Consider the following 41,880-nt stretch of genomic DNA (forward strand, 5'->3'; position numbering starts at 1 on the left):
TAAAGTTGTTTTACCATGGTCAACGTGGCCGATTGTACCAACGTTAACGTGGGGTTTTGTACGTTCAAATTTTTCTTTAGACATCTTAATGTTCCTTTATTAAATCACTCCCCTTCTAAATAAAAGGGAAGTGTTACTTTATTTATATAAAAATTATTTCGCTTTACGAGCTTCAATAATTGCTGTAGCAATATTGGTTGGCGCTTCATTGTACTTCAAGAACTCCATAGAGTAAGAAGCACGACCTTGTGTTTGTGAACGAAGATCTGTTGCATAACCAAACATTTCTGAAAGTGGAACTTGTGCTTTAACTGTTTTACCAGTAGCGGTATCTTCCATTCCTTCGATCATACCACGACGACGGTTTAAGTCACCAATTACGTCACCCATATAATCTTCTGGAGTTTCAACTTCTACTTTCATAATCGGTTCTAAAAGCACTGGTTTAGCTTTCATGAAGCCTTCTTTAAATGCCATTGAACCGGCAATTTTAAACGCCATTTCTGATGAGTCGACATCATGGTAAGAACCATCAAAGATAGTAACTTCAACATCAACAATTGGGTAACCAGCAAGAACACCATTTTTCATTTGTTCTTGACAGCCTTTATCAACTGCAGGGATGTATTCTTTAGGAACCACACCACCAACAATTTCATTGTTGAATTTGTAGCCTTCGCCGCCAGCTTCCAATGGTTTGATTTTTAACCATACATGACCATATTGACCACGACCACCAGATTGACGAACAAATTTACCTTCTTGTTCAACTTCATTACGAATGGTTTCACGGTAAGCAACTTGTGGTTTACCGACATTCGCTTCAACTTTGAATTCACGTTTCATACGGTCAACGATGATTTCTAAGTGAAGCTCACCCATACCAGAAATGATTGTTTGACCTGATTCTTCATCTGTGTGAACACGGAATGAAGGGTCTTCTTGTGCTAGTCGACCTAAAGCAAGACCCATTTTTTCTTGGTCAGCTTTGGTTTTTGGTTCAACTGCAACTGAAATTACTGGTTCAGGGAATTCCATTCTTTCAAGAATGATTGGTGCGCTTTCAGCACAAAGAGTATCACCAGTAGTCACATCTTTTAGACCGATTGCTGCAGCAATGTCACCCGCGCGAACTTCTTTAATTTCTTCACGTTTGTTAGCGTGCATCTGAACGATACGACCAAAACGTTCTTTTTTATCTTTAACAGAGTTAAGAACAGTATCACCTGAGTTTACAACACCAGAGTAAACACGGAAGAATGTTAAGTTACCAACAAATGGGTCAGTTGCAATTTTGAATGCTAATGATGAGAATGGTTCATCATCACTTGAATGACGTTCAGCTGCTTCACCATTTGCTAATTCACCTTTAATTGCAGGTACATCAGTTGGTGCAGGTAGATATTCAATAACTGCATCAAGCATGAATTGAACACCTTTATTTTTAAAGGCACTACCACAAGTTACTAAGATGATTTCATTAGCAAGTACGCGTTCACGTAATGCAGCTTTAACTTCTTCTTCAGTTAACTCTTCACCACCAAGGTATTTTTCCATTAACTCTTCACTTGCTTCAGCCGCAGCTTCCATTAAGTAAGCACGCCATTCTTCGACTTGCTCAACCATGTCAGCAGGTACATCTTCATAAGTGAATGTTACGCCTTGATCAGCATCATTCCAGTTAATTGCTTTACGTTTAAGTAAATCAACTACACCAGTAAAGCCTTCTTCTGCACCGATAGGTAAAACTAAAGGAACTGGTACTGCTGCTAAACGAGTTTTGATTTGATCAACAACACGTAAGAAGTTAGCACCCATACGGTCCATTTTGTTTACGAAAGCGATACGTGGAACTTTATATTTGTTTGCTTGACGCCATACTGTTTCTGATTGAGGTTGAACACCACCAACCGCACAGTAAACCATTACTGCACCATCAAGAACACGCATAGAACGTTCTACTTCGATTGTGAAGTCAACGTGTCCCGGGGTGTCGATAATGTTGATACGGTGTGGTTCAAATTGTTGACCCATACCAGACCAGAATGCAGTTGTTGCAGCAGAAGTGATAGTAATACCACGTTCTTGTTCTTGTTCCATCCAGTCCATGGTAGCTGCGCCATCATGAACCTCACCAATTTTGTGACTTACACCAGTGTAAAACAAAATACGTTCAGTTGTTGTTGTTTTACCTGCGTCAATATGTGCACTAATACCAATATTGCGGTAGCGTACTATAGGGGTTGTACGAGCCATATTAATCCTCTACTTAGAATCGTTTGCTTAATAAAATATCATTTAGGTTGGCTGACAGTCGATATTTACTACCAGCCGAATCCTCAGCCATTTAATTGAATGGCTAAAATTACCAACGATAGTGTGCAAACGCTTTATTAGCTTCAGCCATACGATGAACATCTTCGCGTTTTTTCACAGCGGTACCTTTGTTTTCAAAAGCATCCATAAGTTCATTCGCTAGGCGTAAAGCCATTGATTTATCGCCACGTTTACGTGCTGCATCTACAATCCAACGCATTGCAAGTGCATTACGACGAACAGGGCGCACTTCAACAGGAACTTGGTATGTAGAACCACCAACGCGACGAGACTTAACTTCTAGAGTTGGTCTTACGTTATCTAATGCAACTTCGAAAGCTGCTAAGTGGTCTTTTCCACTACGCTCAGCTAATTTATCAAGAGCTGAATATACGATTGATTCTGCGATAGATTTTTTTCCATCTATCATTAAAATATTTACAAATTTCGCCAGCAAATCTGAACCGAATTTCGGATCAGGTAAAATTTTTCTTTGACCAGCAACATGACGACGTGGCATTGGAATACTCCGTTTATATGTTATAAATTTTTCAGGTTTACCCAAAACTCAAGTGAGTTAAATGGAATTATTTAGTTTGGCCTTACTTAACGGAGTTCCATTAAGCTTTAGGTCGTTTCACACCGTATTTAGAACGGCTTTGTTTGCGATCTTTAACACCTGCGCAGTCTAATGCACCGCGAACAGTATGATAACGAACACCAGGTAAGTCTTTAACACGACCACCGCGGATTAAAATCACGCTATGTTCTTGTAAGTTGTGACCTTCACCACCGATATATGAAGTTACTTCAAAACCGTTGGTTAAACGTACACGGCATACTTTACGTAATGCTGAGTTTGGTTTTTTCGGTGTAGTAGTGTAAACACGTGTACAAACACCGCGTTTTTGCGGGCATGCTTCAAGAGCAGGAACGTTACTTTTTACTTCCTTTAGTGCTCTCGGTTTGCGTACCAGCTGATTAATTGTTGCCATTAATAAGCTCCTGATTAATTAAAATAAATTTAAAATTGCTTTTTAGATACGTAATTAATAACTGTAGACCAAAAATTATGTATATAAGTTTTGGGTCGCAAGATTCTAGACCCCAACAGCCATAATGTCAAGTATTACCACAAGTTCTTTGCCTGTTTCAATTAAATTTTATTAGTATTAGGTAAAAATAATAAAAATGTTTTAATTTTATTTTGTTACTCTTTTTGTTGTTTAAATTATTTAATGTAATTTATGCTTATTTTGATATCACTCATGTTTAGTGATTAAGAAGATCGCCAAAAAGCTAATTAGAGTGAGTATTTTTTATAAAATTGATCGATTTCATTTTATGTCAGTTAATATTATGTGATTTTACTCAAATTTTTATACATTAAAAAACAGTAATAATATATTGATTGTGAACATATTTAACCTGTAACAATGATGAATATAAAGAATGAATCTTACAAAGTTGTTTTATTATTTAATGCAAATAATATCTACGATCGACAAATTCTTAAAGGTATTGGCGATTTTTTGAAATTAAATAATATTCACTGGAATATTTATATATCAGAAACTCTGCGTTACGATAAAAAAGCTTCTTTCCATTTAGATTGTGATGGCATTATTGCTAATTTTGATGATCCTGATATTGAAGATTTGCTTACCAAGGTTGATATTCCGATAATTGGTGTGGGTAGCTCGTATCATGATGATTTTAGTTATCCTAAAGTTCCTTATGTGGCGGCTGATAATTATGCCATCATGGAAAGTGCTTTTAATCACTTATGCGATAAAGGAATACATCAATTTGCTTTTTATAGTATACCACCAACTCGATATTGTCGTTGGGCAGGCGTAAGGGAAAAAATCTTTGAAAAAATTTTAACCCAGAAAGGTTATCAAGGCGTTATCTATCAAGGAATGATAACTTCTTTAGATAATTGGCAAGAAAGTTTGGATAAATTGTCCAAATGGTTATTATCATTACCTGTTAATACCGGTATTATCGCGGTAAATGATGCTAGAGCGCATCATATTTTACAAGCTTGTGATATAGTCGGCTTAAAAATACCAGAAGAACTATGTTTGATTGGTATTGATAATGAAGAAGTGATAAATAATTTATCAATGGTTTCTTTATCGACCGTAAAACAAGGCACAGAAGAGATGGGCTTTAACGCAGCGAGTCTATTGCATAAACGCTTAACTAAAGGGAAAGTTTCCACCTCTCCTTTATTGATTGAACCCAAAAAAATTATTGCGAGGCGTTCAACAGATTATCGTTCAATACAAGATCCGTATGTTATTCAAGCAATGCACTATATTCGAAAATATGCCTGTAAAGGCATTAAAGTTGAGCAAGTTATTTCTGATATGCAAATTTCTCGGTCTAATTTAGAAATACGTTTTAAAGAGTCATTAGGTAAAACCATTCATTCAGTGATTCATGAAGAAAAGTTTAATCGAGCTAAATATCTATTAATTGAATCATCATTGTCTATTCAGGCTATTTCTCAGCAATGTGGATATCCATCAGTACAATATTTTTATTTTTTATTTAAAAAGTTTTATGCAATGACTCCTAAAGATTTTAGAAGTAAATTTGCAACCATTAATCATCTATAGGCGTCATCTTATTAAGATCATTTTTTATAAAATGAAAGGAAAACAGAATATTTATTCACATTTTCCTAACTTCTAGATGTTTATCTTTTTACTGAACGGATTGAAAGTATTGATATTCCTCCCAACATAGCAAAAACAAAGGACGTAATAAATATTGCTCCAAAACCGAATAGTGATATTACACAAGCTGCAATTATTGGTGCTAAAGCTTGAGTTGCTGTATTACCTAAATTATAAACGCCTAGAAAGAATGCAACCCTATTTTTGTCGGGAATAACTTCTAAATTTAATAAATTATCTAAAGAGTTCCAAACACCCATACCAATTCCAGCTGCGAATGCATAAATCAAAATACCAATATGATTAGGAGCAATAACTAAACTTAACGCGCCAATACCTAAAAATATTGTTGATAACCCAACTGGAATTTTGAGAATTTTCAATTTATCGGAGATTGGTCCAGCAATGAATCCCATCAAAATGCCAAATATAAGCATAACCAAATTAATTAACTGAATTGAGTTTTGAGTTTCAGATGAGTCAGTATGCATAAAGTCAGTCATAATAAATAGCAAATAACCGGTGATTGTAAAATTGCCAATTCCTTGAAAAAGTTTACCTATTAATGCTAGGTAGTAATCACGACCAATTGACCATCTCGGAAATATAGCTAACGAGCTTTTTTGTTTATTATCATCTTGTTTTACCTGATTTTGGTTTTCTTTGTCCAAATTAGAAGGTTCACGAACAATAAAGACTGATATTAATGTACCGATAAAAGTGATTATCCCAAATACAATGAAACCTAATCGGAAACTACCTAAGAACATTGCAGCAATAATTGTAAATCCATTATTACCCAGTGCCATACCCAGGCCACCATAAGCACCTGATGCGGTTCCTTTTTTATCCTCTGCCGCAAAATCAAGCCAAGCAACCATTGGCGCCACAACAAAATTTAAGGCAGTTTGCGCTAATATCCAACAAAATAATAAAAAGGGTATACTGTTGGCGGTTGATGTTAATATCATTGATAACATAAACCCAATTGCTCCAATTATAATCCATGGTGTGCGACTGCCAAATCTAGAATAAGTCCTATCAGATACGTAACCTGCCAACATGTTTGATATTGTTGCAGCAACCATACCACAACTTGAAAATAGCGCTAATAATGTAATTTTATTTGTTTCATCAAGTTGTTGAATTAAAGCGGGTAAAAATAGACTTGCTGCTGCAATGTAGGGACCTAACCAAGTGGCAGGTCCAATAATAAGTCCAGGAACTAGTCGAGTTAATGGAATTGTTATTTTCATGATGTCTTCCTTAATATTATTGATTATTTTTCACGTAGTAATAATCAAAATCGGCGTAGGATTGATGTTGGTAGGTATCAACTGAGGCGATAAAATTAAATAATCCTGTAAAACCGCCTATTTCTCCAGGTTCTCCATTTACTCCTTCATCAGACAAATAAGTAGCATCTATCTGATTAATGATATTATTCCACTCCTCTTTCTCAATTCGATAAAAGAGTGAAACAAATCCATCTCGATATGATAATTTGAGTTCAACTTGTTCATTAGGTATTACTATTCTATGATTAACAAATTCAATTCGAGTCCCAAGTTTTGCTTGTAAAATAGTAAGGATGGTAGCGTTTAGTTGTTCACTGTGAGTTAAATGTAAGTAGATCCAATTATTAGAATCATAATACACTCCAACTCCAGCCGTTTGTGAATAATGCTCAGGATGAAACTCTACTTTAGTTTGAATATCATAATTAAAAGATGTTGCTCTTGTTGCCATAATTGATGGGTTAAATTGGGAGAATAGTGAATTTTGTCCATATATTCGCAAATGTCCCGGTCGTTCATGGGTATTTACCCAATTAGGTGTTTGCGCTCTATATGGTGTCATAAATTCTAATTGATACTCTTTATCAAAATCATCAATAACATCATGGCTGACTTCGCTACCAATAGGTAATGAATAATCAAACTCCATTTTAGCTAAATTTGTTCCGTCGGCCATTTCTAACCAGCCATCATTGGTCCATCTCATCTTTTGTATGGACGTTTCTCGACCTAAAGGATTTAACAATGTCCCCTTAAGCGGTCTAGACATTAAGTGAGCAATGTACCACTCACCATCTTGTGCCTCAAATAATGAACCATGACCGGCTTTTTGCATTATTGAATTTGGATTGTACATTTCAAAATGCCCCGCATCGGGGTCACCTAATGAAAATAAATGATTGGGTGATGACGTGACTATTGGTTCTTTTGACGGATGTGGTTCATAAGGCCCATAAATATTTTTAGAGCGACCTATTTCAATGCCATGAGCATAACCAGTTCCTCCGGCAGCAATTATTAGATAATAATAGTCGAATTTTTTATAAATTTGTGGAGCTTCAGAACATCCTCGAGTAGTAAATCCATTGGTCACTCTTGTCCATGGGCTAATGATTTTACCTGTATTTAAATCTACTTCTGCTATTACTATATTCCCAGGTGCTTGATAACCTTGGCGAGTTTCCCATTCTAAGATCGTTAAATAATGTTTGCCATCATCATCGTGAAATAATGCAGGGTCAAAACCAATGGAAGTAAAATAAATAGGATCTGACCAAGGCCCTTTTATGTTATCTGCATGAACTGCATAAGCATCAGCATTAAATTCTCTTCCAGCCATGCTAACCATATGAGAATAAATTAACCAATATTTTTTATTGCTCGGATCATAAGATAAATGAGGAGCCCAAATACCCGCAGGCGTATTGGTTCCAGAAAGTTTGATTTCACCATTTTTAAAAATATAATCAACTAGTTTCCAATTTGATAAATCATTAGATTGAAAAATTTGTATTGAAGGGTGCCAATGGAAAGTTGATGTAGCAATATAGTAAGTATCATTGACCCGTATAATTGATGGATCAGGTGACATGCCAGGTATAATAGGATTTTTTATTTTAGGCATTTTTTAAAACTCCTTGCATTATGTTATTGATAAGAGAAAATCTTTATGTTTCTGATTGAACTATAATTTATCTGTTAAAACTTTTTTATTATCAAATTTGGTTTTCAGATTACGATATTTTGTTAATGAGAGATTGATCACATTCCTAGCGTTATGAACATAAATAGGTGGTGAGTTAATTTTAACTTATTAAATATTTTGTCAATTTTTCTAAAAATTGAACGCTGTATTTAGAATTCTGCATGTTTTTTTCATGCCGGGTTGATGGGTTTGAATTATTGGTAATAGTGGTAATAACGTTTGACTAAATATCATTTAACTAGTGAAGATGTTTGGTTAACGGCAGAAAATCATATAAATATGAACTTCTGCTGGTTAAATATTAAGACATTAATGGTTTTAATTGTTGATAGATTTTTCTAAAAATTGAACGCTGTAGTTAGAATTATGCATGTTTTTTCATGTCGGGTTGATGGGGTTGAATTATTGGTAATAGTGGTAATAACGTTTGACTGAATATCATTTAACTGGTGAAGATGTTTGGTTAACAGCAGAAAATCATATAAATATGAACTTCTGCTGATTAAATATTAAGACATTAATGGTTTTAACTGTTGATAAATTTTTCTAAAAATTGAACGCTGTTGTTGGAATTGTGCATGTTTTTTCATGTAAGGTTATAGGTTTGAATTATAGGTTATAGCGGTAATAACGCTTGACTGAATATCATTTAACTGGTGAAGATGTTTGGTTAACAGCAGAAAATCATATAAATATGAACTTCTGCTGATTAAATATTAAGACATTAATGGTTTTAGCTGTTGATAAATTTTTCTAAAAATTGAACGCTGTTGTTGGAATTGTGCATGTTTTTTCATGTAAGGTTATAGGTTTGAATTATAGATTATAGCGGTAATAACGCTTGACTGAATATCATTTAACTAGTGAAGATGTTTGGTTAACAGCAGAAAATCATGTGATTTTCTGCAATTCTAATATCAAGACATGAGTGGTTTTAATTGTTGATAGATTTTTCTAAAAATTGAACGCTGTTGTTGGAATTGTGCATATTTTTTCATGTCAGGTTGATGGGTTTGAATCATCGGTAATGGCGGTAATAAAGCCTCTAACTGAGTATTTGGATTACATGCAATTTGTGCCAGTTTCGCTGCACCTAAAGCGGGGCCAACTTCGCTTCCCTCACAATATTCAATAGGGTAGCCTGAAATATCACTGATTAATTGTCGCCAATAGCCACTACGTGCCCCGCCACCAATAATCAAAATTTTATCGGGTGAAATACCCGTTTGATGAACAACATCAATACCATCGGCAAGCGCATAGCTGACGCCCAATAATACTGCTTTTGCTAGATCTATCTTGTTATGTTGATAAGTTAGGCCAAAAAATACGCCTTTTGCTTCAGGATTATTATGTGGCGTTCTTTCTCCTGATAGATAAGGTAAAAAATACACTGGTGGTTTATCATTAGCTTGTTGTTCTTCAATTGAAGATAATAATGTCGCCACATCTTTAATTTCTAATAATTGACAGGCCCAATCAAGGCATGAAGCGCAACTCAACATAACCGACATAAGATGCCACCGATTAGGTAGCGCATGGCAGAAACTATGGATTGCTTGTTCTGGCTTGCTGATAAAACGATCCGTAACGGCAAAATAAACACCTGAGGTTCCAAGTGATAACATGGCTTGACCAGATTGATACAAACCGACCCCCACTGCGCCAGCTGAATTATCTCCGCCACCAGCTATCACCGCAATGGTGTTAATTCCCCAATCATTGGCAATTTCATCTGTAACATAACCAGTGACTTGAGTGCCCTCAAACAGAGTTGGCATATGTTTTCGAGTTAAACCGCAAGCATCTAATAGTAAATCACTCCAATCGCGCTTTTCAACATCTAACCACATTGTACCGGCAGCATCAGCCATATCGGATGCAAATTGATTGGTGATTTTAAAACGTAAATAGTCTTTGGGTAATAGTACTTTGTCAATCTTGGCGAATATTTCTGGTTCATGATTTTGTACCCATTTGATTTTGGGTGCAGTGAAGCCCGCCATCATCAAGTTTCCTGTGATTTGTCTTGACGCCGGTACTTGTTGTTCTAATTGATGACACTCGGCATCACAACGTCCGTCATTCCAAAGTATTGCTGGTCTTAATATTTGTGCTTGTTGATCTAAAAGTACAGCACCATGCATTTGCCCACTTAGACCAATGGCTTTTACAGTTTTTAAATTATGTTGCTGACTAAGTTCACGCATAGCCATATCGGTTGCATGCCACCATTGTAAAGGATCTTGTTCAGACCATAATGGATGAGGGCGTGATACAGTTAGTGGTTTTGTAATAGTGGCAACGATGTGTTGTTGTTCATCCATCAAAATTACTTTGATCCCTGAAGTACCTAAATCAATACCAATGTACATAGTTTTCTCCATTGTGTTGCCATCAGAGCTATCGTTATTACCGAATAATGGTAACTATATAGTAGCTCTGACTTTATTATATTCAACAATATTGCTAGCCAAAAATAAACTTATTAACGAGATTTTCTAATTTCTCTTGTTCTCCACTGTATGGTTTTGGTTGTAAATTGTGGGAAAGACTATATTGAGCAATATCTTGTAGCGTCATATTGCCTTGTAATATCTCTTTACCTAAGTTGTTACTCCAACCTGCATAACGGTCAGTAACTTTTTGATTCAGTGCATTATCCTCAATCATTCTTGCTGCACATTTCAATGACAATGCCATGGTATCCATTGCGCCAATATGTCCATAAAATGCATCATATTTATCAACACTTTGACGGCGTATTTTTGCGTCAAAATTCAATCCTCCCGTTGTAAATCCGCCATTTTTAAGAATTTCATACATGACAAGGGTATTTTCTTCCACACTGTTTGGAAATTGATCGGTATCCCAGCCTAGTTGTGGATCGCCACGGTTAGCATCAAGTGATCCAAATATATCTAAAGCAAAGGCAGAGGCTACTTCATGCTGGAATGAATGGCCGGCAAGTGTCGCATGATTGGCTTCGATGTTTACTTTAATCTCTTTTTCTAAGCCAAATTGTTTTAAAAATCCATAAATGGTTGCGACATCATAATCATATTGGTGCTTAGTCGGTTCTTGTGGTTTAGGTTCAATAAGTAGCGTGCCGTTAAAACCAATTTTATGTTTGTTTTCAACGACTAGTTGCATAAATTTACCGACTTGTTCTCGCTCTTTACGTAAATCAGTATTTAACAATGTTTCGTATCCTTCTCGTCCCCCCCATAGTACATAATTTTGTCCACCTAGTTTATGAGTTGCATTCATGGCATGTACAACTTGTGTTGCTGCACAAGCAAAGACTTCCGGATCTGGATTTGTCGCTGCACCAGCTGCATATTTCGGATTGGTGAAACAATTAGCTGTACCCCAGAGTAAGTTAACGCCTGTTTGTTGTTGTTTTTCTAGTAAGATATCGGTCATTATTGATAAATTATTGATATATTCTTGAATCGAATTGCCTTCAGGTGCAACATCCACATCATGAAATGCATAAAAAGGTACGTTCATTTTATAAAAAAACTCAAAGGCAACATCCGCTTTAGCTTTTGCGTTACTTAATGGATCTGCATTAGATTGCCATGGATAGTTAAACGATCCTGAACCAAACATATCCGTTCCAGCCCAACAAAAAGTATGCCAGTAACAGATTGAAAAGCGTAAATGTTCAGCCATGGTTTTACCTAAAATGATTTGGCTTGGATTATAATGCCGAAAGGCGAAAGGATTATCAGTTTGTGCTCCTTCGTAATTAATGCGTTCTATTTTGTCATAGTAATGTTTCATAATGTTCTCCTTAATATTGTTTTTAAATTAGATTTTGATTTATTTATTCCAGAACTTTTCAAGTTCTTCTAAAGATTTTCCTTTTGTTTCAGGAAGCCATTTCCAGATAAAAATAGCTGCCATTATGCTAATTGCACCGTATAGCCAATAGGCAAAACCGTTATTAAAATGAGATATAAGATAGGTATTTTTATCCATGATTGGAAAAGTCCAAGATACTAGGTAATTTGTGATCCACTGTGCTGCAACAGCAATGGATAAAGCTTTACTTCGGATAGAGTTGGGGAATATTTCTGATAATAATACCCAGCATACAGGCCCCCAGGAGATAGCAAAAGAAGCGATATAAAACAACATTGCAGCAAGAGCAATACTGGCTGATATCTGTAAATAAAATGTTGTGCCTAATGTGATCATGCCTATTGCCATGCCAATGGCACCAATTATTTGTAATGGTTTTCGACCAAATTTATCAACGGTAAAAATAGCAATGGTAGTAAAAGATAGATTGATAATACCAACTACAATGGTTTGTAATAATGCTGAATCAGTACTAGCACCTAATGTTTTAAACACTTCTGGTGCATAATAAAGAACAACATTAATTCCCATTAATTGTTGAAATGCAGATAATAAAATTCCAATGATAATAACCCCTATACCATATTTTAATAATGAGCTACTTTTTTTATCACAGTTGGATGATAGGGAATCGATAATGCTTTTTAATGCTTGATCGGCTTTTTGATTTCCTAAAATGTTAGAAAGAATGTGTTGAGCTTTGTTTGTTTTATTTTGTGCGGTTAACCAACGAGGGCTTTCCGGGACTGTGAATAATAATCCAAAAAATAGTAATGCTGGAATGGCTAAAGATAAAAACATATATCTCCAACCAACTATATTTAACCAAACTTGATCGCCTGAACTTGCTATACCGTAGTTAACACAATAAACTAAAAGTTGTCCAAAAATAATAGCAAATTGGTTAAACGATACTAGCTTACCCCGGATTTCTGCTGGTGCCACTTCAGCTATGTACATAGGTGATAACATAGAAGCTAAGCCAACACCGATACCACCGATGATGCGATAAAACACAAAGTGAGGGACATATTGAGCTAAATAATAAGGTATTTGTTGAGATTCTATTGTACGAAATCCTAGTTCAGGCCAAGCGGATCCAATTGCAGCAATAAAGAATAAAAATGCGGCAATTAGTAATGAATTTCGACGTCCAAAACGATTACTTAAATAACCTCCCATTAAACCGCCAATAATACAACCAATTAAAGCACTTGCTACACAGAAACCTAATAAGGAATTTGCAGCAGTCTCACTTAAATGTTGTGGTTCAACAAAAACTTTAAATATGGATTCAACTGTTCCAGAGATAACGGCTGTATCATAACCAAATAATAGACCTCCTAAAGTTGCAACTAAGGTAATTCGGAAAACATATAGAGAATTATAATGTGTACTCATATTCATACCTGCTTGTTTATCAAATTAGGTTTCAATTAGATCTGAAACTGTTTAATCAATATGCATGAATATTAAGCACAACAACAATTACTAAATTTTGTACTATTTTTATGTTTTTTAGTTTTTGTGATGCAGATCAAATTAGCTAAAAGAGTGTTTATTGAATAGGTGAGTTATTGATAATTTGCCGTTTCCAATTTAATTTAAATGATAAATTTAGATTAAATCATGAAAAACACGTTAATAAATTTTGTGTGTAGCAAGCTTGGAGAGGGCTGACTGATAGGTTTATTTCTACCGTTATAAAACGGTAGAAATAAAATTGAATTAGTGATGATCAATAAAGATAAATTTTAAAGCAAATAATAGAGCAAAAGTAATAACGCAAAGGTTGAGTTCTTTAAATTTACCTGTACAGGTTTTTAATACGACATAAGAGATAAAACCAAGCGCAACCCCTTCTGTAATCGCGAAAGCAAATGGCATCATTAATGCGGTGATAAATGCTGGTGTTGCATCAGTTAAATCTGACCAATTGACTTTAACTAAGCTTGAAACCATTAAAATTCCAACAAAAATAAGCGCACCAGAGGTAGCATACTTTGGTACAAGGTGAGCTAATGGTGATAAAAAGGTCATCATTAAAAATAATAATCCAACAACCACAGCCGTTAAGCCTGTACGACCACCAACAGAGATACCTGCAGAGCTTTCAATATAGGTTAATACAGATGATGTACCAAATAAGCCACCAAGAGATGAGCTAAAACTATCAATTAATAACGCTTGACGCATTTTTGGAAAGCGACCTTTTTCATCACAAATACCCGCTTTATCGGTTAATGCCAGAATTGTTCCAGATGAATCAAATAAGCTGACAATCATAACTGAGAAGATTACACCCATAATACCGATGTTGAATGAACCGGCAAGGTCAACGTGACCGACAACAGGAGTTACACTTGGTGGGATAGATGCAATACCTTGATAATTAATATCGGGATCTAACCAAAGCGCAAGCAGCGTTACAACAAAAATCGAAACAAGCACTGCTGCATGAAAGTTACGCGCAGCTAAAATTATAATAATAAAAAAGCCCAGTGAACCGAGTAATACTTTTAGCGATAAAATATTCCCCATGGTTAATAGTGTTGCCGGCGAAGAAACGACAATACCCATATTTTGAAAGCCCATAAAAGCAATAAATAAGCCAATCCCGGCACTAATACCGACGCGTAAACATTGTGGAATGTGTTCAATTAACCAATGGCGAACTTTCAATAATGATAATAAAAAAAATACGAGCGATCCCCAAAATATCGCTCCCATACCTATTTGCCATGAGTAACCCATTGCACCACATATTCCATAAGCAAAAAAGACGTTAAGTCCCATTGCTGGGGCTAAAGCAATGGGTAAATTGGCAAATAAACCCATTAAAATAGTGGCAAAGGCTGTAACAACGCAAGTTAACACAAATACAGCTGAAGTATCCATACCCGTTGCAGATAAAATGGAAGGATTGACGAAGATTATATAGACCATTGTAAGAAAGGTGGTACAACCAGCGATAATTTCAGTACCGACAGTTGTTTTTTTTTCTTTCAATTGAAATATTTTTTCAAATATTGAATTCATAAATTAAAGCCCAATTTTGGTTGTCAAGAATGAACGTATTTAACGTTTTGCTATTTATTTTTTACCAAAAGTAAAAAATAAAAAAGATGAGGGCTGTTACTCCACATCTTTTAAAAAAGAAATTTTACTGCATAATTATTGCTTGTTATTTATTTAGGTCAAGCGTTATTCTAGTTTGTGCAGTGCACTCGGCACAGTACTACTCAGATACAGCATCAAGTTTGTTCAAAGTAATTTTGACTTTAAGAATACGGTGGCTTTCTATCTCGGCAATTTCGAATAGATAATCACCAATTTGTATCGTCTCACCGATATTAAGCAAATGTTGAGCTTTTTCCATTAGCAATCCTGCCAGAGTATGATATTCACGTTTATCATCAATGGGTATAGGGACAAAACGAATTAATTCTTCAACAGGAATATAGCCATTAGCAATCCAACTATTATCATCTATACATTGAATATCATGTTTAGCATCAATTTCCTCTTCTTCTGTTGGAAAATCCCCCGCAATGGTTTCAATAATGTCTGTTACCGAGACAACGCCTTGCATTGAGCCAAATTCATCAACGACAAAAGCAAAGTGGGTTTTAGCCTTTTTAAATTGCTCGAGTGCAACCAATAAAGATACCGTCTCTGGGAAGATAAGAGGCTGTTTAATCAATGAATTAATATCAATCGATTTTTTGCTTTGGATCATATCTTTTAAAAGATCGTTGACTTGAATGATACCTAGCGGTTCATCAATTGAGGCATTATCCGTGACAACTAAACGTGAATGAGGATTATCAAGAATTTCTTTTAGTATGACTTGACGATCATCATTAATATTAACCATATCAACATTTAATCGTGATGTCATAACACTACTGACTGAACGCTGGGCAAGCCCAAGTACCCGTTCGACCATGCTTAATTCTTGGTGATTAAATACAGAGACTTTTTTATTTGTATCTGATACCACATCAATCGTGTGAGTTTCAGGATCTTCTTCAGCATCACCTTTAAGTAAATGCAAAACAGCTTCGGCGGTACGTTCACGTAATGGTTTTTTATTTAATATTTTACGACGATTGAAAATAGCCAATTGATTGAAAAATTCAATCATAATTGAGAAGCCAATCGCTGCATATAAATAACCTTTAGGAATAATAAACCCAAATCCTTCTGCAACTAAACTAAAGCCAATCATCAGTAAGAAGCTTAAACATAAAATGACAATAGTTGGATGTGAGTTAACAAAATGAGCTAAAGGTCCACTGGCAACCATCATAATGGCAATGGCAATACAAACAGCAATAATCATCACTGGAATATGTTCAACCATACCCACAGCGGTAATTACTGAGTCTAAAGAAAATACTGCATCAAGTACCACGATTTGAGCCACCACTGTCCAAAAATGTGAGGTTTTTTTCGGTTTTCCCTCTTCATGGGCAGAGCCTTCAAGGCGTTCATTGAGCTCCATCGTTGCTTTGAAAAGCAAAAATAGTCCTCCAATAAACATAATTAATTGGCGCGCATTGAACGTAATACCAAATTTTGAAAATAGTGGTGTATTAAGCGTAACTAACCAACCAGTTATCATTAATAATAAAACACGGGTAATTAATGCAAATGCAAGTCCGGTTATACGGGCTTTATCTCGTTGGTGAGGTGGAAGTTTCTCGGCAAGAATGGCTATAAAAACAATATTATCAATACCAAGGACGATTTCAAGTACAACCAGAGTGGATAAACCAATCCAGATTGTAGGATCCATGATCCATTCCATATGTCAGGTGATTACCTCTAATGATCACAGCACATGCTGCCGTGTAATTCTGGCTGTAATTGACCAAATAATCAATAAAATATTTATAAAAATTGTTTATTTTGTTAAAAAGTTTCAGGTTAACTATACGTTTCAGTATAAAATCAGCTTCGCCAGAAAGTTGGTGTAAATAAAACAAGTAAAGTAAATATTTCTAACCGACCAAATAACATATCAACTATCATGACCCATTTAACCATGTCACTTACACTAGCAAAATTATCACTTACACTTCCAAGGCCAACACCTAAGTTATTGAGTGATGATGCCACAATGTAGAAAGAATCAGAAGCTGTGACGCCTGTTGCCATAATGATAAATAGGCTGACTAAAAAGACTAAGGCATAGGCCGAGAAAAATCCCCAAACAGCTTCAATAATTCGTTCAGGTACGACACGATTGTTTAGTTTCAATGTATAGATAGCATTGGGGTGAATAAGGCGTTTTAGCTCTCGTGAACCTTGCATAAATAGTAATAGTACTCGAACGACTTTCAAACCCCCGCCCGTTGAACCAGCACATCCACCAATAAACGATGCACATAGTAAAAACAGGGGAAGTAATGACGGCCAGGTATTGATATCATCAATGGTAAATCCTGCTGTTGCTGCGACAGAGACAACTTGCAGTATTATTTTGTCTATACTTAATTTGTGTTTTACCTGATAAAAGTAAACTCCACATGCACAAATCACAATTAAAATAAGCAAAATAAAGATAAACGTTCTAAACTCTTGGTCTCGCCAATATACCTTAATTGATAATCCGTTTAATGAGGCAAAATGTAACGCAAAATTACAACCCGATAAAATTAGAAAAATAGTGATAATATAGTTGATGGTCGCGCTGTTAAAATAAGCAAGATTATCATCGTGAGTAGAAAATCCGCCCATCGATATGGTTGAAAAACTGTGTGAAACAGCGTCAAAAATATTCATTCCGGCAGCCCATAAGCAAATTGCACAGAGCGTTGTGAGTAAAATATAAATTGACCACAGTGTTTTTGCCGTTTCGGCAATACGTGGACGCATTTTGCTGTCTTTTTGTGGACCAGGGATTTCAGCACGATAAAGCTGCATGCCCCCAACACCTAATAACGGTAAGATTGCAACCGCTAAAACGATAATACCCATACCTCCCAACCATTGTAATAATTGCCGATAAAAAAGTAGGGCTTTAGGTAGGTGATCGAGATGTACAATCGTTGTTGCACCTGTTGTCGTTAAGCTGGAAAATGATTCGAAAAATGCTGTGGTTAAATTTAAATTGATATGGGTGTCGAAAATAAAGGGAAATGCTCCAATTGTACCGAGTACAACCCAAAATAATACGACGATAAAGAAACCTTCTCGAGTACTAAGTTCATGGCGTTGGTGACGATTGGGTAACCATAGCAAACAGCCTAATATTAATGCGGCGAAGAAAGAGCGAACAAATATAGCACCTGCACCATCACGATAGATGAGAGCAATCAGTGCCGGTAGTAACATAAATATCGACAAGAGTGCTATTAATAGACCTATAATTCTAAGAATTGAGCGCCAGTGCATCATATTGATCGTCTCTATTTAAAACCACGAGAGGCTTTGATTAGATCATAAGCCGCTTGAATTTCTTGTGCTCGTTTTTTAGCGGCTTCAAGCATCTCTTTTGGTAATCCTTTAGATACTAACTTGTCAGGATGATGTTCATTCATTAATTTACGATAAGCTCTTTTTATTGTCGCAATATCATCAGATGGTTCAACGCCAAGAATTTTATAGGCATTTTGTAAATTTAGTTGTGAAGAGTTGTTTTGATAACTACCATAGCTATTATTACTGTGCCGATATTGATTATATTGTTCCTCTTGGTAGTTATAATTTTGTTGATGGAAATGATAACTCCCCATCATCATTTGAATGTAAATCGCCATTTGATGCCGTGGAATATTGAATTCCTCGGCAACAATAAAGAGTATTTCTGACTCTTTATCATCTAAACGACCATCGATTAATGCTGCTTGGATAAGCTGCTCACAGAAAATATTTAAAACATTACGTCTAGAACGATATTGATTATATAACTCTCTTAAACGTGCCCTGAGTGGGTAATCACTTGCCTTACCGCGATTAAAGGAGTCTTGAGCAAGTTGACGACTATTGCTATCAAGCTGCAATTGGGTCATAAATCTACGAGCCAGATTAATATCATCTTGCGTTACAACGCCTTTAGATTTACCTAAATGACCCAGTACTTCAAAAACGACGGTTAAGTAGAGTCTTGGGTTTCCTTTGGGGCTTTGGTCAGTTAATTTATTACAAAATGCATGGTAGAGTTTTGGACCAATAAATAGCCCAAGTAAAAACCCCCAATTTGATTTTAATATAATGCTTAAAACAAAGCCTGTAATTATTGCCCAAATAAAAGACATATTATTAAATTACCTCAATTCGATCTATTTTTTGTAATCCACGTGGTAAAGACGTTCCTTTACGCGCGCGTTCCGCCTTAAATTTTTCTAAATCAGCCGGATTGAGCGTAAGTTTGCGTTTACCAACATATAAGGTTAAGGATGTTTCTGGTGTGATTAATCGTATATAAGCAAGGCTGTCTTCTGCACCTGATAATGATATGATTTTATTACCTTTACCTTTTGCAAGCTCTGGTAAATCTTTTACAGGGAAGACGAGCATTCGTCCTGCTTGAGTAATGGATAATAATAAGCTATCTTCAGATAGAATTTCAATTGGCGTTAGCACTTTAGCACCGTTTGGTAAATTGATTATTGCTTTACCATTACGATTACGAGTAACTAAATCATTGAATTGACAAATAAAGCCATAACCAGCGCTAGAGGCTAACAAGAACTTTTGATTTTCATTCGCTGACATTAACATGTGCTCAATTGTGGCTCCAGCAGGAAGTGCTAGTTTCCCCGTTATTGGTTCACCTTGTCCGCGCGCTGATGGTAGTGTATTTGGCTCAATAGCATAACTACGACCAGTTGAATCAATGAATACAACTGGTTGATTGCTTTTACCTTTGGCTGCAACTTTAAAACTATCGCCAGCTTTATAACTTAAACCAGCAGGATCGATATCATGGCCTTTTGCTGATCTCACCCAGCCCATTTCAGATAACACAACAGTGACAGGTTCTGATGGTGTGAGTTCTTGTTCTGTAATAGCTTTAGCTTCACTACGCTCAACAATCGGTGAACGACGCTCGTCACCATATTTTTCGGCATCTTGTTGTAGCTCTTTTTTAATTAAATTATTTAATTTTCGTGGCGAAGCCAATAACGCTTGTAACTGATCTCGTTCTTTAGCAAGTTCGTTTTGTTCACCTTTAATTCGCATCTCTTCCAATTTGGCTAAATGACGAAGTTTTAACTCTAAAATAGCTTCTGCTTGAATTTCGGTCAGAGCAAAGCGACGAATTAACTCAGCTTTTGGATCTTCCTCATTACGGATAATTTCAATCACTTCGTCAATATTTAAGAAAGCAATTAATAGACCGTCTAAAATATGTAGTCGCTTTAACACTTTGTCTAAACGATAATTTATGCGACGTATGACAGTTGCTCGACGGTATTCTAGCCATTCAGTAAGAATTTCAACCAAACCTTTTACTGATGGGCGATTGTCTAGCCCAATCATATTCATATTTACCCGATAGCTTTTTTCAAGATCGGTGGTGGCAAAAAGGTGATTCATTACTTGTTCTAAATCAACACGATTAGAACGAGGTACGATAACCAATCGAGTAGGATTTTCGTGATCAGACTCATCGCGTAAATCTTCAATCAATGGTAATTTTTTAGCCCGCATTTGCGATGCAATTTGCTCTAAAATTTTTGCACCAGAGACTTGATGTGGTAGATCGGTAATAACAATATCACCGTCTTCTTTTTTCCAAACTGCACGCATGCGAATTGAACCGCGACCTGTTTTATATATTTTAGCAATATCCTCTGGTGAGGTAATAATTTCGGCCTCGGTTGGAAAATCCGGCCCTTGAATGTGAGCCATCACTTCACTTAAAGTTGCATTAGGGTTATCAGCCAACATAATGGCAGCATTTGCTACTTCACGGATATTATGCGGTGGAATGTCTGTCGCCATACCAACAGCAATACCCGTAGTACCATTTAATAAAATATTTGGTAATCGAGCTGGTAGCATTTTAGGCTCTTGCAATGTACCATCAAAGTTAGGTGTATAATCAACGGTACCTTGCCCTAATTCTCCCAATAATAATTCCGCATATTTTGATAAACGTGATTCAGTGTAACGCATAGCAGCAAATGATTTAGGATCATCTGGTGCCCCCCAGTTGCCTTGACCATCAACTAGTGGGTAACGGTAAGAAAATGGCTGTGCCATTAACACCATCGCTTCATAACATGCACTATCACCATGCGGGTGATATTTACCGAGCACATCACCAACAGTACGTGCTGATTTTTTAAATTTTGCTTGAGCATTTAGCCCTAATTCGGACATGGCATAAACAATACGTCGTTGTACGGGTTTTAGACCGTCACCAATAAAAGGTAATGCCCGATCCATAATGACATACATTGAGTAGTTTAAATAAGCACTTTCTGTAAATGTACGTAGTGACTGGATTTCTACTCCGTCATGAGTTATTTCACTCATTATTGTTCCTCTAAATCATTCTTTATGTTAGACATCAAGTTCGACTTGATCACCTTTTTCTTGTAACCATTCACGGCGATCTTCTGAACGTTTTTTGGCTAGTAGCATATCCATTAATGCCATGGTTTCTTCTGTATTATCAAGTGATAACTGAACTAATCGGCGGGTATTAGGATCCATTGTTGTTTCACGTAGTTGTAATGGGTTCATTTCACCCAGTCCTTTGAAACGTTGGACATTCGGTTTACCTTTTTTACGTTTTAGTTGATCTAAAATACCTTCTTTTTCTTCTTCATCTAAAGCGTAATGTACTTCTTTGCCTAGATCGATGCGATAAAGAGGTGGCATTGCCACAAAGACATGTCCTTGTTCAACCATAACACGAAAATGACGAACAAATAGCGCACAAAGCAAAGTGGCAATATGCAATCCGTCTGAGTCAGCATCAGCTAAAATACAGATTTTACCATAACGTAATTGGCTTAGGTCATCACTATCAGGGTCGATGCCAATGGCTACTGAAATATCATGAATCTCTTGTGAACCTAAGACCTCGTCAGATGAAACTTCCCAAGTATTTAATATTTTACCTTTTAAAGGCATGATCGCTTGATATTCACGATCTCGTGCCTGTTTAGCGGATCCTCCCGCTGAATCCCCTTCGACTAAAAAAAGTTCTGTACGACTTAAATCTTGTGAGGAACAATCTGCCAATTTACCTGGCAGAGCTGGGCCACTCGTGAGCTTTTTACGAATAACTTTCTTTGATGCTCTTAAACGTTTTTGTGCACTGCTAATGACCATTTCTGCCAATGATTCAGCGATCTGTACATTTTGGTTTAACCATAAACTAAATGCATCTTTAACAATCCCAGATACAAATGCTGCACTTTGTCTTGATGATAGGCGTTCTTTGGTTTGCCCAGCAAACTGTGGTTCTTGCATTTTTACTGATAATACATATGCACAACGTTCCCAAATATCATCCGCAGTAAGTTTTAAACCGCGCGGTAATAAATTTCGAAATTCACAAAATTCCCGCATAGCATCAAGCAATCCTTGGCGCAAACCATTAACATGTGTGCCACCTTGTATGGTTGGAATTAAGTTAACATAACTTTCTGTTAAAAGTTCGCCACCTTCTGGTAACCAAAGTAAAGCCCATTCGACAGCTTCAGTTTCACCCGTGTGGCTACCTGTAAATGGCTCTTCAGGTAATAGTGTGTAACCACTAACAGACTCCATTAAATAATCTTTTAAGCCATCTTGATAACACCAGCGTTGTTCCGTATTGTTAATTTTGTCTTTGAAAATAATTTCCAGACCTGGACAGAGTACCGCTTTCGCTTTAAGCAAATGAGTTAAGCGGGGCACTGAAAATCGAGGTGAATCAAAATACTTTTCATCTGGCCAAAAACGTACTTTAGTACCCGTGTTACGACGACCACATGTACCTATTACATGTAAATCTTCAACTTTATCACCATTTTCAAAAGCGATTTGATACACTTGACCATCGCGATTAACAGTAACTTCTACCCGTTTGGATAAAGCATTAACCACGGAAATACCTACACCATGCAAACCACCAGAGAACTGATAATTTTTGTTCGAAAATTTACCTCCGGCATGTAAACGGCAAAGTAGTAGCTCAATGGCTGGCACCCCTTCTTCAGGATGAATATCAACCGGCATTCCTCGTCCATCATCAATGACCTCAAGAGAATTATCTTCATAAAGGGTGACTTTCACTTGACGAGCATGTCCCGCAATAGCTTCATCGACACTGTTATCAATGACTTCTTGCCCTAAATGATTCGGGCGAGCCGTGTCAGTATACATTCCAGGGCGATGTCGAACTGGATCGAGCCCCTTTAAGACTTCAATATCAACGGCATTATAAGTAGATTGTGACATAGCGTTTCTATTTCATTTAAATAAATGGGGTGTATTATACCAATCTTTCTTTAAGATGCATGATATTAAATTTATAATGAAATACAAATAGCGTTTTAAGATAGTGCATTAGTTGATAATAATTATTATTTAGTTAATTTATTTGAAATTAATCATGCTTTATACTGCTTTTTTAGTTTTAATATTCCATTAATAGTAATATGATAAATAAATCCCATATAAAAAGTAAGGGAATGCAATGAGTAAGTCAAAAAACAATAAAATTAGTCGACGTGATTTTTTACAAAAATCGATAGCAATCGGAAGTATTGCAGCATTAACAAGTAATATGCAAATGCCTTTTGCTTATGCGGAATCGGATAAAAATACCAGTAGTAATGAAATTCCTAATCCTACTAACCAAGAAAAAATCTTTTATAGCGCCTGTTTAGTCAACTGTGGAAGCCGTTGCCCACTAAAAGTTCATGTTAAAAACGATATCATTACTAAAATTTCTGCTGAAGATGGTATTAACGATCCTGTTTTTGGACTGCATCAAATTCGCCCTTGTTTGCGTGGACGATCTGTCCGCTGGCGAACTTATGATCCTGATCGTTTAAAATATCCAATGCTGCGAGTTGGTAAACGGGGTGAAGGTAAATTTAAGCGAATTTCATGGGATGAGGCGATTAATTTATTAGCTGATAAACTCAAATATACTATTGATAAGTATGGTAATGAGGCTATTTATTATCAATATGGTACAGGTACTACTGGCGCAAATATCCCCGGACGTAATGCCTGTAAGCGGTTTTTAAATACGATTGGTGGTTTTTTGAATTATCATGGTGATTATTCAAGTGGGCAAATAACAGCGATTCAACCTTATATTTATGGTAATGCCAAAGAATCTTTGTTAGACCAAATAAAACATTCTGATTTGGTTGTGATGTTTGGTCAAAATATTGCCGAAACTCGAATGTCAGGTGGTGGACAAGTTACGGAGTTATTTAATGCTTTATCACAAAGTAAGGCAAGGGTCATCATTATCGATCCTCGACGTAGTGAAAGCGTAGTTGGTTATGATGCTGAATGGATCCCCATCATTCCCGGTACTGATGCCGCTTTGGTTGCCGCAATTGGATATGCTTTACTTGAAGAAGATCGCATTGATGATGAAATGCTCAATCGATACTGCGTGGGTTGGAATGCTGACTCACTGCCTGATACTGCACCGCCTTTTAGCGATTTTAAATCTTATATTCTTGGTTTGGGGGATGATAGAACCCCAAAAACACCTGAATGGGCAGCTCAAAAAACTGGCATCTCAGCAAATCAAATTCGAAAATTGGCGATCGACATAGTCAATGCTAAGGCTGCATGGATTTCCCAAGGTTGGGGACCTCAACGTTGGCAAAATGGTGAACATACCACAAGAGCGATCATGATATTACCAATCATCACAGGTCAGTTTGGTAAGCGTGGAACCAATATAGGAACTTGGGGGGGCAGTGTGACTTATTCTGTTCCAAGTTTAAGTCTAGTTAACTCAATTAAAACCAGTATTCCTTTCTTTTTATGGACTAAAGCCATTGATGAACCATTTAGCATGACTGCCAAAAATTCTTATATAAAAGGTAAAGATAAATTAGATGTTGGTATTAAATTTATCTGGAGTTATGCAAGTAATGTTATTGGTAATCAGCATGCAGATCTCAATCGAACTCACCAAATTTTACAAGATGAATCAAAATGCGAATTTATTTTAGTTTGGGACACTCATATGACTGCGTCGGCTAAATATGCCGATTTATTATTACCAGATGTATCATCGGTGGAAAGTAATGATCTGATTAACAATTCTTATGCATCAGGTGCTTATCATTATATTATTCGTATGCAACGAGCAATTAAGCCTCTTTGGGAAAATCGTTCGTCATACGATGTGTTGACTGATTTATCAGAAAAGATGGGAGTAAAAGATAAATTCACGCAAGGTCGCACTCAAGATGAGTGGATAGAGTATTGCTATGAAAAACTCCGCAAACAAGAGCCTAATTTACCAAGCTTTGATGAAACTGATGGTATGGGAGTCATTGATCGTAAGTTAGCTAATAGTGATAACCACATTGCTTTACAAACCTTCAGAGATGATCCTCTTAAAAATCCATTAAATACGCCATCAGGAAAAATTGAACTTTATTCTGAAGCATTGGCTAAAATTGCCAATGAATGGGAGTTTGATGAAGATGATAAACTTTATCCTATTCCAGCTTATTTACCTGCTATTGAAGGCAGTGAAGATAAACAACAGAAACAAAAATATCCATTACAATTAATTGGTTTTCATATTAAAGGTCATTGTCATTCAAGTTACAGTAATCTACCGCAATTACGAGAAGCTGTAGCGAGCAGTATCTGGATTAATCCATTTGATGCAGAGCCAAGACAGATTAAGCATGGACAGTTAGTTGAGGTTTATAACGATCGTGGTCGATTGTATATACCTGCTAAAGTCACACCACGTATATTGCCTGGTGTTATTGCAATTCCTCAAGGTTTGTGGGCAAAAATTAATGAAGCAGGGATTGATATTGGTGGTTGTGTCAATCGCCTAACTTCAATGCGCCCATCTGTTCTGGCTAAATCCAATCCACAACATACAAATTTGGTTGAAATTAAACCATTGTCAGCTATGTCAACGGCATCGTAATTACAGGGAGATGATAAAAATGCAATATGGATTCTATATTAACTCTTCTAAATGTACGGGCTGTAAAACTTGCCAATTGAGTTGCAAAGATGAGAAAGATAACTCTTTAGGTATCCATTTTCGTCGTGTTTATGAATATGGCGGTGGTGATTGGCAACAAGTTGATGGTCTTTGGCAAAATAATACTTTTACTTACTATTTGTCGATTTCTTGCAATCATTGTGAACAACCGACTTGCGTTCAAGGATGTCCAACTGGTGCAATGCATAAACGTGAGCAAGATGGCTTAGTTGTGGTGAATCAAGATGTTTGTATTGGTTGCCGATACTGCGAAATGCGTTGTCCTTATGGTGCACCACAATATGATCAGCAAAAAAAAGTTATGTCTAAATGTGATGGATGTTATGAGCGTGTAGCGGAAGGATTAAAGCCTGTATGTGTGGAATCATGCCCGCAACACGCTTTAGATTTTGATGAGATTGGTAAGTTACGAGAGCAATATGGTGATGAACGCAATATTGCACCATTACCAAATTCACAATTGACTAAACCCAATATTGTTATAAAACCACATGCACAGGCCAAAGCATCCGGTGATACACTTGGTAAAGTGCTTAATCCGGAGGAGGTCTAAAATGCATGAATTACCACTGGTATTTTTTACTATATTTGGGCAACTATCTGCGGGGATGGTGCTTTTAGGCAGTCTAAATTATTTATTTAATCGATCAACTCATAATACGCTGATTATCGAAAAAATTAATTTGGTTGCTTTAATTTTCATGGCATTAGGTATGTTACTGGCTTCATTTCACTTAGGTAAACCTTTCCGTGCTTTGAATGTGATTTTCGGTATTGGCCGTTCACCAATGAGTAATGAGATTTTTACCTTTGGGGTATTATTTGGTGTGACATTTGGTTGTGTCATACTTGCTTACTTTTCGCACCTTAACAATTCAAATCGATGGGGCTTTATTAACACTTTATGCCAGCGCATTAATCAAATTCCACATATCGGTAAAATGCTTGCTCTATTGTTGGTGATCTTAAGTTTAGTTTTTGTGTGGACAATTGTATTAACTTACATGTTACCGACGGTTAAAACTTGGGGTACTTACTACACGGCAATTCAAATGTACACCACAATGTTGGTATTGGGTGGGGTTATGGTTGCAATGTTAGGATTCTATCGGACGGGTAGTATTGCCTTTTTTATTGGTGCTTTATTGATACTGTTATTAAAGTTCCCCTATATTAACTTAATGATCGAAATCGCTCCCCAGTTGGCTTATGATCAGTATCATTGGGTTGCAATACAGTGTAGGTTATTGCTGGTAGCATTGATTTTGATTGCCTTAAATAGTTGGCTTAGCAAAAAAATAATGATGATTTATTTGCTTGGTTTTGTATGCACTTTAGTCGCTGAACTTTGTGGACGCATTGCCTTTTATAATTTATGGACGATACCGTTATAATAATCGTAAATATTACTAATTAGCGATAATATATAAATAAGAGATTAAGTAATTTGGATAACTTAACTTCAGTCACATTAGCAAAATTATTGGGGGCATTTTTCTATTATTCACCCAATAGCGAAACAGTTAAACCATTGATTGATGGGCTTCTGCATATCGATGAGTTAGCAAGCTGGACAGATAATAAATTAATTAATAAGCAGTGCCAAATATTAGCCGATCAAATACAAAACCCTGATCTTGATTTTCAGTTTTCATTGTTATTTGAAGGGCAAGGTAGTATGCCAGTCCCTCCTTGGGGTTCGGTATATCTTGATCAAGAAAAGTTATTAATGGGAGAATCCCAAGAGCGTTACCGTCAATTTTTACAACAAAATGGTTTAATGCTTAATAGTGGTATGAATGAACCAGAGGATCAGTTCGGGTTAATGCTAATGGCTTTTGCTCTATTAGCAGAAAAAAAACAGTTAGGGGCAGCAAAGCAACTCATTACTGATCATCTATCAATTTGGTGTTCGACCTATTTAAATCGCTTAAAACACAATGAGCTTAGTTTTTTTTACCAAGCTTTAGCTGTGATTACGGAACAATATTTACAGATATTATTAACCAATATTGAATTAGATCTGTTATAACTATTAAAAAAATTAAATTCTTGTTCAAACAGATATTTTTATACCTTATACCTAGCATTGCAGCTTTTAGGATAAACGGTATAATTCTCCAATAATTTATCAGGATAAACTCTATTTATGCTAGCTTATTTACAACTAATGCGACTCGATCGTCCAATTGGCTCATTGCTATTATTATGGCCAACATTTTGGGCTATTTGGCTTGCGACCCATTATCCTCCGGTTTATATCATTGTTGTATTTACTTTAGGGGTACTGGTCATGCGTTCAGCTGGATGTGTTGTGAATGATTACGCTGATAGGCATTTGGATGGTCATGTTGATCGTACTAAGGATCGTCCATTGGCACGCGGGGCATTAACTGAAAAAAATGCATTGTGGACGCTATTAATACTGTTAGTTGTAGCATTAGGTCTTTTGTTAATCTTAAACAAATTATCATGGTTTATAGCCTGCTTAGCATTGTTAACGGCAATGGTTTATCCTTTTATGAAACGTTACACCCATTTTCCTCAAGTTATCTTAGGTATTGCCTTTAGTTGGAGCATTCCGATGGCGTATGCAGCAACAGTAGAACAATTCCCATTAACGTGTTGGTTACTTTGTGTTGCAAATATTTGTTGGACAGTTGCTTATGATACGGAGTATGCCATGGTTGATCGTAATGACGATGTAAAAATTGGCATTAAGTCTACAGCCATTTTATTTGGTCACTATGACAAGCTAATTATTGGAATGCTACAGGCAATTACGCTTATTAGCTTATTGGCTATAGGTAAAATCAATCAGTTATCTGCTTTTTATTATTTTGGTCTATTATTGACGGTATTGCTGTTTATTTATCAACAATGGTTAATTAAAGATCGTGACAGAACAAATTGTTTTAAAGCTTTTATGAATAATAATTATGTCGGTTTGGTTGTATTTATTGGGATATTTGCGGCATAAATATTTATTAAAAGTAATGTTGTTATCGATTTTACTTCAAAATGAGTAATAAAATAAATAATTCCAATAAGATAAGAAGTTAGTGAAAGTAATGATATCTATCTAACGTCATTTATCTAATTATTTTTTCATTGTGTATTGATTTCTTTATTAAAAAGACCAGAATTAATTTCAATCCTGTTTCTTTTTTAATAAGTTTGATTCAAATGGTATACAATATTGGCAGATAGAATAAGTAGTATGAACAAATCCTAATATAGGCATAAATATTTTAGATTGAATAATATTAGCCATTCTAAACTTGAGTATAGTTAATCATAAAAACTATTATGATATAACAATAAAATTTTAATTTATCGAACTTGATAGAAATTAAAAAAAGATATCAATAGGTAATATTATTCACTTTTCAATTCATTTTGGTTTTAATTTAACCTTGTTCAGCTAAGGTTGCTTGCACAATTCGCAGTGCATCAAAAGTTTCTTTAACATCATGAACACGAATAATTTGTGCCCCTTGCATAGCTGCAATTACGGCACAAGATACACTACCAATCATACGTTCTTGAGGGGCAACATTTAAGACTTGTCCTATCATTGATTTCCGTGACATACCGACTAATAACGGTAAACCAAAATGGTGAAAGTTGTTTAATTTAGCTAATAATCGATAGTTGTGTTGTAGAGTTTTACCAAAACCAAATCCCGGATCGAGTATGATTTTTTCACGCTCTATTCCTGCATTTACACAACGGTTAATATGTTGAGTAAAAAATTGATCCACTTCTTGATATATGTCTTGTTGATAATGTGGCGCATTTTGCATGGTTTTTGGATCACCTTGCATATGCATAATACAAACCGGTAATTGTGTCTTTGCTGCGGCTTCAATGGCATCAGGCTCGGTTAGTGCTCGAATATCATTAATTAAGTGAGCCCCGGCTTTTGCCGACTCAGTCATTACTTGTGGTTTAGAGGTATCGACTGAAATCCAAACATCGAAATAACGTGCAATTTTTTCAACCAAAGGTATAACACGATCCAACTCTTCTTCAACCGATACTTCAGCCGCACCTGGACGAGTTGATTCACCACCCACATCAATGAATGTTGCACCTGATTGAATCATACTGTCAACTCGGCGCATAGCATCATCAAGATTATTGTAATTACCTCCATCAGAAAATGAATCGGGTGTCATATTAACAATACCCATTACTTGTGGAAATGAAAGATCCATTATCTGATTTTTAAATCGAATTTCCATAATTGTGCCTTATTTAATTGAATCTTGATAATTATTTTTTAATCTATAGCGTTATAAAATCTTTAACTATGAAAAACGCGCCGTAGCGCGTTATGTTTATATCTTATGAGCAAATTAACTTTCTGGTTGAGGTGGGGTTGTACTACCCTCATTTGGAATTTTGTTTGCTGCTTTTTCATCACCTTCTGTCCAATCATCTGGGACAGAAACTGGACGGCGTGCAATTAAATCTGCAACTTGTTTTGAACCAATAGTTTCATATTTCATTAATGCATCTTTCATTGCATGAAGTACATCAATATTATCCGTTAATATTTGGCGAGCTCGTTGGTAATTACGATCGATTATCGCTTTGACTTCTTCATCAATGATTCGAGCTGTTTCATCTGAAATATCTTTAGGACGCCCATAGGCTGAATTTTCATCCATTTCATAAAATAATGGTCCTAAACGCTCAGAAAAGCCCCATTGTGTGACCATTGCCCTCGCATACTGAGTAGCAACTTTAATATCATTTGATGCGCCTGTCGATACTTTATCTGTACCGTAGATTAACTCTTCTGCAAGTCGACCACCATAAAGTGTTGCAATATCGCCCTCTAATTTTTCTCGACTTTCACTTACTCGGTCACCTTCTGGTAAAAAGAAAGTCACACCTAAGGCGCGTCCACGAGGAATAATGGTCACTTTGTGGATTGGATCGTGATCAGGCATTAAATAGCCAATAATCGCATGTCCAGCTTCGTGATAAGCCGTTGAGACAAGTTGTTCTTGGGTCATGGTTAATGAACGTCTTTCTGTACCCATATTGATTTTGTCTTTGGCTTCTTCAAATTCATCCATGGTGACAAGACGTTTATTACGTCGAGCAGCAAATAAAGCAGCTTCATTAACTAAATTGGCTAGTTCTGCACCTGAATAACCTGGTGTACCTCGCGCTAATACCGATAAATCAACATCAGACCCTAGTGGAATTTTACGCACATGTACGGCTAAAATTTGTTCGCGTCCTTTCATGTCAGGTAAACCAATTTGTACTTGTCGGTCAAAACGACCAGGACGGAGTAAAGCTGGATCAAGTATATCCACTCGGTTAGTTGCAGCAATAATGATAATGCCACTATTGGTTTCAAACCCATCCATTTCAACCAACATTTGGTTTAATGTTTGTTCTCGTTCATCGTGGCCACCCATTGAACCTGCACCACGTTTGCGTCCAACGGCATCGATTTCGTCGATAAAAATAATACAAGGAGCGTGTTTACGAGCTTGATCAAAGAGATCTCTTACACGGGATGCTCCTACACCGACAAACATTTCAACAAAATCAGAACCTGAAATACTGAAGAATGGTACATTGGCTTCGCCAGCTATCGCTTTTGCCAGTAAGGTTTTACCTGTACCTGGAGGCCCAACCATTAGAATTCCTTTTGGAATTCGCCCCCCTAATTTTTGATATTTACCAGGATCTCGTAAGAAATCAACGACCTCAGTTACCTCTTGCTTAGCTTCTTCGCTGCCAGCAACATCAGTGAATTTGGTTTTGACCTGATCGGGAGTTAACATGCGGGCTTTACTTTTGCCGATCGCCATTGGCCCACCTTTACCGCCCCCATTCATTTGGCGAATGACAAAGAACCAAAGACCAATAAATACTGCCATTGGAAACCAAGAAATTAATACATTGGCTAATAAGCTTGGTCTTTCATCAGGTTGGCCATATACAGCAACTTTATTGAGCACCAAATCATCCATTAATTTATCATCATAATAAGGGATATAGGTAACATAATTTTCATTACCGTTGGTTGTAGCAGTAATCTCACGTCCATTGATATGCACTTCTTTGAGCTTTTTGTTGGCAATATCAGAATTAAATTGAGTATAATTAACTTGAGGGAGACCATTAGATATAGCGCTAAATTGGTTAAATACAGCGATTAACACTATAGCAATTACTCCCCAAATCAGTAAATTCTTTACCATGTCGTTCAAAAGAAAAACCTCTCATAAAAATAATAGTTACGACCAAAATTAACGAAGTATGGTACTACAAATTTATTAAACTGGCTACTTCATACCCATTGCAACAATATAAACTTCTCGAGATCTTGCACGAGAAGCTTCAGGTTTACGAATTTTGACTGTTTTAAACATAGCGCGTACTTGTTTTAAATATTCTTCAAATCCTTCCCCTTGAAAGACTTTCACGATGAAATTGCCATTATGTGCAAGCACATCTCTACACATATCAAGTGCAAGTTCAACTAAGTACATTGCTCTCGGTATATCAACAGCTGGTTGACCACTCATATTTGGAGCCATATCAGACATAACAACTTGGACTTTTTCTTCTCCAACTCGTTCTAATAATGCTTTCAAAACGAGTTCATCTCTAAAGTCACCCTGTAAAAAATCAACACCAACGATAGGATCCATAGGAAGTAAATCACATGCAATAATGCGCCCTTTATTACCAATCAATGAGGCAACATATTGTGACCAACCACCGGGCGCTGCACCTAAATCAACTACAGTAATACCTGGTTTGAATAATTTATCACTTTTTTGAATTTCTTCTAATTTAAACCATGCTCTTGAGCGTAGTCCTTTTTTTTGTGCCTGTTGCACAAAGCGGTCATTAAAATGTTCATTGAGCCAACGCGTTGAACTTGCTGAGCGTTTTTTGTTACTCACAGATAATAAATCCTTAGTATAAGATGGTTACTTCAATTGATTACTCATATATATAAGGGTAAAATAACCAAATTACAACTTAATGTGATAAAAAATTAATGAATTTATCGAATAAACAAAAACAGTATTTAAAAAGTGAAGCTCATCACCTTAAACCTATTGTGATGATTGGTGCTAATGGATTTACCGAGGGCGTTTTAGCCGAAATTGAAAATGCCCTGAATTTCCATGAATTAATCAAAATTAAGATATCTGCAGAAGACCGTGAAACTAAAAAGTTAATTTGTGAAGCCATTATTCGCGAAACAGATGCGCTAGCTGTTCAACAAGTTGGATCGATTTTCACTATTTTTAGACCAAGTGAAGAGAAGAAAATCTCATTACCTAAATAATTGTAACAGGGCGTGTAAGCCCTGTACATTTTTTAATTTAAATATATTCAACTTTAACAATATCAAATTCGACATCACCGCCAGGTGTTTTTATTTGTACTGTATCACCATCTTCTTTGCCTATTAGTCCTCTTGCAATCGGAGAGTTGACCGAAATAAGATTTTGTCTATAATCAGCTTCATCATCACCAACGATTCGATAGGTGGTTTCTTCATCCGTATCTACATTTATTACTGTAACCGTTGCACCGAAAATTATTCTTCCAGTATTTTTCACTTTAGTAATGTCGATAATTTGCGCTTGTGATAATTTACCTTCGATTTCTTGAATACGCCCTTCGCAAAAACCTTGTTGTTCTCTTGCTGCATGATATTCGGCATTTTCTTTTAAATCCCCGTGTGCTCTAGCTTCGGCAATGGCGGCTGTAATTTGCGGTCGTTTAACGTTTTTCAGCTCTTCCAATTCCGCACGTAATAATTCTGCTCCCTTTACCGTCATTGGGATTTGTTTCATCTCTGTTTCTCCCGTTTTACTTTTTAACAAATAAAAAATAGCAAGCCTACCTCTTTATATACAGTAGAAAAGTTATTTATTTTATTTTAAATACACTCATTTTTATATATTAACTTTAAAACTGACTTAATCACAAATCATTTGTATCGAAATCAGATGCTATTTTGATTAAAATGAGGTATCGTAATGTAATTATTAAATAATTTATTTTAGTGATTAGTCTATTTATGCGACGATTAAAACTTTTTATAATTATTTTATCGACAATTGTTTGTTTTTTGATTTTTTTACCTTATTTTTTTCTACAGACTTCATTTGGCGCAAAATTAGCCAGTCAACAATTGTCAAAATTAAGTTCTTATACTATATCAATTGATAATATGCATCATTCATTTGCAAATTTATATGAATTATCATTTGATAATGTAATTATTAGTGATGAAAAACAGGAAATAGTTAGAATTCCTAAATTAGTTATTGGATTAGATAAAAATAATCTTTGGCAATTGAACCATTTTAAGTATATTACTGTTATAAATGGTGTAATTAATTATGATCCAGATATTAAGCATGATAATTTTACAGCAGATACGTTAAAACTCATTGATTCTACCGTTAATACCTCCTTTAATAATGGGCAAATAAATTTATCTTTTCAACAATTAAATGGTGGTATTAAACCATTTAGTTCATCCGGTGATGGAAAGTATCAGTTTGATCTGACTTCACAATATGTTTCCCTTAACCAGCTACCAATGAATAAAGTTCTTATTCAAGGATTTCATCGCGATAATATTACATCTATTACTAATTTAGGTGGGAATTTTGATAAAGGCTTTTTTGTGAGTAAATTAAAAATATTATCAGATAATAGTTTGGATATTGATCAATTAAAAGTAAGCAATATTCATTTCCAAACAACGGATGATAATTATTTTGATGAATATTTATCAGCATTACCAAAATTAACGCTTCGCCAGTTGTCTATTTTTGAAAGCAGTATACAGTTGCCGTCTTTAATTATTGATAAAGGTAATCTTGAAACAGCTAACCTACGATATGATGATCGATGGCATGTTGAGGATGGTTCTATTATTTTTAATGCTGATAGTGTTGTCTGGCATAATAATACGTTTTCATCCGTATTGCTTCAATTAGCTTTAAATGATCAACAGGTAGATATCCAAAAAGCAATGGCAACTTGGAATAATGGCAATGTGAATTTTTCGGGTATATGGAAGAATAACTCATTATATTTAAGTAAGTTATTATTAGCGGGCGTTGATTGTAAAATAACCGAAAAATTAGAGCAATTTTTATTGCCAGACATTTTTAGTCAAGTTGTAATCAATGAATTAACAGTGTTACCAAGCATGTTAATTAATACTAATCGAACTTATCCATTTACTTTAATTAATTTCGAAGTTTCTGGCTCTGATGTAATTTTAGTCAAAGATAAAAAATTGGGCTTATATTTTGGAACTTTATTTTTAAAAGCCGAAAAAGGTTCGATTAATGGGATCGATGTTAACTATCCTGATCTGGTAGTAAAATTTGATCCACAGTATAATACCTTATTGAATTTTAGTTCATTAGTAAGTGGTGGAATGGTTGAGGCTGTTGCCAAAGTTAATCCATTGCAAACTGAGTTTTTATCATTGCACATCTCAGCATACGGTATAAGCAGTTTACTTCTTGACGAATGGAAGTTAGTTAAAGAACCTCCTAATGCTTTCAATTATAATGCCGATTTACATGGCGACATTTCACCATTTGGTTTATCTGGTACATTTTTAACAAATGGTAATGAGTTTATTGTTAACCCACAACATTGATTTTAAAAAAAGCAATCTTATATAATTTGTAACAAACTATTTTATTGGTTGTATCAATTTTAATATCAAACTGGCTTTGATAATAAAATTACATGAGGTGGTGATGGAGTTAGTAAGATTAGATAAATGGCTGTGGGCTGCAAGGTTTTATAAAACCCGTTCTTTAGCCAGAGAAATGATTGATGGTGGTAAAGTTCACTACAATGGGCAACGTGCTAAACCAAGTAAAATTGTTGAAGTTGGGGCAATGTTGACACTTCGTCAGGGTTCTGAACAAAAAACGATTCAAATTTTGGCTATTAGCAGTCAAAGAAGAACTGCCGCTGAAGCCCAATTTCTTTATCGAGAAACTCTCGATAGTATTGCTAAGCGCGATAAAATGGCAGAAGCACGCAAGCTTAATGCATTGACTATGCCGCATCCTAATAGAAGACCAGATAAAAAAGAGCGACGAAATTTGCTTAAATTTAAATATGATAGACAAAAAGGTGACAACAACTAATATGGATACTCTAAATCGATTTTTATTTGATAATCATCCTATTCGCGGTGAAATTACCCATCTTGAACAGACATACCAAGCTATTTTAGATAATCATAATTATCCAATAGCAGTACAAAAGTTATTAGGCGAATTATTAGTTGCAACCAGCTTATTAACTGCCACTTTAAAATTTGAAGGTGATATTGCTGTACAATTACAGGGTGATGGACCTCTCACTTTAGCTGTAGTTAATGGTAATAATCAGCAAGAGTTGCGTGGTGTTGCTCGAATTAATAGTAGTATCGCTGATAATGCTTCACTTAAAGATATGGTAGGTAATGGCTATATAGTTATCACAATTACACCTAAAAATGGCGAACGCTATCAAGGCATAGTTGGTTTGGAAAAAGATTCATTAATAGGCTGTATAGAAAACTATTTTATGCAGTCAGAACAGTTACCAACTAGGCTGTTTGTTAAAACAGGTTTATTTGAGGGTAAGTTAATGGCTTCAGGAATTTTACTGCAAGTTTTACCTAGTAATGAAAATGCAACCGATTCATTTGAGCATCTTAGCGCTTTGACTGAAACAATTACTAGTGATGAGTTATTTGGGCTATCAACTGATGAAATTTTATATCGTCTTTACAATCAAGAAGAAGTTAGGCTTTTTGAAACTCATAATATTATTTTTAAATGTGGATGCTCTCGTCAACGTTGTGAAGATAGTTTAATGACTTTACCCGCTAACGAAATTGATGAAATTCTAAATGAAGATGATGGAAAGATTGATATTCATTGTGATTATTGTGGAAAGCATTACATCTTTGATGCAATTGATATCACTCAAATGAGAAATAAACAAAATCCTCAATACCATTAATATTTCATTTAAAAGAACCACTAAAATTTATGAAATTTTAGTGGTTAAGGGAAATATAGGGAAATTAAACCCATATTTAATGTATCAAAGTTATGTAAATATACCAGTCTTTTTTGTTTATTTAGATGATATTTTTGTAAATCATCTTTACAAATAAATTTTTAGTTAAGTATCTTAAAACAAGGTATTAATTTGAAAATTTTTCACAAAAGTTAATACTTTATTATTTAATAGGCTATTATATTTATCGCCAATTATTAAAAGTTATTCAAAGCTGATACCTTTGTTCTTTATCAATAAAAAGTGACAAGTTTTAACTATTTCTTCTTATCTATAGTGATATTTTCAACAATTGCGTGTTGGTTACTGATTTTGCATTTTATATTAAATTGATAAAGTGTCAGTCCATATTCTCGTTGCTCAATATTATTTTGTTTATATGCAGGTCTTGGATCTTGAGAAATAACCTGCGTAATTAATTCTGTAAGGTGTGGGTAAGTTGATAGGTGTGAAGTTAGAATCAATTGCGCTTGCGGTGAAAATTCAACTGTGATTTTTCTCTCTGGTTCTGATTGAGCATAACCAGCAATAGCTGTAGGATAACTATCACAATAAGGTAAGTAAGGTTTAATATCGATAATTGGCGTGCCATCAACTAAATCAATACTGCCTAATTTCAAAATAATTTGCTTATTTTTAATGACAATATCTTTTAATTCGACCGCTGAAAGTCCAATATGATTGGGGCGAAAAGGTGATCTGGTGGCAAATACACCTAATGTTTTATTACCGCCTAAGCGCGGTGGACGCACAGCTAAACGCCACTTTTCTGGCTCAATATGATGAAACTGAAATAATAGCCATAAATGTGAAAATTGTTCTAATCCTTTAACACTAACAGGATTATTATATGGTGCTAATAGATGAAGTTCGCCTTGGCCTGCGGTAACTAAATTGGGTTGTCGAGGGACCGCAAATTTTTCGCTGTAGGGGGAGTGAATAATACCGATAGGTTTGATTTGATATGTCATTATTTAAGATTTTTATTCATTGATGGCAAAATTTAAATAGTTTTATTGATTCTTTATTATCTTTCCGCTGATTTATTGGTCAGCGGAAAGATATTTATAGTTGATAATTCATAAATCATTACCAACCGCGAATTGCACCGCCATTGAAAATTTGATCGGCTTTTTGTGCTACTGCATCGGTTTGATAGGCTTTAACAAAGTTTTTGACGTTCTCATTATCTTTGTCAGCTTCTCGGGCTACAATAATATTAACATAAGGTGATTCTTTATCTTCAACAAATATACCATCTTTGCTTGGTGTTAAATTTGCTTGTCCTGCAAAGGCATTATTGATAATAGCAAGATCAATCTGTGCATCATCTAATGAACGCGGTAGCATTGGTGCTTCAAGCTCAACAATTTTGTAATTATAAGGATTACTTGTGATATCAAGAACGGTTGGTAGTAAACCTTTGGTTTCATCAACAGTAATCATTCCTTCGTGTTGTAGTAAGAGTAATGCACGACCTAAATTGGTTGGATCATTTGGAATAGCAATAGTTGAATTAGCAGCAATAAAGAAAGTTTCACCACGAGGTGAAGTTACTTTTACACCTTCACCTGTTTCAGTTGTGTTATCAATTGGTTTTAATTTATGGGAATAGCTAGCAATAGGGTAAACAAATGAGTTACCGACAACAGCGAGTTTATAGCCGCGTTCTTTTATTTGTTCATCTAAATAAGGTTTATGTTGAAAAGCATTAATATCGATTAAGCCATCATTTAATGCTTGGTTTGGTGTAACATAATCATTAAAAATAACCAGTTCAACATCTAGGTTATAAAGATCTTTGGCTTGTTGCTTAACAACTTCTGCAACTTCTTGTTCAGGACCAGAAATCACACCTACTTTAACCATGCTAACTTTAGTCGGTTCTTCTGATTTATTATCTGAAACTGTTGATTGCTTATTATCGCAACCAGTTAAAAAAAATGAACTTACCAATGTGATAATAAGTGCTAACTTTTTAATAGACATAAATTCCTCCAAAATTAGTGATGCGTAACGCGTTTGACAATCCTATTGCCGATAAATTGTATAATAAAAACAATAACAATTAATATAATTAAAACCGTATTCATTATAGCAGGCTTATAGCCATTGTAACCATATTGAATCGCAAGTTGACCTAAACCACCGGCACCAACGGCTCCAGCCATAGCAATATATCCAGTAAGAGTAATTAATGTGATTGTCATGCTGTTGACTATTACCGGTAATGATTCAGGTAATAGAACTTTATATATAATTTGTAATGGGGTTGCGCCCATTGAGCGAGCCGCCTCAATTAGTCCTTTAGGTACATCCAATAACGCATTTTCAATCATACGTGCAATTAATGGAGAAACACCAATACTTAATGGAACCACCGCTGCTTGTTTACCGATAAAAGTTCCCATTAAAATTGTAGTAAATGGAATAATCCAAACAATTAATATAATAAAAGGTATGGAACGAAACACATTAGTAATAAATGAAAGCGTGCTATTGGCTGTATAACAATCTAAAATTTGTCCTTTACGGGTGGTATAAAGTAATATACCAATAGGTAAACCTATTACTGCCCCCCAAAAACCGGACAGAATAACCATATATAATGTTTCATCGGTTGCTTGTGCCATTTTGAATAGCATAGCTTCATTAAATCCATTAAATGAAGAACAAAATGCCACAAAGTTTGCCCAAAAGTCGTGTCCTGCTAAATATCTAAATAATGACTCAAAAGGCTTAAATGATGGAATAAAATTAAACATAGCCAAGCACCTCTACTTTAGTGTTATTTTTTTCTAAAAATTGAATTGCTGATGCTGTGCTTTTGGGGTTTCCTCTTATTTCAGCTAACATTAATCCGAATTTAACACCTCCTGCATAATCCATTTGTGCACTAATAATATTGCTATCAATATCAAACTCTTTAGAAATTTGTGATAATAACGGTAAATCAACTGAAACACCGGTAAACTCAAAACTAACCAAAGGATTAAGTCCTTCTTTATATTCAGACGATAGTTTTACTAAATAATCTTCAGGAATATTAAGGTGTAAAGTTGATTGAATAAATTGACGCGCAATATCTGTTTTTGCATGTGAAAACATTTCTCCGACCGATGATTGCTCAACTAATTCTCCATTACTAATAACGGCAACTTGGTCACAAATTTGTTTAACAACATCCATCTCGTGGGTAATTAATAAAATGGTTAAACCTAATTTTTGGTTGATATCTTTTAATAATGCCAAAATAGAACGCGTTGTTTCAGGGTCAAGTGCACTGGTTGCTTCATCACACAATAAAACTTTGGGATCACTAGCTAACGCTCTTGCTATAGCAACACGTTGCTTTTGACCACCCGATAAATTAGCTGGATAGGCATTAGTCTTTTCAGTTAATCCAACTAAATCAATAAGTTCACTAACTTTTTGTTTAATTATGGCTTTAGGTGTTTTATTCAGCTCAAGGGGAAATGCAATATTATCAAATACTGTGCGTGAAGAAAGCAGATTGAAATGCTGAAAAATCATGCTAATTTTTCGACGTACTTCTATAAGCTTACGATTTGATAAATGAGTTATCTCTTGATTATCAAAAAATATTTTACCACTGGTCGGTCTTTCTAAAAGATTGACACAGCGAATAAGCGTGCTTTTTCCTGCACCCGACTTACCAATAACACCATAAATTTTGCCTTTGGGTACATGAATTGTAATGTCCTTTAATGCATGAATTGGCGAATTATTATGTTCAAATATTTTCGAAATATGTTGTAGTTGTATCATAATATATAAAGACAATGTGTGAATAGGTGAATATTAAGACGTCTAGACATCTAAGTCAATCAATAATATGCTATGTAAATTCGCGGAATATCTAAGCAAAAGGGAAAAAAGTTAACATGAAACCAGCTATTTTTTTAGATCGAGATGGAACCATTAATATTGATTATAATTATGTGCATACAATTGATAAATTTCATTTTATTGATGGTGTCATTGATGCAATGCAAGAACTGAAAAAAATGGGCTTTTTATTGGTTATTACAACTAACCAATCTGGGATTGCAAGAAATAAATTCACAGAAGAACAATTTAATGTCCTAACAGAATGGATGGATTGGTCATTACAAGATCGAGGTGTAGATTTAGACGGTATCTATTATTGTCCGCATGATCCTTTATTAGATACATGTGAATGTCGAAAACCAAATCCGGGTATGATTCAAACTGCAGCTAAAGAGCTAAACATAGATATCACTAATTCATATATGGTTGGTGATAGAATTTCTGACTTATTATCAGGTAAACGTGCTGGTGTTAAAAAAACAGTACTAGTAAAGACTGGGGATATAGTTACGGATGAAGCATTAGCTCAAGCTGATTGGGTCATCGACAGCTTAGCGGATTTACCAAAAAAGATAAAAGCAGAATCTTAGATTAGTGATTATTTGAATGCAGCATTTAGAATGAATGCTGCATACTTTATATATTAATTTAATCATTACTGATTCTTTTAGTGATAGGCAATATAGTTTATACAAGTAAATAAAAACAGCGATTTGATATAAAATGTCTAGTTTTAGTATGCTTTGAATGCATTTAGACCAAAAAAAACACAAACAGAAAAAAAATAGCAATAAACACTTGCAGTAAAATTTAAAGTGCCTATAATGCGCATCCACTGACACGGCGTCAGCGATA

The 41,880-nt window shown here is 35.4% G+C and carries 34 protein-coding genes; 11 read left to right on the top strand and 23 right to left on the bottom strand.

All coding sequences use genetic code 11. From position 1 onward, the window contains the following. From H3S88_RS12185 to rpsL, 4 genes are all read right to left on the bottom strand, one after another. On the bottom strand, window positions 1-84 hold an 84-nt coding region (locus H3S88_RS12185; RefSeq protein WP_010312103.1), incomplete at its 3' end, for a GTP-binding protein. 69 nt (window positions 85-153) lie between these two features. After that, on the bottom strand, window positions 154-2,256 hold the full coding sequence (fusA, locus tag H3S88_RS12190) for an elongation factor G (protein WP_065737966.1): 2,103 nt from the start codon (window positions 2,254-2,256) through the stop codon (window positions 154-156). Between the two features lie 109 nt (window positions 2,257-2,365). Continuing rightward, window positions 2,366-2,836: a 30S ribosomal protein S7 gene (gene rpsG, locus H3S88_RS12195; protein WP_065737965.1), complete on the bottom strand. Its 471-nt coding sequence runs from the start codon at window positions 2,834-2,836 to the stop codon at window positions 2,366-2,368. A 100-nt stretch (window positions 2,837-2,936) separates the two neighbouring features. Next, window positions 2,937-3,311 carry a 30S ribosomal protein S12 gene (gene rpsL / locus H3S88_RS12200; RefSeq protein ID WP_025316630.1) on the bottom strand — a complete coding sequence of 125 codons (375 nt, stop codon included), beginning with the start codon at window positions 3,309-3,311 and terminating at the stop codon, window positions 2,937-2,939. A 444-nt stretch (window positions 3,312-3,755) separates the two neighbouring features. Here rpsL and H3S88_RS12205 point away from each other — a divergent pair, with 444 nt between their 5' ends. After that, window positions 3,756-4,943, top strand: coding sequence for a DNA-binding transcriptional regulator (locus H3S88_RS12205; protein ID WP_232352462.1), 1,188 nt, complete (start codon window positions 3,756-3,758; stop codon window positions 4,941-4,943). Window positions 4,944-5,023: 80 nt separating this feature from the next. Here the strand turns inward: H3S88_RS12205 and H3S88_RS12210 are convergent, their stop codons facing one another. From H3S88_RS12210 to parE, 11 genes are all read right to left on the bottom strand, one after another. Beyond that, the gene (locus tag H3S88_RS12210) at window positions 5,024-6,259 is read right to left on the bottom strand and encodes an MFS transporter (protein ID WP_198227165.1); all 1,236 of its coding nucleotides are present in this window, start codon (window positions 6,257-6,259) and stop codon (window positions 5,024-5,026) included. A gap of 16 nt (window positions 6,260-6,275) precedes the next feature. Further along, on the bottom strand, window positions 6,276-7,925 hold the full coding sequence (locus H3S88_RS12215) for a family 43 glycosylhydrolase (protein ID WP_198227163.1): 1,650 nt from the start codon (window positions 7,923-7,925) through the stop codon (window positions 6,276-6,278). Between the two features lie 998 nt (window positions 7,926-8,923). Beyond that, window positions 8,924-10,381, bottom strand: a complete 1,458-nt coding sequence (xylB, locus tag H3S88_RS12220) for a xylulokinase (RefSeq protein WP_144093357.1) — start codon at window positions 10,379-10,381, stop codon at window positions 8,924-8,926. Window positions 10,382-10,475: 94 nt separating this feature from the next. After that, complete coding sequence (gene xylA, locus H3S88_RS12225; protein WP_039128402.1) at window positions 10,476-11,795, bottom strand: xylose isomerase; 1,320 nt, start codon at window positions 11,793-11,795, stop codon at window positions 10,476-10,478. Between the two features lie 39 nt (window positions 11,796-11,834). Continuing rightward, window positions 11,835-13,277 (bottom strand): D-xylose transporter XylE, encoded by a 1,443-nt coding sequence (gene xylE, locus H3S88_RS12230; RefSeq protein ID WP_086327547.1) that lies wholly within the window; start codon window positions 13,275-13,277, stop codon window positions 11,835-11,837. Between the two features lie 327 nt (window positions 13,278-13,604). Further along, a complete protein-coding gene (locus tag H3S88_RS12235) occupies window positions 13,605-14,915 on the bottom strand; it encodes an NCS2 family permease (RefSeq protein ID WP_039128408.1) in 1,311 nt (436 codons plus the stop codon). Between the two features lie 199 nt (window positions 14,916-15,114). Next, a complete protein-coding gene (locus H3S88_RS12240) occupies window positions 15,115-16,689 on the bottom strand; it encodes a TerC family protein (protein WP_039128411.1) in 1,575 nt (524 codons plus the stop codon). Window positions 16,690-16,832: 143 nt separating this feature from the next. Continuing rightward, the gene (locus tag H3S88_RS12245) at window positions 16,833-18,278 is read right to left on the bottom strand and encodes a TrkH family potassium uptake protein (protein WP_039129292.1); all 1,446 of its coding nucleotides are present in this window, start codon (window positions 18,276-18,278) and stop codon (window positions 16,833-16,835) included. Window positions 18,279-18,292: 14 nt separating this feature from the next. Continuing rightward, window positions 18,293-19,141, bottom strand: coding sequence for a co-chaperone DjlA (gene djlA, locus H3S88_RS12250; RefSeq protein WP_039129285.1), 849 nt, complete (start codon window positions 19,139-19,141; stop codon window positions 18,293-18,295). A gap of 4 nt (window positions 19,142-19,145) precedes the next feature. Next, entirely contained in the window at window positions 19,146-21,371 is a 2,226-nt protein-coding gene (parC, locus tag H3S88_RS12255; RefSeq protein ID WP_086326330.1) for a DNA topoisomerase IV subunit A, read from the bottom strand. Window positions 21,372-21,398: 27 nt separating this feature from the next. Next, on the bottom strand, window positions 21,399-23,288 hold the full coding sequence (parE, locus tag H3S88_RS12260; protein ID WP_086326329.1) for a DNA topoisomerase IV subunit B: 1,890 nt from the start codon (window positions 23,286-23,288) through the stop codon (window positions 21,399-21,401). Between the two features lie 238 nt (window positions 23,289-23,526). Here parE and H3S88_RS12265 point away from each other — a divergent pair, with 238 nt between their 5' ends. From H3S88_RS12265 to ubiA, 5 genes are all read left to right on the top strand, one after another. Continuing rightward, on the top strand, window positions 23,527-25,980 hold the full coding sequence (locus H3S88_RS12265; protein WP_198227161.1) for a DMSO/selenate family reductase complex A subunit: 2,454 nt from the start codon (window positions 23,527-23,529) through the stop codon (window positions 25,978-25,980). 19 nt (window positions 25,981-25,999) lie between these two features. Further along, window positions 26,000-26,614: a DMSO/selenate family reductase complex B subunit gene (locus H3S88_RS12270; RefSeq protein WP_216355799.1), complete on the top strand. Its 615-nt coding sequence runs from the start codon at window positions 26,000-26,002 to the stop codon at window positions 26,612-26,614. 1 nt (window position 26,615) lies between these two features. Next, the gene (locus H3S88_RS12275; RefSeq protein WP_198227159.1) at window positions 26,616-27,455 is read left to right on the top strand and encodes a DmsC/YnfH family molybdoenzyme membrane anchor subunit; all 840 of its coding nucleotides are present in this window, start codon (window positions 26,616-26,618) and stop codon (window positions 27,453-27,455) included. A 53-nt stretch (window positions 27,456-27,508) separates the two neighbouring features. Next, window positions 27,509-28,093: a molecular chaperone gene (locus H3S88_RS12280; protein ID WP_198227157.1), complete on the top strand. Its 585-nt coding sequence runs from the start codon at window positions 27,509-27,511 to the stop codon at window positions 28,091-28,093. A gap of 117 nt (window positions 28,094-28,210) precedes the next feature. Further along, the gene (gene ubiA, locus H3S88_RS12285) at window positions 28,211-29,041 is read left to right on the top strand and encodes a 4-hydroxybenzoate octaprenyltransferase (protein ID WP_198227155.1); all 831 of its coding nucleotides are present in this window, start codon (window positions 28,211-28,213) and stop codon (window positions 29,039-29,041) included. A 430-nt stretch (window positions 29,042-29,471) separates the two neighbouring features. Here ubiA and folP read toward each other — a convergent pair whose 3' ends face one another. From folP to rlmE, 3 genes are all read right to left on the bottom strand, one after another. Next, window positions 29,472-30,308, bottom strand: coding sequence for a dihydropteroate synthase (gene folP, locus H3S88_RS12290; RefSeq protein WP_198227153.1), 837 nt, complete (start codon window positions 30,306-30,308; stop codon window positions 29,472-29,474). A gap of 114 nt (window positions 30,309-30,422) precedes the next feature. Continuing rightward, window positions 30,423-32,303 carry an ATP-dependent zinc metalloprotease FtsH gene (gene ftsH / locus H3S88_RS12295; protein WP_216355798.1) on the bottom strand — a complete coding sequence of 627 codons (1,881 nt, stop codon included), beginning with the start codon at window positions 32,301-32,303 and terminating at the stop codon, window positions 30,423-30,425. A 75-nt stretch (window positions 32,304-32,378) separates the two neighbouring features. Beyond that, the gene (gene rlmE, locus H3S88_RS12300) at window positions 32,379-33,005 is read right to left on the bottom strand and encodes a 23S rRNA (uridine(2552)-2'-O)-methyltransferase RlmE (RefSeq protein WP_086327270.1); all 627 of its coding nucleotides are present in this window, start codon (window positions 33,003-33,005) and stop codon (window positions 32,379-32,381) included. A gap of 98 nt (window positions 33,006-33,103) precedes the next feature. On the opposite strand from rlmE, the gene yhbY reads away from it, so the two are divergent. Then, complete coding sequence (gene yhbY, locus H3S88_RS12305) at window positions 33,104-33,397, top strand: ribosome assembly RNA-binding protein YhbY (protein ID WP_065737947.1); 294 nt, start codon at window positions 33,104-33,106, stop codon at window positions 33,395-33,397. Between the two features lie 37 nt (window positions 33,398-33,434). On the opposite strand, the gene greA is transcribed toward yhbY, so the two are convergent. Next, on the bottom strand, window positions 33,435-33,911 hold the full coding sequence (gene greA / locus H3S88_RS12310) for a transcription elongation factor GreA (RefSeq protein ID WP_065559646.1): 477 nt from the start codon (window positions 33,909-33,911) through the stop codon (window positions 33,435-33,437). 227 nt (window positions 33,912-34,138) lie between these two features. Here greA and H3S88_RS12315 point away from each other — a divergent pair, with 227 nt between their 5' ends. The 3 genes from H3S88_RS12315 (at window position 34,139) to hslO (ending at window position 37,113) form a co-directional block, all read left to right on the top strand. Continuing rightward, on the top strand, window positions 34,139-35,746 hold the full coding sequence (locus H3S88_RS12315) for a hypothetical protein (RefSeq protein WP_198227151.1): 1,608 nt from the start codon (window positions 34,139-34,141) through the stop codon (window positions 35,744-35,746). Between the two features lie 103 nt (window positions 35,747-35,849). Continuing rightward, window positions 35,850-36,248, top strand: a complete 399-nt coding sequence (gene hslR, locus H3S88_RS12320; protein WP_198227149.1) for a ribosome-associated heat shock protein Hsp15 — start codon at window positions 35,850-35,852, stop codon at window positions 36,246-36,248. Next, window positions 36,220-37,113: an Hsp33 family molecular chaperone HslO gene (hslO, locus tag H3S88_RS12325; protein WP_370528572.1), complete on the top strand. Its 894-nt coding sequence runs from the start codon at window positions 36,220-36,222 to the stop codon at window positions 37,111-37,113. Before hslR ends, hslO begins: the two co-directional genes overlap by 29 nt. A 317-nt stretch (window positions 37,114-37,430) precedes the next feature. On the opposite strand, the gene tsaA is transcribed toward hslO, so the two are convergent. The 4 genes from tsaA to metN all read right to left on the bottom strand — a co-directional run bounded on the left by tsaA (window position 37,431) and on the right by metN (window position 40,962). Then, window positions 37,431-38,147 carry a tRNA (N6-threonylcarbamoyladenosine(37)-N6)-methyltransferase TrmO gene (gene tsaA, locus H3S88_RS12330; RefSeq protein WP_198227463.1) on the bottom strand — a complete coding sequence of 239 codons (717 nt, stop codon included), beginning with the start codon at window positions 38,145-38,147 and terminating at the stop codon, window positions 37,431-37,433. 115 nt (window positions 38,148-38,262) lie between these two features. Continuing rightward, on the bottom strand, window positions 38,263-39,162 hold the full coding sequence (locus tag H3S88_RS12335) for a MetQ/NlpA family ABC transporter substrate-binding protein (protein WP_198227145.1): 900 nt from the start codon (window positions 39,160-39,162) through the stop codon (window positions 38,263-38,265). Window positions 39,163-39,176: 14 nt separating this feature from the next. Then, window positions 39,177-39,818: a methionine ABC transporter permease MetI gene (locus tag H3S88_RS12340; RefSeq protein WP_198227461.1), complete on the bottom strand. Its 642-nt coding sequence runs from the start codon at window positions 39,816-39,818 to the stop codon at window positions 39,177-39,179. A gap of 112 nt (window positions 39,819-39,930) precedes the next feature. Beyond that, the gene (gene metN, locus H3S88_RS12345; RefSeq protein ID WP_198227143.1) at window positions 39,931-40,962 is read right to left on the bottom strand and encodes a methionine ABC transporter ATP-binding protein MetN; all 1,032 of its coding nucleotides are present in this window, start codon (window positions 40,960-40,962) and stop codon (window positions 39,931-39,933) included. A gap of 116 nt (window positions 40,963-41,078) precedes the next feature. Here metN and gmhB point away from each other — a divergent pair, with 116 nt between their 5' ends. Further along, on the top strand, window positions 41,079-41,615 hold the full coding sequence (gene gmhB / locus H3S88_RS12350; protein ID WP_198227141.1) for a D-glycero-beta-D-manno-heptose 1,7-bisphosphate 7-phosphatase: 537 nt from the start codon (window positions 41,079-41,081) through the stop codon (window positions 41,613-41,615). Window positions 41,616-41,880: the final 265 nt, after the last annotated feature.

Source organism: Gilliamella sp. B14448G11, assembly GCF_016101765.1.
In the GTDB taxonomy this organism is placed as follows: domain Bacteria; phylum Pseudomonadota; class Gammaproteobacteria; order Enterobacterales; family Orbaceae; genus Gilliamella; species Gilliamella apicola_N.

What these genes read in the sequence shown, in the direction of transcription:
- ubiA (WP_198227155.1), top strand. Translation starts at nt 28,211, where the DNA reads ATGCTAGCTTATTTACAACTAATGCGACTCGATCGTCCAATTGGCTCA.
- parE (WP_086326329.1), bottom strand. Translation starts at nt 23,288, where the DNA reads ATGTCACAATCTACTTATAATGCCGTTGATATTGAAGTCTTAAAGGGG.
- djlA (WP_039129285.1), bottom strand. Translation starts at nt 19,141, where the DNA reads ATGTCTTTTATTTGGGCAATAATTACAGGCTTTGTTTTAAGCATTATA.
- H3S88_RS12275 (WP_198227159.1), top strand. Translation starts at nt 26,616, where the DNA reads ATGCATGAATTACCACTGGTATTTTTTACTATATTTGGGCAACTATCT.
- H3S88_RS12205 (WP_232352462.1), top strand. Translation starts at nt 3,756, where the DNA reads ATGAATATAAAGAATGAATCTTACAAAGTTGTTTTATTATTTAATGCA.
- rpsG (WP_065737965.1), bottom strand. Translation starts at nt 2,836, where the DNA reads ATGCCACGTCGTCATGTTGCTGGTCAAAGAAAAATTTTACCTGATCCG.
- H3S88_RS12335 (WP_198227145.1), bottom strand. Translation starts at nt 39,162, where the DNA reads ATGTCTATTAAAAAGTTAGCACTTATTATCACATTGGTAAGTTCATTT.
- parC (WP_086326330.1), bottom strand. Translation starts at nt 21,371, where the DNA reads ATGAGTGAAATAACTCATGACGGAGTAGAAATCCAGTCACTACGTACA.
- H3S88_RS12245 (WP_039129292.1), bottom strand. Translation starts at nt 18,278, where the DNA reads ATGCACTGGCGCTCAATTCTTAGAATTATAGGTCTATTAATAGCACTC.
- folP (WP_198227153.1), bottom strand. Translation starts at nt 30,308, where the DNA reads ATGGAAATTCGATTTAAAAATCAGATAATGGATCTTTCATTTCCACAA.
- hslO (WP_370528572.1), top strand. Translation starts at nt 36,220, where the DNA reads ATGATAGACAAAAAGGTGACAACAACTAATATGGATACTCTAAATCGA.
- yhbY (WP_065737947.1), top strand. Translation starts at nt 33,104, where the DNA reads ATGAATTTATCGAATAAACAAAAACAGTATTTAAAAAGTGAAGCTCAT.
- H3S88_RS12215 (WP_198227163.1), bottom strand. Translation starts at nt 7,925, where the DNA reads ATGCCTAAAATAAAAAATCCTATTATACCTGGCATGTCACCTGATCCA.
- rpsL (WP_025316630.1), bottom strand. Translation starts at nt 3,311, where the DNA reads ATGGCAACAATTAATCAGCTGGTACGCAAACCGAGAGCACTAAAGGAA.
- H3S88_RS12340 (WP_198227461.1), bottom strand. Translation starts at nt 39,818, where the DNA reads ATGCTATTCAAAATGGCACAAGCAACCGATGAAACATTATATATGGTT.
- H3S88_RS12235 (WP_039128408.1), bottom strand. Translation starts at nt 14,915, where the DNA reads ATGAATTCAATATTTGAAAAAATATTTCAATTGAAAGAAAAAAAAACA.
- H3S88_RS12210 (WP_198227165.1), bottom strand. Translation starts at nt 6,259, where the DNA reads ATGAAAATAACAATTCCATTAACTCGACTAGTTCCTGGACTTATTATT.
- xylE (WP_086327547.1), bottom strand. Translation starts at nt 13,277, where the DNA reads ATGAGTACACATTATAATTCTCTATATGTTTTCCGAATTACCTTAGTT.
- fusA (WP_065737966.1), bottom strand. Translation starts at nt 2,256, where the DNA reads ATGGCTCGTACAACCCCTATAGTACGCTACCGCAATATTGGTATTAGT.
- metN (WP_198227143.1), bottom strand. Translation starts at nt 40,962, where the DNA reads ATGATACAACTACAACATATTTCGAAAATATTTGAACATAATAATTCG.
- H3S88_RS12315 (WP_198227151.1), top strand. Translation starts at nt 34,139, where the DNA reads ATGCGACGATTAAAACTTTTTATAATTATTTTATCGACAATTGTTTGT.
- hslR (WP_198227149.1), top strand. Translation starts at nt 35,850, where the DNA reads ATGGAGTTAGTAAGATTAGATAAATGGCTGTGGGCTGCAAGGTTTTAT.
- gmhB (WP_198227141.1), top strand. Translation starts at nt 41,079, where the DNA reads ATGAAACCAGCTATTTTTTTAGATCGAGATGGAACCATTAATATTGAT.
- H3S88_RS12265 (WP_198227161.1), top strand. Translation starts at nt 23,527, where the DNA reads ATGAGTAAGTCAAAAAACAATAAAATTAGTCGACGTGATTTTTTACAA.
- xylA (WP_039128402.1), bottom strand. Translation starts at nt 11,795, where the DNA reads ATGAAACATTACTATGACAAAATAGAACGCATTAATTACGAAGGAGCA.
- H3S88_RS12270 (WP_216355799.1), top strand. Translation starts at nt 26,000, where the DNA reads ATGCAATATGGATTCTATATTAACTCTTCTAAATGTACGGGCTGTAAA.
- greA (WP_065559646.1), bottom strand. Translation starts at nt 33,911, where the DNA reads ATGAAACAAATCCCAATGACGGTAAAGGGAGCAGAATTATTACGTGCG.
- H3S88_RS12240 (WP_039128411.1), bottom strand. Translation starts at nt 16,689, where the DNA reads ATGGAATGGATCATGGATCCTACAATCTGGATTGGTTTATCCACTCTG.
- xylB (WP_144093357.1), bottom strand. Translation starts at nt 10,381, where the DNA reads ATGTACATTGGTATTGATTTAGGTACTTCAGGGATCAAAGTAATTTTG.